At 61.0% G+C, this 57671-nt stretch carries 44 protein-coding genes (2 of these 44 running past the window's edge); 14 read left to right on the forward strand and 30 right to left on the reverse strand.

Annotated elements, in window-relative coordinates; translation table 11 throughout:
• From Q0248_RS04490 to folE, 10 genes are all read left to right on the forward strand, one after another.
• Positions 1–435, forward strand: the end of a protein-coding gene (locus Q0248_RS04490; protein WP_299320188.1) for an NAD(+) synthase. 1509 nt of this gene lie to the left of the window's left edge; only the last 435 of its 1944 coding nucleotides appear in the window; its start codon lies off the left edge, out of view; its stop codon occupies positions 433–435.
• Positions 436–584: 149 nt separating this feature from the next.
• Positions 585–998 carry a copper resistance protein NlpE gene (locus Q0248_RS04495; RefSeq protein WP_299320191.1) on the forward strand — a complete coding sequence of 138 codons (414 nt, stop codon included), beginning with the start codon at positions 585–587 and terminating at the stop codon, positions 996–998.
• A 566-nt stretch (positions 999–1564) separates the two neighbouring features.
• A complete protein-coding gene (gene ricT, locus Q0248_RS04500; RefSeq protein ID WP_299320193.1) occupies positions 1565–2851 on the forward strand; it encodes a regulatory iron-sulfur-containing complex subunit RicT in 1287 nt (428 codons plus the stop codon).
• 20 nt (positions 2852–2871) lie between these two features.
• Complete coding sequence (locus tag Q0248_RS04505; protein WP_299320195.1) at positions 2872–3363, forward strand: hypothetical protein; 492 nt, start codon at positions 2872–2874, stop codon at positions 3361–3363.
• 90 nt (positions 3364–3453) lie between these two features.
• Positions 3454–5919: an endopeptidase La gene (lon, locus tag Q0248_RS04510; protein ID WP_299320196.1), complete on the forward strand. Its 2466-nt coding sequence runs from the start codon at positions 3454–3456 to the stop codon at positions 5917–5919.
• Between the two features lie 10 nt (positions 5920–5929).
• A complete protein-coding gene (locus Q0248_RS04515) occupies positions 5930–6481 on the forward strand; it encodes a DUF1599 domain-containing protein (protein ID WP_299320198.1) in 552 nt (183 codons plus the stop codon).
• Between the two features lie 3 nt (positions 6482–6484).
• Positions 6485–7813 carry a BT_3928 family protein gene (locus tag Q0248_RS04520; RefSeq protein WP_299320201.1) on the forward strand — a complete coding sequence of 443 codons (1329 nt, stop codon included), beginning with the start codon at positions 6485–6487 and terminating at the stop codon, positions 7811–7813.
• Positions 7788–8549: a triose-phosphate isomerase gene (tpiA, locus tag Q0248_RS04525; RefSeq protein ID WP_299320203.1), complete on the forward strand. Its 762-nt coding sequence runs from the start codon at positions 7788–7790 to the stop codon at positions 8547–8549. The genes Q0248_RS04520 and tpiA overlap by 26 nt, the downstream gene beginning before the upstream one ends.
• A gap of 86 nt (positions 8550–8635) precedes the next feature.
• Positions 8636–9163 carry an SPOR domain-containing protein gene (locus tag Q0248_RS04530; RefSeq protein ID WP_299320206.1) on the forward strand — a complete coding sequence of 176 codons (528 nt, stop codon included), beginning with the start codon at positions 8636–8638 and terminating at the stop codon, positions 9161–9163.
• Between the two features lie 13 nt (positions 9164–9176).
• Positions 9177–9749: a GTP cyclohydrolase I FolE gene (gene folE, locus Q0248_RS04535; RefSeq protein WP_299320209.1), complete on the forward strand. Its 573-nt coding sequence runs from the start codon at positions 9177–9179 to the stop codon at positions 9747–9749.
• Between the two features lie 399 nt (positions 9750–10148).
• Here folE and Q0248_RS04540 read toward each other — a convergent pair whose 3' ends face one another.
• From Q0248_RS04540 to greA, 23 genes are all read right to left on the reverse strand, one after another.
• On the reverse strand, positions 10149–11399 hold the full coding sequence (locus Q0248_RS04540; protein ID WP_299320212.1) for an ABC transporter permease: 1251 nt from the start codon (positions 11397–11399) through the stop codon (positions 10149–10151).
• A 3-nt stretch (positions 11400–11402) separates the two neighbouring features.
• A complete protein-coding gene (locus Q0248_RS04545; RefSeq protein WP_299320214.1) occupies positions 11403–12569 on the reverse strand; it encodes an AI-2E family transporter in 1167 nt (388 codons plus the stop codon).
• 14 nt (positions 12570–12583) lie between these two features.
• Complete coding sequence (locus tag Q0248_RS04550; protein ID WP_299320216.1) at positions 12584–14014, reverse strand: arylsulfatase; 1431 nt, start codon at positions 14012–14014, stop codon at positions 12584–12586.
• 16 nt (positions 14015–14030) lie between these two features.
• Positions 14031–16031: a family 20 glycosylhydrolase gene (locus tag Q0248_RS04555; protein ID WP_299320218.1), complete on the reverse strand. Its 2001-nt coding sequence runs from the start codon at positions 16029–16031 to the stop codon at positions 14031–14033.
• Between the two features lie 21 nt (positions 16032–16052).
• The gene (gene rpiB / locus Q0248_RS04560) at positions 16053–16499 is read right to left on the reverse strand and encodes a ribose 5-phosphate isomerase B (RefSeq protein ID WP_299320221.1); all 447 of its coding nucleotides are present in this window, start codon (positions 16497–16499) and stop codon (positions 16053–16055) included.
• A 24-nt stretch (positions 16500–16523) separates the two neighbouring features.
• Entirely contained in the window at positions 16524–18560 is a 2037-nt protein-coding gene (locus tag Q0248_RS04565) for a transketolase (RefSeq protein WP_299320224.1), read from the reverse strand.
• 474 nt (positions 18561–19034) lie between these two features.
• Positions 19035–21035: a TonB-dependent receptor gene (locus tag Q0248_RS04570; protein WP_299320225.1), complete on the reverse strand. Its 2001-nt coding sequence runs from the start codon at positions 21033–21035 to the stop codon at positions 19035–19037.
• 18 nt (positions 21036–21053) lie between these two features.
• The gene (locus Q0248_RS04575; protein WP_299320228.1) at positions 21054–22508 is read right to left on the reverse strand and encodes a sodium:solute symporter; all 1455 of its coding nucleotides are present in this window, start codon (positions 22506–22508) and stop codon (positions 21054–21056) included.
• A 98-nt stretch (positions 22509–22606) separates the two neighbouring features.
• Positions 22607–23434 carry a glutamate racemase gene (murI, locus tag Q0248_RS04580; protein ID WP_299320230.1) on the reverse strand — a complete coding sequence of 276 codons (828 nt, stop codon included), beginning with the start codon at positions 23432–23434 and terminating at the stop codon, positions 22607–22609.
• 3 nt (positions 23435–23437) lie between these two features.
• Positions 23438–24025 carry a chromate transporter gene (locus Q0248_RS04585; protein WP_299320233.1) on the reverse strand — a complete coding sequence of 196 codons (588 nt, stop codon included), beginning with the start codon at positions 24023–24025 and terminating at the stop codon, positions 23438–23440.
• Positions 24026–24029: 4 nt separating this feature from the next.
• A complete protein-coding gene (locus Q0248_RS04590) occupies positions 24030–24578 on the reverse strand; it encodes a chromate transporter (protein WP_299320235.1) in 549 nt (182 codons plus the stop codon).
• 105 nt (positions 24579–24683) lie between these two features.
• The gene (locus Q0248_RS04595; protein WP_299320238.1) at positions 24684–26735 is read right to left on the reverse strand and encodes a M13 family metallopeptidase; all 2052 of its coding nucleotides are present in this window, start codon (positions 26733–26735) and stop codon (positions 24684–24686) included.
• Positions 26736–27095: 360 nt separating this feature from the next.
• Positions 27096–29384: a BamA/TamA family outer membrane protein gene (locus Q0248_RS04600; protein ID WP_299320240.1), complete on the reverse strand. Its 2289-nt coding sequence runs from the start codon at positions 29382–29384 to the stop codon at positions 27096–27098.
• On the reverse strand, positions 29377–30129 hold the full coding sequence (locus Q0248_RS04605) for a shikimate dehydrogenase (RefSeq protein ID WP_299320243.1): 753 nt from the start codon (positions 30127–30129) through the stop codon (positions 29377–29379). Before Q0248_RS04605 ends, Q0248_RS04600 begins: the two co-directional genes overlap by 8 nt.
• 11 nt (positions 30130–30140) lie before the next feature.
• Positions 30141–31358: a precorrin-6y C5,15-methyltransferase (decarboxylating) subunit CbiE gene (gene cbiE / locus Q0248_RS04610; RefSeq protein ID WP_299320246.1), complete on the reverse strand. Its 1218-nt coding sequence runs from the start codon at positions 31356–31358 to the stop codon at positions 30141–30143.
• Between the two features lie 675 nt (positions 31359–32033).
• Positions 32034–33464 carry an MFS transporter gene (locus tag Q0248_RS04615; protein ID WP_299320247.1) on the reverse strand — a complete coding sequence of 477 codons (1431 nt, stop codon included), beginning with the start codon at positions 33462–33464 and terminating at the stop codon, positions 32034–32036.
• Between the two features lie 9 nt (positions 33465–33473).
• A complete protein-coding gene (locus Q0248_RS04620) occupies positions 33474–34784 on the reverse strand; it encodes a folylpolyglutamate synthase/dihydrofolate synthase family protein (RefSeq protein WP_299320249.1) in 1311 nt (436 codons plus the stop codon).
• Positions 34785–34805: 21 nt separating this feature from the next.
• The gene (locus Q0248_RS04625; protein WP_299320250.1) at positions 34806–36089 is read right to left on the reverse strand and encodes an adenylosuccinate synthase; all 1284 of its coding nucleotides are present in this window, start codon (positions 36087–36089) and stop codon (positions 34806–34808) included.
• 531 nt (positions 36090–36620) lie between these two features.
• Positions 36621–36947, reverse strand: a complete 327-nt coding sequence (locus tag Q0248_RS04630) for a MerR family transcriptional regulator (RefSeq protein ID WP_211789316.1) — start codon at positions 36945–36947, stop codon at positions 36621–36623.
• Positions 36948–36974: 27 nt separating this feature from the next.
• On the reverse strand, positions 36975–37967 hold the full coding sequence (locus Q0248_RS04635) for a type I phosphomannose isomerase catalytic subunit (RefSeq protein ID WP_299320254.1): 993 nt from the start codon (positions 37965–37967) through the stop codon (positions 36975–36977).
• A gap of 36 nt (positions 37968–38003) precedes the next feature.
• On the reverse strand, positions 38004–39644 hold the full coding sequence (locus Q0248_RS04640) for an ABC-F family ATP-binding cassette domain-containing protein (RefSeq protein ID WP_299320256.1): 1641 nt from the start codon (positions 39642–39644) through the stop codon (positions 38004–38006).
• A 73-nt stretch (positions 39645–39717) separates the two neighbouring features.
• Positions 39718–40113, reverse strand: a complete 396-nt coding sequence (locus Q0248_RS04645; RefSeq protein WP_299320258.1) for an HIT family protein — start codon at positions 40111–40113, stop codon at positions 39718–39720.
• A gap of 26 nt (positions 40114–40139) precedes the next feature.
• Positions 40140–40610 carry a transcription elongation factor GreA gene (gene greA, locus Q0248_RS04650; protein WP_211789320.1) on the reverse strand — a complete coding sequence of 157 codons (471 nt, stop codon included), beginning with the start codon at positions 40608–40610 and terminating at the stop codon, positions 40140–40142.
• Between the two features lie 631 nt (positions 40611–41241).
• Between greA and Q0248_RS04655 the strand changes: the two genes are divergently transcribed.
• From Q0248_RS04655 to Q0248_RS04670, 4 genes are read left to right on the forward strand one after another with little or no spacing between them, the layout of a single operon-like run.
• Positions 41242–42498 carry an ectonucleotide pyrophosphatase/phosphodiesterase gene (locus tag Q0248_RS04655; protein WP_299320263.1) on the forward strand — a complete coding sequence of 419 codons (1257 nt, stop codon included), beginning with the start codon at positions 41242–41244 and terminating at the stop codon, positions 42496–42498.
• A gap of 7 nt (positions 42499–42505) precedes the next feature.
• Positions 42506–43057, forward strand: a complete 552-nt coding sequence (locus Q0248_RS04660) for a DUF4924 family protein (protein WP_299320265.1) — start codon at positions 42506–42508, stop codon at positions 43055–43057.
• A 35-nt stretch (positions 43058–43092) separates the two neighbouring features.
• The gene (locus Q0248_RS04665) at positions 43093–44688 is read left to right on the forward strand and encodes a peptide chain release factor 3 (RefSeq protein WP_299320267.1); all 1596 of its coding nucleotides are present in this window, start codon (positions 43093–43095) and stop codon (positions 44686–44688) included.
• A 40-nt stretch (positions 44689–44728) separates the two neighbouring features.
• Positions 44729–46147 (forward strand): Gfo/Idh/MocA family oxidoreductase, encoded by a 1419-nt coding sequence (locus Q0248_RS04670; RefSeq protein WP_299320270.1) that lies wholly within the window; start codon positions 44729–44731, stop codon positions 46145–46147.
• A gap of 436 nt (positions 46148–46583) precedes the next feature.
• Here the strand turns inward: Q0248_RS04670 and Q0248_RS04675 are convergent, their stop codons facing one another.
• From Q0248_RS04675 to Q0248_RS04705, 7 genes are all read right to left on the reverse strand, one after another.
• The gene (locus tag Q0248_RS04675; protein ID WP_299320272.1) at positions 46584–48440 is read right to left on the reverse strand and encodes a sulfatase-like hydrolase/transferase; all 1857 of its coding nucleotides are present in this window, start codon (positions 48438–48440) and stop codon (positions 46584–46586) included.
• A gap of 112 nt (positions 48441–48552) precedes the next feature.
• Positions 48553–49575: an FAD:protein FMN transferase gene (locus Q0248_RS04680; protein WP_299320274.1), complete on the reverse strand. Its 1023-nt coding sequence runs from the start codon at positions 49573–49575 to the stop codon at positions 48553–48555.
• A gap of 53 nt (positions 49576–49628) precedes the next feature.
• Complete coding sequence (locus Q0248_RS04685; protein ID WP_299320277.1) at positions 49629–50582, reverse strand: glycosyltransferase family 2 protein; 954 nt, start codon at positions 50580–50582, stop codon at positions 49629–49631.
• Between the two features lie 27 nt (positions 50583–50609).
• The gene (locus Q0248_RS04690; protein ID WP_299320278.1) at positions 50610–51134 is read right to left on the reverse strand and encodes a DUF4199 domain-containing protein; all 525 of its coding nucleotides are present in this window, start codon (positions 51132–51134) and stop codon (positions 50610–50612) included.
• A gap of 490 nt (positions 51135–51624) precedes the next feature.
• The gene (gene priA, locus Q0248_RS04695; RefSeq protein WP_299320280.1) at positions 51625–54135 is read right to left on the reverse strand and encodes a primosomal protein N'; all 2511 of its coding nucleotides are present in this window, start codon (positions 54133–54135) and stop codon (positions 51625–51627) included.
• Between the two features lie 15 nt (positions 54136–54150).
• Positions 54151–56559, reverse strand: a complete 2409-nt coding sequence (locus Q0248_RS04700; RefSeq protein WP_299320283.1) for a BamA/TamA family outer membrane protein — start codon at positions 56557–56559, stop codon at positions 54151–54153.
• A gap of 12 nt (positions 56560–56571) precedes the next feature.
• A protein-coding gene (locus tag Q0248_RS04705) for a translocation/assembly module TamB domain-containing protein (protein ID WP_299320286.1) crosses the window boundary here: on the reverse strand, positions 56572–57671 show its 3' portion. Its footprint extends 3730 nt past the window's final position; 1100 of the gene's 4830 nt are visible here — the last part of the coding sequence; its start codon lies beyond the right edge, outside the window — the gene reads right to left on this strand; it ends in the stop codon at positions 56572–56574.

Here is a 57671-nt window from a genome sequence, read left to right on the forward strand (position 1 = left end):
TATCTGGGGCGCTCGGAGCGCTTCGGCTATGAGCTGCGTGAGGTGCTGCGCTCCATCGTCGAGACGCCCATCTCTCCCGAGCTGAAGCCCGTGGATGCCTCGGGCGCGATCCAGCAGAAGACCGAGGACGTCGTCGGCCCCTACGAGCTGCACGACTTCTTCCTCTATAACTTCCTAGGCTTCGGCTACGAGCCGAGCAAGATCTACTACCTAGCTTGCCTCGCCTTCAAGGATAAGTACGATGAGGAGTCCATCTATCGCTGGCTACGTACCTTCTACTACCGCTTCTTCACGCAGCAGTACAAGCGCACCTGTATGCCCGATGGCCCTAAGGTCAGCCGCGTGAGTCTCTCGCCTCGTGGCGACTGGCGTGTCCCTAGCGATGTAGCCCCTACGGCCTGGCTACGCGAGCTTGATTCGCTGCGCCCCAGCTAATCTTTAGCAGGGCTTGGTGGTATATCCTGTTTTTTTTGTACGTTTGCACCAGCAACGGGCTACAGAGTGGCTGAATCACGAAGGACCCGTATAGGAATTAACTTAAAGGAATTATGAAGAAAGTATTTGTTTCTTTTGCAGTTCTTGCTATGGCCCTCGCATCTTGCGGCCAGAGCAATCAGGAGGCTAACCAGGCAGACAGCCTAGCCCAGGACTCCGTGACGGCTACCGTAGCAGAGGCAGCTCCCCAGGCTGAAGCACACCTCGGTACCTACGTAGGTACGATCCCTGGTGGGGACGGCTCTGTCAAGACCACCATCACGCTCAACGCTGATGGCACCTACAGCTCTCGCGAAGAGTTCTCCAAGGCTGGTCAGGAGCCCATCGAGGAGAACGGCACCTACACGCTGGGTGCTGACGGCCTCGTGACGCTGATCACTCCCTCCTCTGGGAACGAGCGCTACTTCAAGGTAGCAGAGGGTACCCTCACGCTCCTCGATCAGGCTACGAAGCAGGCTCCTACGGGCGAACTCGCTGCTCAGTACATCCTGAAGAAGCAGTAAGAGACGCGCAAAGCCTAAGCTAAGCACACAGGCGACAGCCGTAGGGAACAGAGCTAAGTTCCCTGCGGCTGTCTCGTTTTACTCCGCTACGGCAGTCCCCAGCAAGGTCTATGTGCTTTGCTGGGGACTGCCGTTGTGTTTGTTTGGAGCCCTTCGGCCGAGTTCGTGACCTTGTGGCGGAGGGGACGAGAGGTACCACTCAGGCTGGTGAAGGGTATCAGTCAGAGGGCCGAAGGATATCCCTCAGAGGGCTGACTGATAGCCCTCAACGCCGTGCAGCTTATCTCTCAGCGCTTTGAGATCTAGAGGAGGGTGCCTGCCCCTTGAGTCAGCTCGTTTCTCCCCCTATAAGGCAGGTCGTGGCTATAGCCTCAAATTCCGTATCTTTGTACAATGCCGTATTACTCCCGCATCTTGCTGATGTGGGAGGCTCAGAGGTCGCTAAGTGTGGCACTCTACGGCACCTTCGGTAGGCGAGGGGCGTGTGGGAATAGCTCCCTCAGCGCTTCGCCGAAATATCATATAGGGTTTGCGTGGTGACGCAGACCCCCCAAGCAAGATACACTATGGACTATAAGACCACACGGGCTAACGTCGGCTGCTGTGCTATGACCGCTGGTGGGTGTGAGGGCTGTAGTAAGGCTCAGATGAGCTCTTACGACTGGCTCAGTGACATCCCCGAGGCCTTGCGCAGCTCCGACCTCGTAGAGGTACAATTCAAGAATACCCGCAAGGGCTACTATATAAATAAGGAGCAGCTCGATCTCTCCAAGGGCGACCTCGTCGCCGTCGAGTCCACGACAGGGCACGACATAGGCTATGTGACCCTCCTGGGGAAGATGGCAGAGCTGTCGATGAAGTCGCATCGCTACCGCCCCGATAAGGGGGAGTTCCTCCAGGTCTATCGCCTAGCGCGCCCCAACGATATCGAGCGCTGGGAGGAGGCCAAGCGTAGGGAGGAGCCCACGATGATCCAGTCGCGCCAGATCGCTGCTGGCCTTGGCCTCGACATGAAGATCGGGGACGTCGAGTATCAGGGGGACGGGAATAAGGCTATCTTCTACTACATCGCAGATGGACGTGTAGACTTCCGCCAGCTGATCCGTGTGCTGGCCGATACCTTCCACGTGCGCATCGAGATGAAGCAGATCGGGGCACGCCAGGAGGCTGGCCGCATCGGGGGGATAGGCCCCTGTGGACGTGAGCTCTGCTGTGCGTCCTGGATGTCGGGTTTCTCCTCGGTCAGCACCAATGCCGCACGCGTGCAGGACGTCACGATGAACCCGCAGAAGCTGACCGGTATGTGCGGCAAGATCAAGTGCTGCATGAACTTCGAGGTCAACGCCTACGCCGAGGCGCAGCGCTCCCTCCCTGACAAGGAGATCGTGCTCGAGACTACGGCCGGGAGCTACTACCACTTCAAGACCGACCACTTCCAGCGTCAGATCACCTACAGCACCTCGCGCCATGCACCCGTACACCTAGTGACGATCTCCTCGGAGCGCGCCTTCGAGGTGATTGCCCTCAATAAGGAAGGGCAGCAGCCCGAGAGCTTAGAGGAGCTTGCGCCTAAGGGGCGCAGGGAGCGCAACCATGATATCCTTGCCGACAACAGTCTGACGCGCTTTGACAAGGCAGGCCGCGGTGGACGGGCTGGCGCTCGTCCGCGTCGTCGCGACGCAGCCCCCAGCGGACACCGTCAGGAGCGTCCAGAGCAGGGCGAGCAGCGGACTGATCGTGGCCAGGTACGCCAGTTCCGTAGCCCTCGAGGAGGGCAGCAGGGAAGTCCTTCCTCCAGAGGAGCTGCCGAGCGTCCCGCACGTGAGGGAGCCAAGACAGAGGAGCGTCATTAAACGACCAAGCTCGACACGCGATGCTGCTAGGTACTCGCCTTCGTCCCTTCGTCCTGTCGCTGCTCCTAGGGCTGCTGACCACTGGCTGTAGCCCATTGCCTAAGGAGTACTACAGCTACTATGTGCCCCAGCAAGGCTTGTGGGGGGAGCGAATGTGCATCCTCTATCCGCTGCTGGTCACGCATTCGGAGCGGCAGCATCATGTGGAGCTGCTGCTACGTCTAGATAGCCGTATGAGGCAGTCCGATCATCGCCTGATACTGGAGCTGCAGCGAGGGGGGCGTACGCTCACCAGCGATACACTGCGTCTGAGCGTAGCTGACCCTCGGGGCGAGTGGTCCCAGGCTGGGGTGCATTATCATGAGTATAGGCTCCCTTTGGCACGGGCTTTGCAGATTAGGGCGACAGGGCTCTATCAGCTGCGCCTACGCCACCTAGACGCTCACCCTATAGCGGGTGTCGCTGGGGTCGGGATCTATGTGCAGCCTAGGGTAGAGCCTCGGGCTAACTAATTTGAGTGTAGAGGATTGAGTGCCTCTACAGCTGGCAGAGGACGCTGCGGTATGCCTATCCCATCTCCCTGCTAGCATGGATATGAATGTATGAGTAAGAAGAAAAAGAATACTGACGAAGTGGCAGGCGCTGAAGAGCAGCGCCCCTTCCTCGCGATACCTGTACTGGCTAACTATGAGGAGCAGGAGGGCTTCGCCCCCGAGGCAAGCGAGCTCCTAGAGGAGCTCCCCATCATCGCTCTGCGCAATATGGCGGTCTTCCCAGGCACGCTAGCGCCTATCCTGATCGGGCGCAAGAAGTCTATGCAGGTCATCCGCAAGGCTGAGCGCGAGCAGCTCCTCATCGGGGTGCTGGCACAGCGCGACGCCCTCGTGGAGAACCCCAAGGAGGCTGATCTCTACCCCCTAGGGACGCTCGTCGAGGTGACGCAGATCATAGAGCTCCCCTCGGGAGAGTTCTCTGCTATCCTGCGTGGACGCCAGCGCTTCGTCCTTGACGAACTGAAGACGACGACCCCTTACCTCAAGGGGAGCTATCATACCCTCCCCGATACATCTCAGGAGCTGGAGGTGAGTGAGGACTTCGACGTACTGGTCGGTATGCTCCACGAGCGCCTCATCACGCTGCTGGAGCGCCTTACCCCTGGCGCGCCCAAGGGCTTCATGGATACGATCCGAGGCATACGTAATCGTGCTTACCTCGTGAACCTCGCCTCCTCAGTCGTGGACGTGCCGATCGAGGTGCGTCAGGAGCTGCTCAGTGCCGAGGACCTCGGTGCGCGGGCAATGCTTGTCCTGCCGCTCATCCAGCGTCAGATCAGGGAGGCCGAGCTGCGTGACGAGATTCTCGCCAAGACCAAGCTGGAGATGGATCAGCAGCAGCGTGAGTACTTCCTCCAGCAGCAGATGCGTGCCATCCAGAGCGAGCTCGGACACGAGGATTCTACCGAGGACGAGATCGAGGAGCTACGCGCCAAGGGGAAGAAGAAGAAATGGAGCAAGGCAGTCGCGGAGACCTTCGCCAAGGAGCTACGCAAGGCCAAGCAGCTCAACCCGCAGAGCCCCGACTACTCCGTCCAGATGCAGTACCTGCGCACGATCGTAGATCTGCCCTGGGGCATCTATAGCAAGGATCACTTCGACCTCAAGAAGGCAGCCGAGCTCCTCGACCGCGAGCACTATGGTCTGGAGCGTGTCAAGGAGCGTATCCTGGAGCATCTGGCAGTACTGAAGCTCAAGGGGGATATGAAGTCCCCCATCATCTGCCTCTATGGTCCTCCAGGGGTAGGGAAGACCTCCCTGGGGCGTAGCATCGCCGAGAGCCTCGGGCGTAAGTACGTCCGTATCTCCCTCGGGGGTGTCCATGATGAGGCTGAGATACGAGGCCACCGCCGTACCTACATCGGCGCTATGAGTGGGCGTATCATCCAGAGCCTGCAGAAGGCCGGGACGTCCAATCCCGTCTTCGTCCTCGACGAGATCGACAAGCTCTCCAGCGACTACAAGGGTGATCCCGCATCGGCACTCCTAGAGGTCCTAGATCCGGAGCAGAATACGACCTTCCACGACAACTATCTAGATATAGACTACGACCTCTCGAAGGTGCTCTTCATCGCTACGGCCAACGATGTCTCCAGCATTCCTCAGGCACTCCGTGACCGTATGGAGCTCATCGAGGTCTCGGGCTACATCGCTGAGGAGAAGCTGCAGATCGCTCAGCAGCACCTCCTGCCTCGTGAGGCTAAGTCGCACGGCCTGGCAGAGCGCATCCCACCCTTCAGCCGCGAGGCACTGGAGCTGATCATCGAGGAGTACACCCGCGAGAGTGGGGTACGTGGCCTCACCAAGCGTATCGCCGCCGTGCTGCGCAAGCTCGCCTGGGCGCTAGCCTCAGAGGAGGGCCTACCCGAGGAGGTGACGCCCGAGCTGGTGCGTCAGTACCTTGGCAAGACCGTATATTCGCGCGATAAGTATCAAGGCAATGAGCTCCCAGGCGTGGTCGTTGGCCTTGCTTGGACGAGTGTCGGTGGGGAGATCCTCTTCATCGAGAGCAGTCTACAGGCGGGGCAGAATGGCCGTCTGATACTTACCGGGAGCCTCGGCGATGTGATGAAGGAGTCTGCGACGATCGCCCTCAGCTACGTCCGTGCCCACGCCGAGGAGCTGGGCATAGACCTCGAGCAGCTCAAGGACAAGGAGCTCCACATCCATGTGCCCGAGGGTGCCATCCCTAAGGATGGCCCCAGTGCAGGGATCACGATGGTCACCTCCATCGTCTCGGCACTCACCCGCCGTAAGGTACGCCCACGTCTAGCGATGACGGGCGAGATCACCCTGCGTGGCAAGGTGCTGCCCGTCGGTGGTATCAAGGAGAAGATCCTCGCCGCTAAGCGATCGGGTATTCAGGACATCATCCTCTGCCGCGAGAACGAGCGTGACATCGAGGAGATCAACGAGCGCTACCTAGATGGCCTTAGCTTCCACTACGTGGACGAGATAGGCCAAGTGCTTGACTACGCTCTCCTTGAGGAGCGCGCAGACGAAGTAAATAAGTAACTTTGCAGCGATGAACCCTAGCCAACTAAACACGGAGGAGGCCTGTCGGCAGATCTTGCAGATCTGTCGCAGGCTCTTTGTGCAGAAGCTCCACGACTACGGAGCCTCGTGGCGTATCCTTCGTCCGGAGTCGCTTACGGATCAGATCTACATCAAGGCGGAGCGCATCCGCAGCCTGCAGACTAAGGGCTACGCCCAGGTCAACGAAGGGATAGATGTGGAGCTCGTAGCGATCGTGAACTATGGCCTCATCGGGATGATACAGCTCCAGCTCGGGGCAGTATCCTCCCCCGATATCTCACCTGAGGTAGCCCTGGAGCTCTATGATCGCTTCGCTGAGGATACGCTGCAGCTGATGCTAGCCAAGAACCATGACTATGGCGAGGCCTGGCGTAATATGCGCATCTCCTCCATGGTCGACATGATCCTCTCCAAGGTCTACCGCACTAAGCAGATCGAGGACCTCAAGGGGCAGACACTGGTCTCCGAAGGTATCGATGCCAACTACAAGGATATGGTCAACTACGCGCTCTTCAGCCTCATCAAGCTTGCCGAAGCCTAAGCCGTGATACATCTACGCCATACGATCGCTGAATGTGCCCGCCTCATCGTAGGGTTGACCTTTGTAGCCTCGGGGCTACTGAAGGCAGTGGATCCCGTGGGTACGGCGCTCAAGATCACGGAGTACCTGGCACCCGTCTTTGCCTTCACGGGCCATAGCCATAGTCTTGCGCTGGCGCTATCCTTTGTCCTATGTGCAGGGGAGTTCATCCTCGGCGCCTTCCTCCTGGCTGGCTCCTACCGCCGTGTCTGTGCTCGCTTCGCCTTTGTCTTCATGATCTTGATGACCTTGGTGACGGGCTACATCCTGATTGCAGATCCAGTCAGTGACTGCGGCTGCTTTGGGGACGCGCTGCACTTGACTAACCTTCAGACCTTCCTGAAGAACCTTGTCCTCCTGCCGCTGAGCTACCTCGTCCTACGGGACGCCTCAGCGCTAAGGCACCTCTTCAGCCTTCGGGAGCGCTGGGTACCTACGATCCTTGCACTTGGGGGAATTATCTTCTTCCTTGTCGAGAACTACCGTCACCTGCCGCTCTTCGACTTTAGACCTTATACGGTGGGACTCAAGCTCGATGAGGCCATCATCGCCGAGGAGGAGCAGTTCCAGCGTGCCGCACTGCAGAGCACGAGCTATATCTACGAGAAGGCAGGGGAGCAGCGCAGTTTCTCTCCCGAGGCCTTGCCCGATAGTAGCTGGACCTTCGTCCGGGTGCAGGATAGCCTAGCTCTGAAGGCCTTCAAGCCTAAGTACGACTTTGCTCCCGTCGATAGCCTAGGATATCCCATGGCTGAGGAGCTACTCACTGATCCCGGAGTTACGCTCCTGCTGCTGGCTCCCAGCTGGGATGCGGCGAATCAGAGTGTCATCGACGAGGTGGGCGAGCTCGCCACGCAGGCGGCTAGCCTAGGCTACCGCTTCTACGGCCTCACAGCTTCGGGGGCCGAGGAGATCGCCCGCTGGCGCTACCAAACGGGTGCGACCTACCCGATGCTGCAGATGGACCCTACGCCCATACGCACGATGATACGTGCCTATCCAGGGCTCCTCGTACTGCGCGGTGGTCAGATCATTGACAAGCGAGCTTACTCTGACTTCCCCAAGGTGGAGGAGGTCACCGCCTACCTCAAGGAGCTCGGCGATCCCAAGCACCCGCTCCCCACGCCCAGCTACGTCCGCACCTATCCGCTGCTCCTCTGGGCACTTGTCCTGGTGCTGGCCTTCCTACGCTTCTGGGCCAGGAAGCTCCACCTTACCCTCTACCTCAAGAGACGTATACATTATTCACATATAAAGGAAATAGACAATGAGAAAGAACATCGTCGCCGGTAACTGGAAGATGAACAAGACCCTTCAGGAGGGTACGGCCTTCATCGCTGAGCTCAAGCAGACGCTCGCAGGCAAGAGCCTGGGCTGTGACGTCGTCATCGGCGCTCCCTTCATCCACCTTGCTACCATCGCTGAGCAGGCTAAGGGCAGCGCAATCGGTATCGCTGCTGAGAACTGTGCTGACAAGGCTGAAGGCGCTTATACAGGTGAGGTATCGGCTGCTATGGTAGCCTCGACGGGTGCTCGCTACGTCATCCTCGGCCACTCGGAGCGTCGTGCCTACTACGGTGAGAACGATGCTATCCTGAGCGAGAAGCTTGCGCTCGCGCTGGCCAATGGCCTGACCCCCATCTTCTGCATCGGTGAGGTCAAGGAAGAGCGTGAGGCTGGCAAGCACTTTGAGGTCGTAGCGCAGCAGCTCGAGGGCACGGTCTTCGGGCTTTCTGCTGAGGACTTCTCCAAGGTCGTCCTGGCCTACGAGCCTGTATGGGCCATCGGTACGGGTCTGACTGCAAGCTCGGCTCAGGCACAGGAGGTACATGCCCACGTGCGTCAGCTCATCGCTAGCAAGTACAACGCTCAGATCGCTGAGGACTGCACGATCCTCTACGGCGGTAGCTGCAATGCAAGCAACGCCAAGGAACTCTTCGGCCAGCCCGACATCGACGGCGGTCTGATCGGTGGTGCTTCGCTCTCGGTAGAGAAGTTCCTCCCCATCATCGAGGCCTTCAACAAGTAGGCCTTATCTCCTCGACCACTTCCTCCGCTGACGGCGCCTAGTCTCAGCTGGGGAAGTGGCTTCATTCATTTAGCTGCACGCGATTCATGCTAAGACGATATCGACTGACTCTCGGCCTGCTCCTCTGTGCCCTTGTGTCGGGTAGCCTTGCCGCTCAGACGCTGCCCGAGAAGAGCCGCCCGCGCAATATCTTTGAGGCCCTCGAGGAGCCTTCCTCGGGCGAAGGGCTCATCACCATCATCCAGTCGTCCGAGCTGCGCACACTCGTCGGCTCTGTCGCTGGTGGACGTACTGCGACGCTGGGACGTGATGGCAACTATACCCTACTCATGGGCTATCGCATCCAGGTCTTCAATAGCAACCTACCCAATGCCAAAGCTGAGGCCTATAGCCGTGCGGAGCAGCTGAAGCGCTTAGCCCCCTCGATGAGCAGCTACATCACTTATAAGCCTCCCTTCTGGAAGCTCACGATCGGCAACTTCCTTACCCGAGAGGAGGCCAGCCAGACCCGCACGAGCCTCGTCCGTACCCTGCCTAGCTGGATGCGCGAGTCCTATGTCGTGCGCGATAAGGTGCGTATCCTTAACTATACCGATCCCAATGTCAGCCAGTAAGTATATCCCCACTATGAGCGCTCAGGAGCGTGATGAGGCGCTGCGTCATCACTACACGCAGATCCTCCAGCTGCTGGGCGAAGATCCCGAGCGAGAAGGTCTCGTCAAGACCCCCGAACGGGTGAGCAAGGCGATGCGCTTCCTGACGCAGGGTATGACGCAGTCCCCGGAGGAGATCCTTCGCTCGGCGATGTTCAAGGAGGACTATCGCCAGATGGTCATCGTCAAGGACATTGACTTCTACTCCCTCTGTGAGCACCACATGCTCCCCTTCTTCGGTAAGGTACATATCGGCTATATCCCGAATGGCTACATCACGGGGCTGAGCAAGCTGCCACGTGTCGTGGACGTCTTCGCTCGTCGTCTGCAGGTGCAGGAGCGCCTCACGATGCAGATCAAGGACTGCATCCAGTCGGCACTCAATCCCCTCGGGGTCATCGTCGTCATCGAGGCACAGCACATGTGCATGCAGATGCGTGGGGTAGAGAAGCAGAACTCTTACACCACGACCAGCGACTTTACGGGGGCCTTCCGTGAGGCCAAGACGCGCGAGGAGTTCATGCAGCTCATCACCCACAGCAAGTAGCCTCCTTCGCTTAGCCAAATAATAAAGCGCGAGGTCAGTAGCCACTCAGGCTGCTGACCTCGCGCTTTATTTATGTCTTGCTCTCTCCTTGGGCTTAATGTTTGTCTGATATAGCTTGTCGCCTCATACGAGAGGCTAGTAGGCGACCATAACGATCTGCATCAAGTGGAGCTGCAAAGGAGGGTAGAGCCTGTTCCTTAGCCTACCAAAGACCAACCCACATACAGCTTGCGTGGTCTCGTCGAGACCGTATCAGTAGAGGAGGGGAAGCGATGCCGTAAGGGGACAGCCTAGGTTGAGCTCCGTGAGGGATATCCTTCAGCCTCGTGACTGCTATCCCTGAGCTTCGTGACTGATGTCCCTCAGCGGGCTGACTGATATCCTTCGGGAGGGCTTCTCCTAGTCTATGCGCATGCTCTCGGCGGGACGGATGCGACCTACCAGGCGTGTAGGGATGAGGATCATCGCCAGGATCAGTACGAGCGTGCCAAGGTTGATGCCCAGCCACAACAGTAGGTCTAGCTGTATGGGTACGGCATCGGTGAAGTAGTTGGCTGGGTTGAGCCGGATGATGTGGTAGTGCTGCTGCAGAAGGCAGAGGCTAAGGGCGAGGAGGTTGCCCCAGAAGAGCCCCTTGACGATGATACGCCCCGAGAGAAGCAGAAGGCTGAGGCGCAGCGTGCTGTCCTTGCTACCGAGTGCCTTGAGGATGCCTATCTGGCGGCTCTTGTCAAGTACAAGGATGACGAGCCCCGTGATCATGGAGAAGCCGCCGACGAGTAGCATCAGCGCCAGCAGGGCATAGACATTGGTGTCGAGGACAGCAAGCCAGCTGAAGAGCTCGGGCTGGAGCTCTTGCCCGAGGTTGAGCCCATAGCGCTCGCCACCGATGAGCTCGGGGCGCTGCTCCAGTTCGCGCACGAGACGATCGAGGACTTCGGGAGCTTCGTCTGGCCGCTCTAGCATGATCAGTAGACGGCTATAGCTGTGCTCGTCCCACTTGCGCAGGCGCTGTAGCGTCACCAGGGGGCAGAGGGCGGGGGAGAGCTCTAGCCCCGCCGACTCGTAGATGCCGACGAGCTGGAAGGCCCGCACGCGCATCTTATCCCCCATGAAGTAGATGCGTACCTTGTCGCCTAACTTGTAGCCGAGGCTACTAGCCAGATGGGAGGGGAGGGCGATCTCGGGCTGCTCCGAGCCCTGGAGCTTCGGCAGGCGCCCTTGGCGTAGCTGCTCGTCGAAGTAAGAGCTGTGGAAGCTGCTATCGACCCCATAGAGCGAGATACCGTCGAAGCTCTCCTCGGTCTTGATAAGCCCTGCCTCTTGGATCAAGGGCATGACCGAGCGCACGCCAGGGCTATGGCGCAGGTACTGGAGGAAGGGGTCGGAGATGTAGAGCGGGCTGTTGCTGTCGCGCCAGCTAGCGCCATAGCCCGAGAGACTGATGTGCCCCGTCTGGCTGAAGGCAAAGGAGCGCACCTGGCCACGGAAGCCGAGGATGATGCTCACGGCTAGCAGCATCACCGCCAGCGAGAGGGTGATGCTGAGCGTCGTCAAGCTCAGCGTACGGGCAAATCCCGACTCCCCACCGCGCGAGCTGCGGGCAAGGCCTCGGGCGAGGAAGATGCTGGGATGCTGGAGCAGTCGCATAGCCTAGTCTTCGCTCTTAGCCGGCTTGGGCTGCTTAGCTCGCTTGCTCTTGCGTCCCCGCAGGGCATCCGCCTCAGCGATGTAGGCTTCGTCCTGCAGCACGTAGCGCATATAGAGGTTGTAGCCGAACATCGTCACGGGCAGGGCAATCAGCATGCCGAAGAAGCCGAAGAGCGAGCCCCACACAGTGAGCACAAGCAGGATCAGCGAGGGACGCATGCCCATCGAATGCCCCATGATGCGCGGGACGATGAACATATCCTGTAGGATCTGCACCAGCAGCAGTACGCCGAAGCCCAGCAGCAGGCAGATGAAGGCGTTCTCCCCCGTCTGTGCTGCCATCAGCAGGCAAGTCAGTCCGAGCGGGATGACGCCTAGCGCCTGCATGTAGGGGATAAAGTTGAGAAGCCCGATGAAGATCCCCATCGCTGTGGCCAGCGGGAGCCCAATGATGTTGAAGCCTATGGAGAGCAGTACCCCCACGCTTAGCGCTACGAGCGCCTGGCCGCGGAAGTAGCTATTCATGTAGTAGTCTAGATCCTTGAAGATGCTGTAGGCTGTGGGGCGGATGCTCTGGGGAAAGAGGCTGACGAGCCCACGGGCAAGGCCCTCGAAGTCCAGCAGGATGAAGATGAAGTACATGAGGCCCACCAGGAAGACGAAGCCCCAGGAGAAGACCGAGAGCGTCCCTGAGATGATGCTCCCAGCTTGGTCGATGACGATCTTGGTATTCTCAATGATCTGCTGGAAGGAGACGCCGCGCGAGAGGCGGCCGAAGTTGAAGTTCCCCTCGAAGTAGCGCCGCAGCTCGGGCGGTAGTATCCGCTTGAGGATGTCCTGCCCGCCGTTGTAGGAGGAGATGGAGCTTAGGGTCTTCTCTACCTCCTCGCGCACCGAGGGGACGATATAGATGAGGCCTAGCCAGATCAGTCCGCCCAGCAGCACGAAGGTCAGTAGTACGGCCAGCCCACGATAGCGTAGCCGCAGCCGATACTGGAAGAAGCGCACTATGGGCATCATCAGGTAGGCAAAGATCCCCGCTAGGAGGAAGGGTAGGATGACGCTCCAGATGGCGCTCAGCCCCCAGATGAGTAATACAAGGAGCAGGATGAGGAGGAGCATCCTCACCGTGCGATCGTGTGTGAAGGGTCTTGAGAGGTACTGCTTCATAGGAGTACGGGGAGCTATCTAGGACGAGCCTCGGCGGTGCGCTCGTACTTGAAGGGGAAGGCCGTGGAGGGCGTACGCATGGAGTGCATCTGCTTGTAGAGCCGCTCGACGCGCTCGGGCTGCTCCTGGCTGAGGTCCTTCGTCTCGCTGGGGTCCTCCTTGAGGTTGTAGAGCTCGAGCTTGGGTTGTCCGCCATCGACCTGCAGGGCAACGAGCTTCCACGGGCCTTGACGTAGGGCCATCTTGCCCCCATCCTCGTGGAACTCCCAGTAGAGGGGACGCTCTAGGCTGCGCTTGGTCAAGGGCTGACCCTTGAGGAAGCTAGCGAAGCTCTGGCCGTCACTGCCCTGGGCTGCCCTACGCTGACCGATCAGCTCAGCGAAGGTCGGGAGGAAGTCCCAGAAGGCGAAGGGCGCGTCACTGCGTCGCCCTGCAGCGATCTGCCCCTTCCACGCAATAGCCATGGGGACGCGTATCCCACCCTCGTAGACATCGCGCTTGATACCGCGGAAGATGCCGTTGCTGTCGAAGTACTCAGGGTTGGCACCGCCCTCACGATGGGGCCCGTTGTCACTGGTGAAGATGATGATGGTGTTGTCCTCGATGCCGAGGCGACGGATCAGCGCCGTGACCTCCCCCGTGTATCTGTCTAGGCGCTCTACCATGGCGGCAAAGGAGGCGTGAGCGTTGGGGGAGGACTCGTAGTCCCAGGAGGCGCGCTGCTTATACTCGCGAGGCGTCAGCTTCCCCTCGTAGTACTCGTAGACGGCGTCGTGGGGGAGGTTGAGCTCGGCATGTGGGAGCGTGTAGGTGAGGAGGGCGAAGAAGGGCTTGCCACTGCCTGCCGACTGCTCGATGAAGCGTAGCGCCTCGCGGTGGATGGTGTCTGCTGAGTAGACGCCCTTGCCTCCATCCTTGTTGGCAGCAAAGTCTACGCGCTCCTTGCCACGCCACAGGTGGTCGGGGTAGTAGGAGTGTGCTAGGCGCTGGCAGTTGTAGCCGAAGAACTCGTCGAAGCCTCTATCTGTGGCCTCAGCACCTGATCCGGGATAGCCTAGCCCCCATTTGCCGAAGATCCCCGTGCGGTAGCCCGCACGCTGGAAGAGGCGTCCGAGGGTCATACGATCGGCCATAGGAGCCTGCCCCTCGGGCTGTATCTCGTGGTTGCCGCGCACCTGGGTGTGCCCCGTGTGCATACCTGTCATCAGTGAGGCACGGGAGGGCGCGCTGACCGAGCAGCCAGCATAGAAGTCCGTCATCTGCAGCCCTCGGCGTGCTAGGTCGTCGATATTTGGGGTGCGGACGTGGCGCTGTCCATTGAAGCCCACATCGCCGTAGCCGAGGTCATCGGCGAGGATGAAGACGACATTGGGCAGAGGGCGCTTGATCTGGGCCGTTAGGCTGGTGGCAGAGGCGAGTACGAGGAGGCTTGCTTTGCGTATCATTGAGGTATAGCTTGTGCTAGAAGGCTAGATAGCGGACGGGCGCAGCGCGGCGTCCGTCGGGGGTGAGTAGTGCGGCGGTGAACATCCACTTGACCAGGCGTACCTCGCGGGAGGTGAAGCGGTCGATGGGGAGCTTGATGCAGATCTGCGTCCAGCCCTTGGGGAGCTGTAGGGGGATAAGGGGGCGGGCACTGGCATTCTCGTTCTGCAGGGGCAGCTCTTTGTCCTTCTGCTGGTGCTGGTTGGCCCAGCGAGGGGGGAGGAGCTCACGTCCCCCGACCCAGATGCGGCTGCCCCGCCAGTCCCAGGCGCCCTGAGGCGGTGCTAGATCCTGCTCGGAGCGGCTGTAGTTCTGCGTCTCGAAGAAGAGCCCGACGCGCTGCGCCTGCTCGCTGTAGACCCAGGCAGTGGCGTAGACGGTATGCTGCGGCTGCGGGTTGAGCAGTACTCCGGGGCAGAGGTCGCCCCAGACGTGGCGCAGGTAGATGCCTGAGCCCGCTACTTGCTGGCTGGGGTACTGCTTCCCCTCGTAGCTGTAGCTGGGGAGCTCGGTGGGTGGTGTCGTCCGTCCTAGACCCTCCTCGGGCGGGAAGCGGCGGCCGAGGTCTCCCCCATTGGGGAAGGGAGCGCTCAGCAGCCAGCGTGCCTGCGTCTGCTGGACGTAGGGGAACTCCTCGGGAGGGAAGTGCCCCTTGTAGCGTAGCAGTCGCTGCTCGAACTCGCGGAAGGCTTCGAAGGCGACACTCTTAGGGTCATAGCAAAGGCTATGCCTATCGGTGAAGTAACCCTGCCCCCCGCCGCGCCAAGCACGCTCGGCCAGTGCCAGCATCGCTGGATAGAGGCTATTCTCCTGTATGACCTGCTTCGTGTCCCTCGGTACCCTATCTGTCCAGATGCCTAGGATAGCACCCCAGAGGGTGGAGTCCTCCGTGGGTCTGCCGTAGATCGTGCTGCTGTAGAGCTGAGCGATGTCCGCGAAGTAGTCGAAGTGATTGAGGTAGTGGTAGCGGCTGTCTACCGCTGGAATCCCCTCCTGCGCCTTGCCACGGGAGCTCCATAGCTGGAGCACGTCGACCTCCCCAGGCTTGTAGTGCCAGCCTGGGTTCCACGAGATGGCCTTGCGTCCGAGGCTATGGATGTAGCTCGTCATCTCAGGGCCGAAGTTCGGATCCGTGAACTGCACCTCGTCCGTCCCTATATGGATGTAGGGGACGTCTAGCGCCTTGGTGAGCTCCTTGATGAGCTCCCTGAGCGTCGCCTTACCCTCGGGCGTCTGCATACCGTAGCCGAGCGCACGCTCGAAGGCGGCACTATGCCCAGGCATATCGAGCTCTGGGATCAGCAGCACATGCCGCTGACGGCAGAAGTCGGCAAGCTCCCGTGCCTCGGCGAGCGTGTAGTACTTCCCCGCGTCTCGTGTCATACTGCTCGCGGCATTGAGCTGCGGGAAGCGCTTCGACTCGATGCGCCAGGCTTCGTTCTCCGTCAGGTGCCAGTGGAAGACATTGACCTTGAAGGGCGCTAGTCGTGCCACCAGCTCCTTGAGCTTCGCCAGAGGGATGTAGCTACGCCCCGTGTCCATCATGAAGCCACGCCAGCGGAAGGCAGGCCAGTCCGTGATCTGCCTGCTGCGCCAGCCTCGCCCCTCGCGGAGCTGCACCAGCGTCTGAAGTCCCCGATAGAGGCCTGTGGGCTGCTGAGCCTCCAGCGTGATCGCCTGCTGCGTGATGCGTAGGCGATAGCCTTCCTCATCCCCCTGGGGGAAGTGGAGGCTGCTGTCGAGACGTAGCTCCAGCCGCTGCCTAGCTCGCCGATCTAGGGTAAGCCCGAGCTGCTCGCCAACGAGCGGGGCGAAGCGCCGACTAAGCTCGAGGCTCGCTACCAGCTGCACGGAGCGCGCGACGAAGCGCTCTGACCCGAGGAGGCTGTCCTGCTGCACACTCGGGAGCAGCGTCTGGGCAGAGCTCCCTATAGAGCATAGTCCCGTGGCGAGCAGGGCAAGGAGGCTAGAGCGCATAGACCTAGGGGGGGAGTAGGGCTAGTCCTGAATGGGGATCTTGGCTACACGAGCGGTGTGACGTCCGCCCTCGAAGTCCGTGTCGAGGAAGGCAGAGACCATCGTCTCAGCTGTCTCGAGACTGACGAAGCGGGCGGGGATGGAGAGCACGTTGGCGTCGTTGTGCTGACGTGCGAGCTCGGCGAGCTCCTTGGTCCAGCAGAGGGCAGCGCGCACCCGAGGATACTTATTCATCACCATAGAGATGCCGTTGCCCGATCCGCAGACCGAGATGCCGCGCTCTAGGGCACCCGACTGCAGCGCCTGCCCCATAGGGTGGGCGTAGTCGGGGTAGTCACAGCGATCAGCCGAGGGGCACCCGAAGTCCTCGACCTGAAGACCTCGGGCGACCAGCTGAGCCTTGATATGCTCCTTGACCTCGTAGCCTGCGTGGTCGGAGCAGATACCAATCTTGTTGGAGTAAGGCATAGTAGTGTGTCTGTGCTCGCGAGGCTATCGGCCTAGGAGCTGTTTGACCTGCGTGCAGACGTTCTGGGCGGTGAAGCCGAGCTTCTCGTCCAGTACCTTGTAGGGTGCAGAGAAGCCGAAGGAGTTAAGCCCCCAGATGCTGCCGTTGTCCCCTACGAGTCCGAGGAGGTTGACGGGGAGCCCTGCGGTGAGTCCGAAGCGCTTGATTCCCTGGGGCAGTACCTCGTCCTGATATTCCTTGGGCTGCTGGCGGAAGAGTCCTTCGCTAGGTACGGCCGAGATCTGTAGGCGTATGCCCTCGGCGCGCAGCAGAGGTGCAGCCTCTACGAGTGTGGAGACCTCGCTGCCGTTAGCGATGAGGACGACCTCGGGCTGTGCGTCGGCTAGGACGACATAGCCCCCGCGTGTAGCTGCCTCGGCAGCCTCGCGGCGCGTCTGTCCCTCGGGAGCGGGGAGGTCGTTGATGTTCTGTCGCGAGAGGATCAGCGCTGTAGGCGTATGCGTGTTCTCCATCGCCATGCGCCAGGCTACGGTCGTCTCCTCGACGTCGCAGGGGCGCAGGACGAGGACGCTGTCTCTGCCGCTGTGGTTCTGCAGCTTCTCCATCAGACGGATCTGTGCCTCCTGCTCTACGGGCTCGTGCGTCGGGCCATCCTCGCCGACGCGGAAGGCGTCGTGCGTCCAGATGAACTTGACGGGCAGCTCCATCAGAGCAGCCATACGGACGGCGGGCTTCATGTAGTCCGAGAAGACGAAGAAGGTACCGCAGGCAGGGATGACCCCACCGTGCAGCGCCATACCGATGCAGAGGCAGGCCATCGTTAGTTCAGCCACGCCAGGCTGGAGGAAGGCACCGCCGAAGTCCCCACGGGAGAGAGCACGCGTCTTCTTGAGGAAGCCATCGGTCTTATCAGAATTCGAGAGGTCGGCCGAGGCCACGATCATATTCTCTACCTGCGTGGCCAGGGCGCTGAGTACCGTAGCGGAGGCAGCACGCGTGGCCTGATTGGGCTTCTGCTCTACCTGGCTCCAGTCGATGCTGGGGGCCGCGCCTCCGAACCAGCGCTCTAGCTTGGCCGCACGGTCAGGGTTCTCCACAGCCCAGCGTGCCTCTTCCTCACGGCGTGCAGCTGCTAGCTGACGGAGCTCGGAGAGGCGTGCGTTGTAGAGGGCCTGGACGTCGGGGAAGATGCGGAAGGGATCCTCGGGATCACCCCCCAGATGGCGTACCGTAGCGGCGAAGTCAGCCCCTGCAGCCGAGAGTGGCTGGCCGTGCGTGCTCACCTTGTCCTCGAAGCTCGAGCCGTCGGCAGCTACAGCACCGCGGCCCATGATGGTGCGGCCGATGATGAGTGTAGGCTGCCCGACGGTAGCCTTGGCCTCGGTGAGGGCTGCTCGGATCGCGTCGCTGTCGCAGCCGTCGATAGAGAGGACCTTCCAGCCCCAGGCGCGGTACTTTGCCGCTACATCCTCGCTATCGACTTCGTCTACCTTGGTCGAGAGCTGGATGTTATTGGCATCGTAGTACATGATGAGGTTGTCTAGCCCGAGGTGTCCCGCGACACGTCCAGCGCCCTGCGAGATCTCCTCCTGGATCCCCCCGTCGGAGATGTAGGCATAGATCGTCTGGCTCATGACCCAGCCGAGACGCTCGGCGAGGAACTTGGCTGTGATGGCTGCACCGACAGCGAAGGTATGCCCCTGACCGAGGGGCCCCGAGGTGTTCTCGATGCCGCGCTCTACATCTACCTCAGGATGCCCAGGCGTGGGGCTGCCCCACTGGCGGAGCTGCTTGAGCTCCTCCATATCGAACTTGCCGACCAGTGCCAGCTGTGCGTAGAGCATAGGGGACATGTGTCCGGGGTCGAGGAAGAAGCGGTCACGCCCCGACCAAGTAGGTCTGTCAGGATCGAAGATGAGGAACTCGGAGTAGAGCGTGTTGATGAAGTCTGCTCCACCCATAGCTCCACCAGGGTGACCACTCTTAGCGCGCTCCACCATAGCGGCGGAGAGGATGCGGATGTTGTCCGCTGCCCGCGTCATTAGCTGCTTGTCGTTCATGAGCTGTGTGATTATGATTAAGTTCAGCCTTTTGTATCGTGTCGTCTCTCAGGCAGCTGGGGGCGGATGCTCCTCCAAGGGCTGCCGTTTGACTAGTCCAAAGATACGATAATTCGCCCTATCCCTTGCCTGCCTGCAGTAGCTCTGTGGGGCGGACGCATGCTCCTGCAGGGAGAGGCCTCATGCTCGCTCTGCACGCCCCTCTCTAGGAGTCTGGTCGGGCTGCGCTGACTGATATCCCTCAAGGGGCTGACTGCTATCCCTCAGCACGCTGACTGCTACCCATCGGGAGGCTGACTGATATCCCTAAAAGCGTTGCGGCCTTAGTCGGGGTGCGCCGAGCGGCGAAGTTCGTCGCAGCCGTACTTGCCCCCTCCGCCGTCCTCTATATGCAGGAAGCCTCCTCGATCCCGAGCGTGCGGGATCGAGGAGGCTTGTCCTTAGGAGGCTACTTAGCCGTCTAAGCGAAGTCCGCTAGAGGCTGTAGCTGAGCTGAGCGGCGACCCAGCGCCTTGGCTGCTCGACGCCTGAGAAGTCATTGTACTTCGTCGCCGTGAGGTTGCTTACCTCGAGGCCGAGCTTCACGCGGGAGCTGTAGCGGTAGTCCAGCTTAGCATCCAGCGTCGCATAGGCTTCGCTCTGGGAGACGCGCTTCTGCACGCGCAGCGCCCAGCTGCCCTCTAGGCGGGGGCCGATCTGGTAGCCGAGGCGTGCGGTGAACTTATGCTTGAGGTAGTTGAGGGCGTACATCGAGATGATCTGTCCTGCATCGTGCTCCTGCGTCATGTAGAGGTAGTCGAGCTGCAGGCGGCTACCGAGCCCTAGGAAGGGCAGGTACTCCCCGTAGCGGAGGCTTAGGCCGAGCTCGAGGCCACGGTTTTCGGTCTTCCCTATGTTGCGCGAGACCCACTTGGTGTCGCTAGCTGCGGTCTTCGTCCAGTCCAGTAGGTTGGTGCCGTGGGAGAAGAAGCCCGAGACGTAGCCCTGCAGGAGGCTCGTCGTGTAGCGCGCCGAGAGCTCGACACCCTCAGACTGCTCCTCACGGAGGCCCGTACCTGCCTGCTGTATGGGCGAGGAATACCAGAGGTCGGTGAAGGAGGGGAGGCGCATGCTGCGGCTCCAGCTGGCCGAGAGGCTCAGTGCCCCCGTGGGGCGATAGCTGATGCTCGCCGAGGGTAGCAGGCGCGTCTTGATACCCTCGAGGCTCGTAGCCTGTAGGAGAGCTCCCGCCGAGAGCGTCCACTGCTCGAGGCGCAGGCTGTGCTCTAGGGCAAGGCTGCTATTGGTACGACCATCGTACTTGGTGTAGTGCTCCTCGGCGCGAGCACGTAGGCGGCCTAGGTTGCTGCTGACGATTTCTTCGTGGCGCAGCTCACCTGCGAGCGTTGTCAGCCCCAGGACGCTGCTGTAGTTGAGCGCAAGGCTGGCGCTGTAGTTATTGCTTCGGTGGTAATTGCGGTACTGGGGGGAGCCCTTCGTCAGGTCAAACTGGTCGTAACCCCTGTCCCAGGCGAGCGTGGGGATGATGCGTAGGCGTCCGCTGCCTAGCTCGCCACGTAGGGAGGAGAAGTAGCGACGAGAGTACTCGTACTGCATGGGGTAGCGCACGGAGTAGAAGCTATTGGCACCGAACTGCTTGTCGAGCATCCCTACCTGTAGGGTCATCTTGTCCGCGGGGCTGAGCTGGTACTGGGTCTGCCAGAGGGCGCGGTTGATGAGGTAGTCGGTGTTGTCGATGTAGCCTGCACTGGAGCGGCTGCTGGCGGAGAGGCTATTGATGCTGCGTCCCCACTTGGTCGTACCGCGTGCCTCGACGCCGAAGAGGCGGTGCTGGCCCCCCGAGATCGTAGCGGAGAAGCCGTCGCGCTGGTCGTGTCTTGTGATGATATTGATGGCCCCAGAGAAGGCTCCCGAGCCGTAGATGAGTGCTGCGGGGCCACGTAGCACCTCGATGCGCTCAATGTCGGAGAGGTTCACGGGGAGGTCGAAGCTGAGGTGGCCGGTCTGCGCGCTGGTGAGGTTCACGCCGTTCAGCAGGACGAGGGTCTGGTCCTGATGGCCGCCACGTATGGAGATGTCGGACTGTACGCCATGGGCGCCGCGCTGGGAGACATCGACCCCAGCGACGTAGATGAGGAGATCCTGGATACTGCGCACCGGCGCCGCAGCGATATCCTTAGCTGTGAGGACAGTGACGAGCTTCGTGGCCTCACCGAGGGGTGTAGCGAGCTTGGAGGCGGTGACGGTGACGGCCTCGATCTCGTACTCACGCTCTCTGTCGGGCGAGGTGCGTGGGTCGCGCCCCGAGACATTCTGCGCGCTAGCGGTGCTGCTGTAGGCGCACGCCAGAGCCAGCGAGCAGAGCGTGCCGATGGTGACGACACGGTGCATCGTGTTGAAGGCTCCGTAACCCTTGCGGGTCATCCGTCGGAAGCGGAGCGTGGGAGCCTGCTGCAAATTGCTTTGCTTGGTCATAGGTGAATAATTAGAGGATTATACGTAGACCTTCGCCGCACGAGGCTGACGGAGCAGCCAGAGCCCGACGAAGGTAAAGAGTCCATTGAAGAGGAGGATCTCGTAGCCTACCTTGTAGCCCCACAGCAGTTCGCAGCTATAGGCCAGGGCGTAGCTGACGAAGGGCGAGAGGAGACACACATAGGGAGTGTAGCGATCCCGCACGGCGTAGTGCGTCAAGAGGCCGAAGGCATAGAGCCCCAGCAGCGGCCCGTAGGTGTAGGATACGGCGGTGAAGATGGTCGTCAGTAGCGAGCCCTGCTGTATCCCCCCGATGAAGAGTACCATCAGGGCGAAGGCCACGCACATCGCCAGATGTATCCACCAGCGGCGGCGAGCCGTCTGCGCTTCGTCCTCGAGGTTCATGCCGAGGAAGTCGGTACAGACCGAGGTGGTCAGCGAGGTGAGGGCGGAGTCGGCATTGGAGAAGGACGCCGCCGTGATCCCGAGGGTGAAGCAGATCATCACTCCGCTGCCTAGGTAGCCCGAGGCAAGAAAGGGCAGGATCTCATCACCCCGCTCGGGGAGCGTGATGCCGCGGGCAGAGGCATAGCCCAGGAGGAGGATACCTAGGACGAGGAAGAGGTAGTTCAGCGGGATGAAGCCGAAGCCATAGCTGAGCATATTGCGCTGCGCCTCGGGGAGGCTGCGGCAGCTGAGGTTCTTCTGCATCATGTTCTGATCCAGCCCCGTCATCACCACGACGATGAAGGCCCCACTGATCAGCTGCTTCCATAGATAGAGCGGACTGGCGACATCATCGAGGACGAAGATGCGGCTGTGGGGAGACTGTCGTACGAGCTCCACGATGCCGCCGAGGTCGAGCTGCATCTGCGTCGAGACCTCGTAGATGGTGAAGATGAGGGCTAGGACGAGGCAGATCGTCTGTAGGACATCCGTCCAGATGATGGTGCCCATCCCTCCGCGCTGGGTGTAGAGCCAGATGATCCCGACGACCCCGACGACAGTCAGACTATAGGGCACGCCCATAGGGGCAAAGACCAGAGACTGCAGGATCATCGTGATCAGGTAGAGCTTGGCCGCGGCGCCGAAGAGCTTCGAGATAAGGAAGAAGAGTGCCCCCGTCCTGTAGCTCCAGCGGCCGAAGCGCTGCTCGAGGTAGCTGTAGATGGAGACGAGCCGCAACCTGTAGTACAGCGGGAGCAGTACGTAGCAGACGATGAGGTAGCCGAGGAAGAAGCCGAAGACGAGCTGCATGTAGCTCATGTCCGCACTTCCGACCATCCCCGGGACGGAGACGAAGGTCACGCCCGAGATGGAGTCCCCGAGCATCCCGATGGCGACGACCCACCAGGGGCTGGTGCGCCCCGCGAGGAAGAACTCGGCATTGCTCGAGCGTCTACGCGTGAGCCAGGTAATGAAGAAGAGGAAGAGGAGGTATAGGACGAAGGTCAGGAGGACACCAGAGATCATGATCGTGTGTGGGGTTGCTGCAGAGGCGAGGCACTAGGGCCTGCTGCATCCGACTTATGCTGTGGGCTTACTCTAGGGACTATGGCGTGGAATAGAGACTAAGGGGCGATGCGGACACGCACGGCATCGACCTCGGTGCCAGTGAAGATGCTCGCCAGCTCGGCGAACTTGTCGGAGCACTCCGTCGTGCGGTAGGAGATGCCTCCGCCTTGGCTGAGTCGCTGCTCCATCTCGGGGTGGCGATGTAGGTAGTCCTCCAGTGAGGCGGCTACCAGCTCGCCCTGAGAGATGATCTTGATATGCTCGGGCAGGGCTGCCTCTATCTTGGGACGCAGCAGCGGGTAGTGGGTGCAGGCTAGGATGAGGGTGTCGATATCGGCGTCCCGGGCTAGCAGCTGCTCTAGGTAGTGCCGTACGAAGTAGTCCGCCCCTGGGCTTTGGCTCTCGCCGTACTCCACTAGGGGCACCCACATGGGGCAGGCCTGCCCCGTCACCCGCACGTGGGGGAAGAGCTTGGCGATCTCGTGCTCGTAGGAGTGCGAGGAGATCGTCCCCGGGGTGGCGACGACGCCTACGTGACCTGTCTCGGTGAAGCCCTCGATGGCCTCCACTGTCGGGCGGATGACGCCTAGCACACGGCGGCTAGGGTCTTCGCTGAAGGGGAGGTAGTGCTGCTGGATCGCACGCAGCGCCTTGGCCGAGGCGGTATTACAGGCAAGGATCACCAGTGGGCAGCCCTCAGCGAAGAGGTACTCGACGGCCTGCAGGGTGAAGTCATTGATCACCTCGAAGGAGCGCGTGCCGTAGGGCGCACGTGCGTTGTCCCCGAGGTAGATATAGTCGTACTGGGGGAGCTGCTTGCGGATCGCGGAGAGGATGGTCAGGCCTCCGTAGCCTGAGTCGAAGATGCCAATAGGGGAGCGCATAGCCTAGGCTGGGATGATACTGTAGAAGAGCATGCCGAAGACGCCCGCCAGCCCGAGTATAAGGATGGGGCTGACGCGGAAGCGGTAGACGGCGATGAAGGCAGCGGCGAAGAGGACGAGGCTGAGGCCGAACTGCACGCGCTCCGTCTCTGGGGCGCCGAAGGTCTCGGCATTCATCAGCACCAGCGCTGCCGCTGCTATGAGGCCGACGATGGTCGGGCGTAGGACAGCGAAGATCCCCTTTAGGATGGGGCTATCCTTGTGCCGTACCAAGATGCGACTGACGGCGAGCATAAGGATGAAGGGGAGCCAAAGGATGGAGAGGGTCGTGATCAGAGAACCCAGCATAGCCATCGAGGGCGGGTAGCCCGCGTTGAGCACCGAGGTGTAGCCCACGTAGGTAGCCATGTTGATCCCGAGGGGGCCAGGCGTCATCTGGCTCACGGCGATGATGTCGGTGAACTCTGCCGAGCTCAGCCAGTGATGCTTCGTGACCACCTCGCCCTGAATGAGCGAGAGCATCGCGTAGCCGCCGCCGAAGCCTACGATACCGATTTTGGAGAAGACGAGGAAGAGCTGTAGGAAGATCATAGCACTAGGGGCGACGTGAAGTGAGTAGGCCATAGACCCAGCCGCAAAGCCCCGCCACGAGGATCACGTACACGGGAGAGACCCCGAGCAGATAGATGAGGCCTGCCGCAAGGATAGGGATCCAGAAGGTGTAGCGCGTCAGCTGTGCCGTGCGCGCCATGGAGAAGACGGGAGCCGCGATCATCGCTACGACTACGGGGCGTATGGCTCGGAAGGCGTACTCCACGAGCTGGATATCCTTGTACTCATGGAAGAAGGCCGCCAGTAGCAGGATGATGACGAAGGAGGGGAGTACGTTGGCCCCAGCTGCCAGCAGAGCCATACGTACCCCGCCGAGCTTGTATCCGATGTGCCCAGCCATGTCGACGGCGAAGATGCCCGGGGTGGCCTGGGCTACGGCGAGGATGTCGAGGAACTCCTGCTTGCTGAGCCAGCCTGCCTTATCGACGATCTCACGCTCCATCATCGGGATCATGGCATAGCCGCCGCCGATGGTCGTGACGCCGATCTTGAAGAAGATGCTGAAGAGTTGTCGCTGCTCTTGGCGTGTCATTGGGTAGAGTAGAGGGAGGACTGCTCCTGAGCCTAAAGAAAGGGCGAGCAAGTACCCTGCTGTAGGGCTAGGTACTTGCTCGCTTGCCTTGGGAAGGGGAGTGGACTACCAGACGAGGACGCGCTGGCTGGGTGCCAGGTACATCTTGTCGCTCGGCTTGATCTGGAAGGCCTTGTAGAAGGGGTCGATGTTCTTGAGCGCCTGATTGACACGCAGCAGCCCGAGGCTGTGGGGGTCGATCTTGGTCAAGCGGCGGATCTCAGCCTCGGTGATATTCTGTCCCCAGAGGCGTGCATAGGCGATGTAGAAGCGCTGCTCGGGCGTCAGGCCGTCGATCTTAGGCGTCTTCTGCCCCTGCTGGGCGATCTGCAGCGCCAGGTGGGCGATGGTCAGCCCGCCCTGGTCGGCGATGTTCTCCCCGAGCGTCAGGGCACCATTAGCCTTGAGCCCTGGGGCTACCGTGACGGCGGAGAACTGCTTGGCCAGACGCTCGGTCGTAGCCTCGAACTTTTTACGGTCGGACTCCGTCCACCAGTTGTTCATATTGCCATCCTTGTCGAAGTTGGAGCCCTCGTCGTCGAAGCCGTGCGTCATCTCGTGCCCGATGACGACTCCGATCGCTCCGTAGTTCACCGCGTCGTCGGCCGCCATATTGAAGAAGGGCGGCTGGAGGATCCCTGCGGGGAAGCAGATCTCATTGGTCGTGGGCATGTAGTAGGCATTCACCTCCTGGGGATTCATCAGCCACTTGGCACGGTCTACGGGCTGACCGAGGTCCTTGAGGTTGTCGGCCTGAGCGAAGGCAGAGGCTGCCTCGAGGTTCTCGTAGTAGCTCTTGCTGGCGTCGATATCGAGGCTGCTGAAGTCCTGCCACTTGTCAGGGTAGCCGATCTTAATGACGAAGCTACTGAGCTTCTCCTGAGCCTTCTGCTTGGTCTCGGCACTCATCCAGCTGAGGGCATTGACGCGCTGGGAGAGGGCCTTCTGTAGGTTCTCGACCAGCTGGAGCATGCGCTCCTTGGCCTCGGGGGAGAAGTGACGCTTGACGTACTCCTGCCCCAGGGGCTCACCCAGCACGCTTTGCACGACGCTGAGGCTGCGGCGCCAGCGCGGGTGCATCTCTTTGCGCCCGCTCAGCTGCTTGCCGTAGAAGTCGAACTTAGCCTCGGCGAAGGCATCGCTCAGCGCCTCGGCCGCGCCATTGACGGTATGGGCGAGATAGAAGTCCTTGAGCTCGGCGAGCGAAGCACCAGCATACCACTTGTCGAAGGCCTTGAAGAAGTTGATCTGGGAGAAGTTCGCCGTCTCCAGCTTCAGCCCGCGCTTCTGGAAGTAGCCCAGCCAGTCGAAGCCCTTGTGCTCGGCAGCGAAGTCCGCGATACGTACGATGTTGTAGTTCTTCTGCGAGTCGCGCAGCTCGGTCTGTGCGTAGGCGAACTGTGCCAGCTCGGTCTCTACCTTGAGCGTATTGCGAGCGATGCGCGCGGCATCCGTAGCGCTGTAGCCTGCTAGCTGCAGGACGCGCACGAGGTAGGCCTCGTAGCCCTGGCGCACCTGCTTCATCTCGGCACCCTGCTCGACGTAGTAGTCGCGGGGGCCCAGACCGAGGCTGGGCTGGAAGAGGGCAAAGATGTTCATCGTGCTGTTCTTCTCGTCAGCACCCACCCCCGAGCGGAAGAGGAGTCCCTCGCCGTACTTCTGGTCCTCGGCTGCGATGAGGTCGAGGAGCTCAGCCTTGGACTGGAGGGCCTCGATGCGCGCGAGCTGTCGCTTGATGGGCTGAGCGCCCTGAGCATTGCGCGTGACGCTATCTAGTGCCTGGGTGTAGAGTGTGGCGATGCGGTATTCATTGCTCCCCTTGACCTGCTGGCTATGGGAGAGCTCCTCGACGATCTGACGGATCTGCGCCGTGGAGGAGTCCTGGAGGACGTCGAAGGTGCCGAAGCGGCTGTAGGCAGGCTTCAGGGGATTCTTCTTGATCCAGCCGCCATTGACGTAGTGGTAGAAGTCGGTCTGCGGGCGCACCTTGAGATCCATGTCTGCAAAGTCGATGGCGGGCTTGCCCTTGCCCTTGGGTGCCTGAGCGCTGGCCGTCGTGAGGCCCTGGGCGATGAGTGCCCCGAGGCCTAGGGTGATAATAGTCTTTTTAATCCCCATAGTTGTATCTCTTATCCTTGATGTGTGTGCGTGCGGGCTGGGGGTGCCAGACCCGCATTTGCGTGCGACAAATATACGACTTTCTTCCCTCCCCTAGGGTGAAGCGGCCTGGGCGAAGTGCTAGCTACACGAGGGATATCCGTCACGGAGCCGAGGGCTATCTGTCAGCTATCTGAGGGGTATCGGTGAGCTATGCTGAGGGATATCGGTCAGCGCTGTGAGGGATATCAGTCAGCGACGCTTGGCCTTGGGGGCGCCTCGATACAGCACGAGCCCAGCCGTCGGGGAGGGCTGGGCTCGTGCTATTTAGGACCAAGGTGAAGCGCTGCGGCCTCGTGTATGGGATGGGCCTCGTGTGCCTTAGAAGGGGTAGCCGATGGCGAAGTGGAAGGCCAGGAGCTCCTGCGGGCTCTGATAGCCGATGACCCAGGGGCGGCCATTCTCGACCTGCGGGTCATAGACCTTGAGCCCTGCGTCGAAGCGTAGGACGAAGTAGTTGAAATCCCAGCGCAGCCCCATCCCAGAGGAGAGTGCGATCTCGCGGTAGAAGCGCTTGACGTCAAAGACGCCCTGTGGCTGGTTCTCGTAGTCACGGATGGCCCAGATATTTCCCGCGTCGGCGAAGAAGGCCAGCTGGATGTCCCCGATGGCGCGCATCCGATACTCGGCACTGAGCTCCAGCTTGAGGTCTCCCACCTGGTCGAAGATCGTACGGCTCGCCGAGCGAGGCATGCTCCCTGGGCCGAGGCTGCGGGCACTCCAGCCGCGTATGCTATTGGCCCCCCCGACGAAGTAGCGCAAGTCCACGGGGACGAAGCGGCTATTGCCGTAGGGGATAGCAGCGCCTAGCCCGAGGCGATAGGCGAAGGCATTGCCCTCACCGAGGCGACGCAGGCCGCTGTAGTCGATCTCGGCCTTGACGAACTGCGCGTAGTTCGTGCCAAAGAGCTCGTACTCGCCACTCCCTGCCTTTCCCCGTTTCAGGAGATGGGAGAGCCCGTAGAGGACGTTGCCCGCCGACTGGAGGTAGAGGCGGAGGTTGTGCACCCAGGGGCTGGTATTGAGGCGGTAGTCGTTGAGCGAGTTGTAGCGGAAGAGGTAGGAGGCGCCGAAGACAAACTGGTCACGGTAGTTGAGGATCTGTGTGATCAGCGGTAGGAGCCTACGGAAGTCCTCGTTGATGTAGCCGAAGTGGAGGTAGTCCAGGTCCACCACCTTGAGCTGATGGCGGTAGGCGCTACTGTAGTGGCTGTACCAGCTATAGCCCCAGTCAAAGGAGAGGATGTTGCGGCTGAACTCGGGACGGCTGTGGTGGTCGTAGCTGAGCTGTAGGTCCGTAGTGGAGCGTATCGTCGATGGCCCACTGGTGTGGAGGAAGGGGATGAGGAGCTTGGGGAAGCTCAGCGAGGTCTCCAGCCCGTAGCTGCGGTGGTCGCTAGCCTTGCCGCGGAAGCTCTCGTAGCCGCCGCGTAGCTGCAGGCGCCACTGCTCGCCCCCAGCGAAGAGATTATTGTGCATGAAGGTCAGGGAGGCGCTCGCCCCTAGGCTGCCCGAGGAATTGGTACCGACGATATCGCCGCTGAGGCTCTTGCTGCGCTCGGCCGTGGTCAGGATGTCGGCATTCAGCACGGGCTCCTTAGACAGTGAGTCTGGCTGGTAGCGTATGGAGACGGAGCGTAGGCTCGCCAGGTCGCTGAGGCTGGAGTAGGTGCGTGCCGTACTCTGCTGGGAATAGAGATCCCCTGGGCGTATCCAGATGCGGTGGTCGAGCTCCGAGGGGCGCAGGTAGTGCAGGCGCTCCAGGCGGTAGTCGATGCCATTGTGCGTGGTGTCGCGGTAGAGCGTGCTGTCACTTGGCTCGCTGCGCCCCTGATGCAGCAGGCGCACCCGTCCGATACGGTAGACGGACTGGCTGCTATTGATACGGCTGCGTACCCAGACGTCCTGATGGGCCAGCGTGTCGACGTCGAAGCGAATGCTGTCCCCCGTGAAGGTGTAGTAGCCGCGATTGCGTAGGATGAGGGCGATACGCTCCTGCTCGGCGCGCATGGCCCTGGGCGAGAGCTTCTGCCCAGGACGGAGGAGGCTGCTGTACTGCTCCCCGTAGTAGAGTCGTCGCTGTAGGAGCGTGTCTGTGGGGTGAAGCAGGGGGCGGAGGGTGCTGTCGCTGATTGCCTCTTCGTGATGGCCTATGGTGAAGCGTGGCCCTGGGATGATGTGGTATAGGAGACGCGCCTTGCGCCCCGCGGTATCGACCTGCAGCTGGGTCTCGGCATTGAGGTAGCCGAGGTTGTAGAGCGCGGCGGTGAGGTTCGCCTGACCGAACTCTGCCTCCTGCTCATTGTAGAGTACGGGGGCGCTGCCGATACGGCGTAGCAGGCGGTTGATGAAGCTGTTGCTGCCTGGCTTACTTAGGTTGTAGATGCCCAGCGTCCAGTCGAAGATGCCGAGCAGACGTGCATTGGGCTGCAGCGGGAGGTAGTTCCTCAGCTCGCCCAGCTCCCGCTGCTCGCTCGGGCTCAGCGAGTCCACCTGGATCTTGACACTACGCAGGAGGTACTGCCCGGGCTGTACGTGGCGTGTCGTATTGCAGGCACTCAGCAGGAGGAGTCCCGTGAGACCGTAGAGGAGGTGCCGTCTTCTAGTCATGGCTGGTCCATATATGCCAGGCGGCATCGGCCTGGAGGTGGAGCATCTCGAGCCCGTCCTTGGTCTGGGTACCTCGGGCTGCAGCCAGCTCGAGGAAGCGGGTGGGCGAGGGATTGTAGATGAGGTCGTAGCAGTAGTGTGCGGGTGTCAGCGCCTCGTAGGGTACCTGTAGCGTCTCCCCGAGCTGGAGGCCGACGGGCGTTGTATTGACCCAGAGCGGGTAGCGAGCGGCCAGCTCTGGGCTTAGCTCCTCGTAGCTGAGCTGTCCCGCACGGGGCTGTCGGCTGACGAGGGTTGGGCTGATGCCGCGCTCCGTCAGGGCATGGACTACGGCGCGAGCTGCACCTCCCGTCCCGAGTACCAGGGCTCGATCGAGCTTCACCTCCCCAAGCCAGCCATCGAGGCTAAGACCGAAGCCGAGGTGATCCGTATTGTAGGCCTTGATCTCCAGCGCCTCGTCCGTGCGGCGATGTATGGCGAGGACATTGGCCGAGCCTATAGCCTCGACCTCGGGACTGAGCTGCTGGGCGTAGCGCAGCACCTGCTCCTTGTAGGGTAGCGTGATGTTGAGCCCAACCAGCTCGGGCTGCTCACGCAGCAGTGCCTCGAGCTCCTCGATGCGCTCCAGATGAAAGAGCCTGTAGTCCGCAGCTATCCCTTCGCGCTCGAAGCGCTCGCGGAAGTACGCAGGGGAGAAGCTGTGGGAGAGCTTGCGTCCTATGAGCCCGTATAGCTTAGCCTTCATCGCCTCGCTGCTTAGCCTCGGCCTGGCTTGGCCTGGAGTATGGTGATGGGGTTGTGCTGGTCTACCGCCAGCAGCGTCTCGTAGCTGATGTGCCAGCCTACGGAGGCTACCGAAGCGCGGAAGTTGTCTAGCGTCTCAGTGGAGACGGAGTTGAATACCAGCACGCCGCGCTCGCCCATCAGCGTGGTCAGGCGCTCGACGAACTCCTGCAGGTGTCCGCCATGACCGCCGATGAAGGCAGCCTCGGGGCGCGGTAGCTGCTCCAGATCCTGCTGCAGGAAGTCGCCGATGAGGTAGTCGATCCCAGGGGCGTGGAAGCGGTGGCTATTGGTCTGCATCAGTTCGTCTCCCTCGGGGCGTATCTCGAAGGACTGTATCTGCAGGTGCGGATAGCGGAGCTTCGCCTCGATAGAGACACTCCCCGTACAGAAGCCCACATCCCAGAGGCAGCGGCGCTGCTCTAGCTCGAGGAGGCTGAGGCTCACTAGGCGGATGGGCATCTTGGTGATCATGTTCACTCGGCCATTGAGGGGGAAGAAGTCGAGCTCCTTGAGGCCAAGCGGGGCGGCGTACTGCGTGGGGGCCTTATACTCGAGGATGAGGCAATTGGGGTGGGCAAAGTCGCGCCCAGGTACCTCCTCTAGGGGGAGGCTGTAGGTCTCCTGTCGCTCGCCCCCGAGCAGCACCCCGATGTGCATCGTGTAGCCCTCGTAGCCGTAGTCGAGCATGCGCTGGGCGATGACGCTCGGCGTATGCTTCTTGTCGGTCAGTACCCCGACCTTAGCCCTGCGCTCGATGAGGGCACGGTCGAACTCGTGCCAAGGGCGTCCCGTCAGCGAGACGACATACATATCGTGGTAGGGCAGGCGCAGCGCATGCGCCAGCATCTGCAGCGAGCTGAAGCTGGGTACGGTGCGCTCGACACGCCCAGGGAACTCGCGCATCAGTGTCGTGGTGAAGCCGAAGAAGAGCGGGTCGCCTGAGGCGAAGACCACGACGGGCGCATCGTGCTGGCGGTATTGAGCGTAGACGTCCTCCAGCGGTACGGTGATGTCGATCCAGAGGGCATCCTCGGGGAGTAAGGCCGCGACGAGCTCGCGGTGACGGCGTCCCCCTGAGAAGATGCGGTGCTGGGCGATGAGGGCCTGAAGGTCTGGGCTGAACTGGGGGGCCTCCTCGTCGTTCATGCCGAGGACGATGAAGGAGAGCCCGCTATCGTGATGCTTCATTGAGCTAGGATATTTGTGGTGATGGTTCTGGATGTAACATCCGCTTGCGCTGCAAAAATACCGCTAATTCTGCGCTTCGCCACATGGACGCTCCGTCAAGCGGCCTCATAAGGCGCTCGGGCGCTCTTTGGCCTCTGCCGAAGTCCAAAGGGGGATGAAGCTCCCTCGGTGTAATCCGTGCGAGCTGTCGCAGGGGCTCGCCTGTCCCTCGTTCACCTCCGAGGGCTACTTGCCTTACTCCTTAGCTTAGCTCCTATAGGCTGGGGTTAGCCCGCTCCCTTATCCTGCGATGCAGCATAGCTATGGGGGAGGGCTCGTGAGGGATATCAGTCAGTCCGCTGAGGAACGTCCGTCACACCTCTGATGGATACCCGTCAGGAGGCTGAGGGCTATCCCTCACGGAGCTGGGATGAGGCTGTCGCCGCGCTGTCGCTTGGCCTCCCTTGGCTCGGCCTAGGCTGGAGGTGAAGTGTAGGCTACGTCTTGGCTGTGCCTTCGCTTTGTCGGGCAGGAGCTTAGAGCGATCTCCCCGCTTTGCTTAAACGCAGCTCTCCTTCCCCAGGATATAGGGCCTTTTAGTCTTTAGCCTAGGAGCTGAAAAAGACGAAGCCCCGAGCGCAGGACTGCACTCGGGGCTTCGTAATGTGGGCTTGCTAAGGAGCGAGCGAGGTGAGCTTACTTGGACTCGGTCACGTTGGGCAGCTCGAGACCGTAGCCCTTCTTGCTGTCGACAGCCTTGAGGAAGGCGCTGAGGACGAAGGCAACGACGCCGAAGCTAGCGAAGATGAGCATCGCCAGCGTGTAGTCCTTAGGCTGGCCCGCAGGGATATCCTTGTTCACGCTGTCCAGTACGCCGCCGATGACCACAGGCACGGACATCAGACCGACGTTCTGTATCCAGAAGATAGCGGAGTACGCAGAGCCTAGTACCTTGCTGTCGATGAGCTTGGGGACGCTGGGCCAGAGGGTGGCTGGAACCAACGAGAAGGAGATCCCGAGCAGGACGATTGCAAGGAAGGCCACCGTAGAGCTACTGCTGCTACCGACCTCGAAGGGGTAGATGGCGAAGATGAGGTGACAGGCGACCATGAGCACGGAGCCTGCGATGAGCATCGTCGCGCCCTTACCCTTGCGGTCGAGGAAGAAGCCGAGGAAGGGCGTGATGATCATAGCCCCAATAGGGAAGTAGCTAAAGAGGTTGGCTGCCTCCTCGAGTGAGAGCCCTACCTTGGCATTGAGCATCTCGGTGGCGAACTTCTGGAAGGGGAAGATCGCCGAGTAGTAGAGGACGCAGAGCAGAGCTACCACCCAGAAGATCCCCTTACCGAAGACCAGCTTGAGGTCGCTGAACTTGAAGGGCTCTTCCTCTTCGCTCTCCTCACCGTCGAGCTCCTTATCCAGCGCCTTGTCCATGAAGCCGTAGACGATGTACAGCAGCAGACCGATGCAGAGCAGCGCTGCGCAGAAGATGACGGGAGCCTGCACGCTGCCCCATTCGGCCGCGATCTTGGGCGAGAGACGGAAGATGGAGAAGACGCCGAAGCGTGCCACGGCCATCTCGATACCCATAGCTAGCGCCATTTCCTTACCCTTGAACCACTTGACGATGGCGCGGGACACAGTGACGCCCGCCATCTCGGTGCCGCAGCCGAAGAGCATGAAGCCGAGGCTCGCACAGAGGGCTGTGGGGGGGAGATTCCAGCCTGCTAGATCCTTGAGAAAGCCTGAGAAGCTATTCATCGCCTCATAGCCGAGGCCTCCGTTCTTGAAGGTCGCGCTGAGGGCATAGACCTTGAGGAGTGCGCCGATGACCATCAGCGAGCCCGAGAGCAGCGCCGTGAAGCGCACGCCCATGCGGTCGAGGATGATCCCTGCGAGGATGAGGAAGCCAACGAAGACATTGAGGAAGAACTCGCTCCCCCCATAGAGGCCGAAAACCGTAGAGTCCCACCCGAGCTCCGTCTCCACCATTGTCTTGACGGGCGAGAGCACGTCGACGAACATATAGGCGAAGAACATCGTGAGCGAGAGGATCACTAGCGCTCCCCAGCGTGCCGCTGGCTTGTCACGCAGCAGCACCTTGGCCGGTGATTGTACTTGTTCCATAGTGAGTAGTTATTTAGTGTTGTGATAGATGCTGATGAGGTCCGCCACGAGGAAGTTGCTCCCCCCGACGAAGATGAGCTCACCCGCTGCTGCTGACGCCTTCGCAGCCTCTAGCGCAGCGCTGATATCAGGGTAGGCCTCGCCTCGGAGGCCGTAGTCCGCAGCGAGCCCCTGCAGCTCTCTAGCTGGCAGCGCCCGTGCGACACGTGCGGCCGTGAAGTAATAACGAGCCTCGGGCGGCAATAGTGCGAGGACGTGGCGGACGTCCTTGTCGCTCACCATGCCGAAAATGATGTGCAGCGGACAGCCTAGAGAGCGTAGCTGCTCGACCACGTAGCGGATGCCGTCCTCATTATGCCCCGTGTCGCAGATGACCCAAGGGGAGCAGCTTAGCGTCTCCCAGCGGCCGCGCAGTCCCGTGAGGGCGCAGACTTCGGCAAGACCTTTGCTGACGGCTTCGTCAGAGAGCTCCAGACCTAGGCGGCGCAGCTCCTCGACGGCAGTGAGGATGGTCGGGAGGTTGTAGCGCTGCGCTGCGCCACCGAGCTCGAAGTATACGGCGCGCTCCGTTTCTCTTTGCCCCTGAGGACGGAGATAGAGGGTCTGCCCTATGGCCTCGGGCTGGGAGCGGACAAAGCGGAATTCTGTGGCAGCGAGCCGTAGTGGGGCTGCTTCCTCCTCTGCACGCCTTCGGAAGGTCTCCAGCACCTCGGGCTCCTCAGCGCGCCCGATGATGACGGGCGTCTGGGGCTTGATGATGCCCGCCTTCTCATGGGCGATCTTCGCCAGCGTGTCCCCTAGGTACTGAGTGTGGTCGAGGCTAATGCCCGTGATGATCGAGAGGATAGGGGAGATGATGTTGGTACTATCCAGTCGGCCGCCCATCCCTACCTCGATGATGGCGTAGTCTACCTGCTGGTCGCGGAAGTAGCAGAAGGCCATGAGCGTCGTGAGCTCGAAGAAGGAGGGCCGTAGCTCCGTGATCTGCGCTCGGGCGCCCTCGGTGAAGCGCACGACGTAGTCCTGGTCAATAGGCTGGCCATTGACGCGTATGCGCTCGCTGAAGTCTAGGAGGTGAGGCGAGGTGAAGAGGCCTACACGGTAGCCCGCAGACTGTAGGATCGCCGCGAGACTATGGGAGGTAGAGCCCTTGCCATTGGTACCAGCTACGTGGATGGAGGGGAAGGCGCGGTGAGGGTGCCCGTAGTGTGCATCCAGCTCGCGCGTCGTATCCAGCCCAGGCTTATAAGCGCTAGCCCCCACCTCTTGGAAGGCAGGGGTAGCGGCATATAGATATTGGAGTGCTTCGGTATAGGTCATGTAGCAGCAGACTCCCCTCTGCTAGGGAAGTAGCTCGGGATGTAGCGCGATGGTCTGCGCTCGGTCAGGGCCGACAGATACTACGGCGATGGGCACCCCGATCTGCTCCTCGATGAAGGCGATGTAGTCCCGCAGCTCCTGGGGGAAGTCCTCGTAGCGCGTCAGCTGCGTGGTGTCGCACTTCCAGCCCTTGAGTTCGGTGTAGTGCGGCTTGACCTCGTCGCTGAGCTCGTAGGGGAAGCTGCGCGTCAGCTCGCCCTTGATCTCGTAGTCGGTACAGACGCGGATCGTGTCAAAGCTATCCAGCACGTCGCTCTTCATCATGATGAGGCGCGTGGCGCCATTGAGCATCACCGTGTAGCGCAGAGCTACCAGGTCGAGCCAGCCGCAGCGACGGCGGCGCCCCGTGACAGAGCCGAACTCATGCCCCAGCGAGCAGAGGCGCTCGCCCGTCTCATCAAAGAGCTCGGTGGGGAAGGGCCCCGAACCGACTCGGGTGCAATAGGCCTTGAAGATGCCGTAGACCTCACCGATATGCCGTGGTGCTACGCCTAGGCCGGTGCAGCAGCCTGCGCTGATGGTGCTGCTCGAGGTGACGAAGGGATAGGAGCCGAAGTCGATGTCCAGCAGTGAGCCCTGGGCTCCCTCCGCTAGGACGCTCTGCCCGCGGTGTAGCGACTCGTTGACGAAGTGCTCGCTGTCTACGAAGGTGAACTCCTGTAGGTAGCGTATGCCCTCCATCCACTGCTGCTCCAGCTCCTCAAGCCCCTCTACGGGGTAGTTCCAGGCACGCAGTAGCGCCAGGTGTCGCTCCTTGGCTGCCTGATAGCGCTCCTCCAGCTGGTGCTCGATGTCGCCTACACGCAGTCCCGTGCGCCCGATCTTGTCCGTATAGGTGGGACCGATGCCCTTGCCTGTGGTGCCGATCTTGGCCGAACCCTTGAGTGCCTCCTGCGCTGCGTCGATGTAGCGGTGCGTGGGGAGGATCAGATGGGCCTTGCGCGAGATAAGGAGACGCTTGCGGAGGTCGTGCCCGCTACGCGAGAGCGCACGAGCCTCCTCGGCGAAGAGGATGGGGTCGAGTACTACACCATTGCCTATGACATTGAGCTTGTCCCCCTGGAAGATCCCCGAGGGGATGGAGCGCAGGATGTACTTCTTGCCCTCGAACTCTAGGGTGTGCCCTGCGTTGGGCCCACCCTGGAAGCGAGCTATGAGGTCATAGGAGGGGGTCAGGACATCGACGATCTTGCCTTTGCCTTCGTCGCCCCATTGCAGTCCGAGCAGGACATCAACTTTCTTCATTATAGTATCGAGTGTGTATCTGTGATTCGTTCGCTTACGGTGAGTCAGTTCGCCTAGCATTGGTGCACCAGCCCAATGAGTGGTGCTACAAATATAGTCATATTTGCTAGGCTATATCCATCCTTTCGCTCGCTTGCTTAGGGTAGCGGTGTTAGAATGCCTCCAGCGTGCCCCTTGCCTTGGGCTAAGAGCGAAGGGACAGCCAAGTCCTAGTGTAGCGCGGCTATGCGGAGGGAGCTTCTGAGGGATATCAGTCAGCTCCTTGAGGGACGTCAGTCACGAGCCTGATGGGTGTCAGTGAGGAGGCTGAGGGATATCCCTCGCGGAGCTGGGGGGTAAGGCGCCGGCCTCGTCCTCGCTCCCTATGCCCCTTGCTAGAAGGTCTCGGGCAAGTCTCTGGTCGCTGACCCTTGGCTTGCTACCCGCCCCAAGATAGGGACGGTGCTACCTGCCCTCGAGCTGGCTCCAAGGTATCTGTGGGGCTTGCGCAGGAGCCCCACGAATCCTTAATGCGAATAGTGCGTCCGCTCGCTAGGACTCTAGCTGTGCCCTGAGCTCAAGTAGACGCTCACGGATCTGGCGTAGCCGTGTGAGCGTATCGAGCTGCGTATCCAGACGCTTCTTGGTACGCTTCAGTTCGTCCTGCGCACCCTCGATGGTGAACTTACGTACGCGCAGTAGATACTGCACGGTACGTATGTTCTCTATATCCTGCTGGGTATAGCGCCTGGCTCCCTTGTCGCAGTGCGCGGGGGCGAGGTGCGGGAACTCCGACTCCCAGTGGCGCAGGGTAGAGACCTGCTCCCCGAGGAGATGGGCGACCTCCTTGATGCGGTAGTAGAGCTTGGAGCCAGCCATAGGGGAAGTCTGACTACAGTAGGGAGACTACAGCTCGGGGATGTAGGTCTCGAGCAGCTTGCAGCTGGGGCTGGGCAGGAGCGTCAGTTCGCTATTCTCAGCAGGGACCAGCGCACTCTGTCCCTGATGGAGCTTGACCTCGTAGCCTGCGGCGTCACGCAGCGTCAGTGCACCCTCCATACAAATGTAGATGACGAAGCTATCCAGGGCGCTCCAGTCGCGGTGGAGTGGAGCGTCGAGGTCGAGGAGCTTGGTCTCGAAGTAAGGACAGGAGACGAGGTCGACGGGCTGATCCTTGGCGGGCGTATAGGCCGTGCGGTAGTCGTCCTGTAGCTGGTAGTCGATGGCATCCTTGGCGAGCTCGGTGTGCAGCTCACGCTTGTTGCCCGCTGCGTCGGTGCGATCGTAGTCGTAGATGCGGTAGGTGATGTTGGAGGTCTGCTGGATCTCGGCGATGAAGCAGCCTGCACCGATGGCGTGGACGCGCCCTGCGGGGAGGAAGAAGACGTCGCCAGGCTTGACCTCGTACTCGGCTAGAGCCTCTACGATCGTACCCTCGGCGATGCGCTTCACGTAGTCCTCGGGTGAGGACTGGACGGCGAAGCCGCTGTAGAGCTTAGCTCCCTCAGCGGCGGAGATGACGTACCACATCTCCGTCTTGCCGAAGGAGTTGTGGCGCTTCATGCCCAGTGCGTCATCGGGGTGCACCTGTATGGAGAGGTAGTCACGTGCGTCGATGAACTTGATGAGCAGTGGGAAGCGGTCACCGAAGCGCGCCTTCACGCGTGCCCCGACGAGGCGGTCGCCATAGGTGCGGAGCAGCTCGTCGAGGTTCTGCCCCTTGAGGGCGCCCTCGGCTACGATGCTGTAGTTGTCATCGACGTGAGAGATCTCCCAGCTCTCGCCCACCTTCTTGTCATCGGGCTCGAGTCCCTTGAAGGGGCGGATGTCTTGGCCTCCCCAGATGACTTCCTTGAGTAGGGGGGCGAAGGTCAGAGGGTATAGTGTCTGCTGTGCCATAGGTCTATAAGTGTTGCTATCAGTAAGTGTTCGTGATTATCCTTGGGTACGCTCCAGCTCGCGGAGGTTCTCCATCTTCTTTCGTTGCATGAATTCGTAGATCCCCTCGAGGTGCTCTGTGACCTTGCCGCCGCCGAACTCGTAGACCTTGCTGACGAGCCCGTCGAGGAAGTCACGGTCGTGCGAGACGAGGATGAGCGTCCCGTCGTAGGCTAGGAGGGCTTGCTTGAGGACCTCCTTAGTCTTCATGTCGAGGTGGTTAGTGGGCTCGTCGAGGATGAGGAGATTGTAGGGCTCGAGGAGCAGCTTGAGTAGCGCCAGACGTGTGCGCTCTCCGCCAGAGAGTACCTTGACCTTCTTGGCCGAGGCCTCTCCACCGAACATGAAGGCCCCCAGTAGGTCCTTGATCTTGGTGCGTATCTCCCCCTCAGCGATGTCGTCTATCGTCTGGAAGACGGTGCGTGTCTCGTCCTCTATGGCCGCTTGGTTCTGGGCGAAGTAACCGATCGAGACGTTATGCCCGAGCGTCAGGGTACCCTCGTGCTCGAGCTCCTTCATGATACAGCGTACCAGCGTACTCTTCCCCTCGCCGTTCTTCCCGACGAAGGCGATCTTGTCTCCACGCTCGATCATCAGGTCGACCCCAGAGAAGATGCGCTTGTCCTCGAAGGCCTTGCCGACGCCCTCCATTTGTACGGGGTAGGTGCCCGAGCGAGGGGCTGGTGGGAAGCGGAGACGGATGGCGGAGCTGTCTATCTCATCGACCTCGACGAGCTCTAGCTTCTCTAGCATGCGCACACGGCTCTGCACCTGGTTGGTCTTGGAGTAGGTGCCCTTGAAGCGCTCGATGAAGTCCTGGGTCTCTGCGATGAACTTCTGCTGCTCCTCATAGGCCTTCTGCTGCTGCTCGCGGCGCTCAGCGCGTAGGCGCTGGTACTCGCTGTAGTTGACCTTGTAGTCATAGATGCGCCCCATGGTGATCTCTAGGGTGCGCGCCGTGATGTGGTCTACGAAGGCGCGGTCGTGGCTGATCACGACGACGGTCTGCCCCGTCTCGATGAGGAAGTCCTCCAGCCACTGGATGGACTCGATGTCTAGGTGGTTGGTCGGCTCGTCCAGGAGGAGGACGTCGGGCTTCTGCAGCAGGAGCTTCGCCAGCTCAATACGCATACGCCAGCCGCCACTGAACTCTGAGGTCTGTCGGTCGAAGTCGCTACGCTTGAAGCCCAAGCCCAGTAGCGTCAGCTCTACGGCCTTGTCGTAGTTGATCTCCTCGATGGCATAGTACTTCTCCCCGAGGGTAGAGACCTCCTCGATGATAGCCATATACTCGGGTCTGTCGTAGTCGGTACGTGTCGTCAGCTGCTCGTTGAGCTCCTCCATGCGTGCCGCCATAGCGTGTATATGGCTGAAGGCCTGCTCTGTCTCCTCGAAGACGGTGCGCCCATCCTCCGTCAGTAGGTGCTGGGGCAGATAGGCTACCTTGACCCCCGAGGGTACGTTGACCTTCCCTCGGGTAGCCTCGCGGGTGCCGCTGAGGATCTTCAGTAGCGTGGACTTCCCCGCGCCGTTCTTACCCATCAGGGCTATACGGTCCTTGGGGTTGATGACGAAAGAGATGTTGGAGAATAGGGGAGCGCCACCGATCTCAACGGTGAGCCCATCGACAGATATCATATAGAATATATGGGTAGTAAAGGTCTGCGGGGATCGTGCCGCAGGGCGGGGTGAGGCGGCCTCGAGGGGATAGCTAGACTAGCGCCGCTGCACGCAGGCGGGCGGCCATGTCGGCGAGCTCATCCTGGCTCGGCTGTAGCTTCTTCTTGAGGTCGATGTCCCCCTCGGTGTTAATGGGGACCAGGTGGATGTGGGCATGATTGACCTCTAGGCCAAGGACGAGGACAGCCACCTTGCGGCACTGGGTCACGGCCTTGATCTGGGCTGCGACCTGCTTGGCGAAGATCATCATACGCCCGAGGAGCTCGTCCTCGAGGTCGAAGAGGTAGTCCTCCTCTAGGCGAGGGATGACGAGCGTATGCCCCATCTTCAGGGGGGCGATGTCGAGGAAGGCATAGAACTCCTCGCTCTCAGCGACGCGATGCGAGGGGATCTCCCCCTCTATAATGCGGGTGAATAGGCTAGGCATAGTGTGTACGGTCTGTGTGGAGGGTACTAGAAGCTGATCTCGAGGATCTCGAGAGAGAGCAGTCCGCCAGGGGTCTGTACCTCGACGACATCCCCGACCTTGCGTCCCATGAGGCCCTTGGCAATGGGGGTATTGACGGAGATCTTCTTCTCCTTGAGGTTGGCCTCAGAGTCCGAGACGAGTGTGTAGACGAGCTCTGCCTTGGTCTTGGTGTTGCGGATGCGCACCTTGTTGAGGATCTGCACGGCCTCGGTGCCGAGGCGTGATTCGTCGATGATGCGGGTGTTGGCTAGCGTGGCCTTGAGCTGTGAGATCTTGGCCTCGAGGAGCCCTTGGGCTTCCTTGGCCGCGTCGTACTCGGCGTTCTCAGAGAGGTCGCCCTTATCTCGGGCCTCTGCGATCTGGCGGGAGATCTCGGGGCGCTGGATGGTCTCCAGCTCGTTGATCTCGGCGACGAGCTTGTCATAGCCCGCCTTGGTCATATAGTTGTATGCCATAGAAGGGAGGGAGTTCCTATCGACTCCGTTCGTTGTGATTACTCGGGATGATTACAATAGCGAACCCTACTCCAGCCAGTTAGCCGTCGTAGGGTTCATAAACAAAGGTACGACAATTATCCGAATAGCTCTTGGCAGGGCGTACGCTTTGTCTTGAGCCCGCATTCGTCCCTCTAGAGACAGCATCGCTACAAGCAGAGCTGGATGGCTTGTCTCTTCCGCTTTGGGCTGAGCTGCGTAGCTCCGAGCATAGCCTCGCCCATGCCCTCCCAGCGGAGTGCCTCGGGAGGTGGAGTAGGGCGGCAGCTCAGTCCTAGCTCGGTGAGGGATACCCCTGAGCCTCGCTGACCGATATCCCTGAGCTGCGTGACTGACGTCCCTCAGTCGCCTCACTGATATCCTTCGGGAGGCCTCCCCCTTAGCTCGCAGCATCGCTGCGTCTTGTCCCCCCCCTGTGCTGTCTATATAATGTAGAGGAGGAGCCAAGGGAATCATCAGGCCTCAGCGCTGAGCTCGTACCGCTCGGACTGGCATAGGCGCGGCTTTTTTGCTACCTTTGCTCCTGCAAATAGAGCGAGATCAGGATGATCCGCTACGGACTTGGGAGACTAAGTCCTACACTTATCTAAGAATGAGAAGGATTAACTCACTGCTCCTTCCGCTCCTGATGGGGGCGGGACTGCTTAGCCTTGGGCTGGGCAGCTGTGGCGTATCTAAGCAACACACTCCGGCTGGGCTAGCAGAGGCTAGCGACCGCTACGTCGTCGTACTCTCACTTGATGGCTTCCGTGCCGACTATCAGGGGCGGGCACATACACCGAACCTTGATCGTATGGATGCCGAAGGGCTGTCGGGTCGCTTCCGTCCGTCCTATCCTACCCTTACCTTCCCCAATCACTATGCGATGGCCACGGGGCTGTACCCGAATAACCATGGGCTCGTGGGCAATGAGTTCTGGGACGAGCGTGGTGCGCACTATAAGCTGGGGGATCGCGCCGCTGTCGCCGACCCAGCCTTCTACAAGGGCGAGCCTCTGTGGAATGTAGTCCGTCGCCACGGGATGAAGTCCGCGAGCTTCTACTGGGTCGGGAGTGAGACCACCGTCGGCGGGCATCAGCCCGATCGCTGGAAGAAGTTCGACGACAAGGTACCCTATACCGACCGCGCTGACTCGGTGCTGGCTTGGCTCCAGCTCCCCGAGGCGGAGCGCCCCCGTCTCCTGATGTGGTACATCGAGGAGCCCGACCATACGGGACATCACGAGAGTCCCGAGTCGCCGAAGACGCTACGCATGGTAGAGAAGATGGACTCCGTCGTCGGCTACTTCCGTCAGCGCCTAGCCCAGCTACCGCTCGCACACAAGGTGGACTTCATCCTCGTGTCGGATCACGGGATGGCGAGCTTCGACAAGAGCAAGGCGGTGAACCTGGCGGACTACCTCCCCTTGGATAGCTTCGAGCACGTCGCCACGGGTCCCTTCACCCACCTCTATCCGAAGAAGGGCTACACCGAGACGGCCTACCGCATCCTCAAGCGTGTGCCTCATGTAGAGGTCTATCGCAAGGGGGAGCTGCCTCAGAGCCTACACTTCGGCTCCAGCCCTCGTATCGGGGAGCTGGTCGTCAAGGCCGATCTCGGGACGCAGATCTACTTCAGTCCTCGGGGTATCCCTGCCCAGAGCTTAGCGGCAGGGCATGGCTTCGACAACAAGCACGAGGAGATGCTGGCGGTCTTCAAGGCCGTTGGGCCAGACTTCGAGGCGGGGCGTCGTATCGCTCAGCCTATCCCCAACATCACGCTCTATCCATTGGTCTGCCGTCTCCTCGGGATCACTCCGGGGAAGCACGACGCTGATCCGAAGCTCGCCGAGCGCCTCATCAAGAAGTAAGACTACCATGTACGTAGCCCAGGCCAAGCGCAAGGAGAACATCGTCGAATACCTGCTCTACATGTGGCAGGTGGAGGACCTCATCCGTGCTGCAGGTGTAGACATGGAGGGCGTGGAGCGGCTCATCTTGCCCCGCTATGGCGAGCGCAGTGAAGCTGAGCGCCGTGAGCTCTACCGCTGGTACTCCGAGCTGGTGGACATGATGCGCGCCGAGGGCAAGCAGCAAAGTGGCCACCTGGACGTCCATCGCATCGTGCTGCTGCAGCTGGAGGAGCTCCATCGCCGTCTGCTGGCCAATAGTGAGGACTACGTCTACTCGGGGATGCACCTGCAGATCCTCCCTGCCCTCATCCAGCTACGCGCCAAGGGTGCCAAGGAGGAGAGCGAGCTGGAGACGGCGCTCAGTGCCGTCTATGGCTACCTTACCCTGACGCTCAAGGGGCAGGAGATCTCCGAGGAGACACGGCAGTCGATGAAGCAGATCAGCTCCTTCCTCGCCCTGCTGGCCCACCGCTACCAGATGGAGCAGACGGGCAGTGATCTAGAGCCTCAGGCCTAGTCTTGCCCCCACTCAGAATAGACACAAGAATCGTAATGAACGAGTATAAGGACGAAATAGACCAGCGGCGAACCTTCGCCATCATCAGCCACCCGGACGCCGGGAAGACGACCCTAACCGAGAAGCTCCTGCTCTTCGGGGGGGCTATCCACGTAGCAGGAGCCGTCAAGAGCAACAAGATCAAGAAGACGGCCACCAGTGACTGGATGGAGATCGAGAAGCAGCGTGGGATCTCTGTGGCGACGTCCGTCATGGGCTTCGAGTACGCGGGGCATAAGATCAATATCCTCGACACCCCAGGGCACCAGGACTTTGCTGAGGATACCTTCCGTACGCTCACAGCCGTAGACAGCGTCATCATCGTCATAGATGGAGCCAAGGGGGTAGAGGCACAGACCCGTCGCCTGATGGAGGTCTGCCGTATGCGCAAGACGCCCGTCATGGTCTTCATCAACAAGATGGACCGCGAGTGTCAGGACCCCTTCGACCTCCTGGACGAGATCGAGCAGGAGCTGCAGATACGCGTCCGTCCCCTCTCCTGGCCCATAGATATGGGGCAGCGCTTCCGTGGGGTCTACAATATCTACCAGCAGGGGCTGAACCTCTTCACGCCCGACAAGCAGCGCATCACCGAGAGCGTCTCCATCGCGGATATCCATTCTCCTGAGCTGGAGCAGCACATCACGGCAGAGCAGGCCGAGCGTCTGCGCGCCGACCTGGAGCTAGTGGATGGCGTGTACCCAGAGTTCGATCGGACGGAGTACCTAGCGGGCGATCTCGCTCCTGTCTTCTTCGGCTCGGCGCTGAATAACTTTGGAGTGCAGGAGCTGTTGGACTGCTTCGTCGAGATCGCCCCCTCGCCGCGCCCCGTCCGTGCCGAGGAGCGCGAGGTGTCCCCTTACGAGCCTGCCTTCACCGGCTTCGTCTTCAAGATCCACGCCAACATGGATCCCAATCACCGCAGCTGTATCGCCTTCGTCAAGATCTGCTCGGGGCGCTTCGAGCGCAACGCTAGCTACAAGCACGTGCGCCTAGGCAAGCAGTTTAAGTTCAGTAGTCCCACAGCCTTCATGGCCCAGCGCAAGGAGACGGTAGAGGAGGCCTATGCGGGTGATATCATCGGCCTGCCTGATACGGGCAACTTCCGTATCGGCGACACGCTCACTGCAGGCGAGGAGCTGCACTTCCGCGGCCTGCCCAGCTTCTCCCCCGAGCTCTTCAAGTACATCGAGAACCAGGATCCGATGAAGACCAAGCAGCTCGCCAAGGGCATCGACCAGCTGATGGGAGAGGGTGTCGCACAGCTCTTCACCAATCAGTTCAACGGGCGCAAGATCATCGGCACCGTAGGGCAGCTGCAGTTCGAGGTCATCCAGTACCGCCTATTGCACGAGTATGGGGCTGCCTGTCGCTGGGAGCCCGTCAATCTCTACAAGGCCTGCTGGATCGAGTCCGACGACCCTGCCGAGCTCGAGAACTTCAAGCGCCGTAAGGCCCAGTACATGGCTAAGGACCTCGCTGGCCGTGACGTCTATCTGGCCGACTCGGGCTATGTGCTGACGATGGCCCAGCAGGACTTCCCCAAGATCCGCTTCCACTTCACCTCGGAGTTCGGAGGTGCTGACGTTTAATACCCACCCAACACGTAATATTCACTAACACCCTTCTCTCATGAAGACAAGAAAGTTGCTCTCCGTCGTGGCGCTTGCGGCGACGGTGGCGCTCACGGTCTGCGCCTGCGGAACCGTGAAGCTGAAGAAAAACACCAAGACACACATCATCGAGACGGTCGTGCCTAAGCGTCCCGCTGGGCAGAAGGACGTCCTGGGGCTGCGCCTTGCCCCCATGCCCGTGGTGCGTGTAGGCTTCATCGGCCTCGGGATGCGCGGTCCCGGCGCTGTCGAGCGCTTCACACACCTTGATGGCGTCCAGATCAAGGCCCTCTGCGACCTCCATCCCGAGCGCGTGGCCAAGAGCCAGAAGTACCTCGAGAAGGCAGGCCTGCCTGCAGCCACCGAGTACAGTGGTAGCGAGGATGCCTGGAAGAAGCTCTGTGACCGCGATGATATCGACCTCGTCTATATCGCCACTGGGTGGCAGCACCACGCAGAGATGATGATCTACGCCATGAACAAGGGCAAGCACGTCGCCTGTGAGGTGCCCGCCGTCATGACCCTCAAGGAGGCTTGGGACGTCGTCAACACAGCCGAGCGCACCCAGCGTCACTGCATGATGCTGGAGAACTGTGTCTACGACTTCTTCGAGCTCACGACGCTCAACATGGCTCAGCATGGCCTCTTCGGCGAAGTGCTGAGCGCTAAGGGCGGCTATGTTCACAACCTCGAGCCCTTCTGGAAGTACTACGATGCCAACTGGCGTCTGGAGGCCAACATCGGCTTCCGTGGCGACATCTACGCTACGCATGGCCTTGGCCCCGCCTGCTGGGTGCTCAACATCCACCGCGGCGACCGCATGGACTACCTCATCAGCATGGACGTCCCCGCTACGACCCTTCCCCGCTTCATGCGTGAAGAGATGAAGATCGAGAACCCCCAGGTCAAGAACGGCGAGATGACGCAGACGCTCATCAAGACTGTCAAGGGCAAGACCATCTATCTCGAGCACAACGTCACCTCCTACCAGCCCTACAACCGCTACTACCAGGTTATCGGCTCGGACGGCTTCGCTAACAAGTACCCCAAGCAGGGCTATTGCCTCCGTCCTACCGAGGAGTCTAAGTCTGCCGTCCCCAACCACGAGGACCTCAAGAGCCACGACTACGTCAGCGATGCTACGCGTGATGCGCTGATGAAGAAGTACCAGCACCCCATCCACGCTGAGATCGCTGAGAAGGCGAAGAAGGTCGGTGGTCACGGTGGTATGGACTTCATCATGGACTATCGCCTCATCTATTGCCTGCACCATGGCCTACCCCTCGATATGGACGTCTATGACCTAGCCGAATGGTCTTCTATCGGTGAGCTCACGGAAATCTCGCTGAATCACCACTCCGCTCCCGTAGCAGTGCCTGACTTCACGCGCGGTGCGTGGAATCGCCTCAAGGGTCTCCAGCTGTACTACGCTAAGTAAGGCTTAGCAAGGAGCGGACAGCCGCTTGCTGTCCCTCAAAGGACTAGGCCCCGCGAGCTCGAGTAGCTCGCGGGGCCTAGTCTTTTGCTTTTAGGTAGGTGGGGGCTAAGCGCTCCAGTAGCACCCGCGTAGGACAAGCCGCGTAGGGATCAAGCGCTGGGTATCGTGTCTTGCTTTTCCATCCTAAGGCTAGCCCTACAGGAAAGACTGCAAGGCCTTGTCCAAAGCCGCCCCGTAGTAGGAGGAGGGGTGGAGCAAGCCAACAGTCTTCACTTAGCTCTCTGAGGGATATCTCTCAGCCCTCTGACTGATATCCCTCAGGACTCCCTTCCCCTAGCTCATAGTACGCTGGGAGGCCTTTCTCCCTTCGATCTGAGACAAGGTGGGGGAGGAGTGAGACTATGGTCTTTTGGCCGCGGAGGAGTGGGCGAGAGGCCTACTGACGGAAGAAGCTATTGAGGCGCTGCACGGCCTCGTTGAAGCGTCGACTGTCGATCTTGTAGTCTAGGATGGGCTTCATCTTAGGGTCGTAGACCTCTAGAGCGCCCTCGGCGGTCTTCTCGAGGATGGTGTCTCCCTCGATGATGAAGGCGTAGTTGAGGTTACTGCCGACGATGTGCCAAGTGCGTGGCGTGGGGTCGCTGAGTAGGCGTCCCATGCTGTAGTCGCTTGGGTCGTTCTTCACGCCCAGCCAGTCGTGCATCAGGGTCGCCACGAGGTCGTAGTGCGTGGTGCGGTAGTCGATGTGCCCCGGCGCCTGCCCAGGGAAATGGCAGATGAAGGGTACGCCGAGCTGCGGGTCAGCGAAGTTGCTGTTGTGTCCCCAGTAGTTGCGGCCGCTCTCGTTGAACTCCTGCCCGTGGTCTCCCGTGAGGATGACGATAGTATTCTCCAGCGCGCCCGAGCTCTGGAGCGAGCCGAAGATGCGCCCGAGCAGCAGGTCATCCTGGTAGCAGGTGTTGCGGTAGAGGTTCCACATCGGCGTGGGATCGCTGTCCTTGCTGAGGCGGGTGTAGTCGGCGAATTCCCAGGCGGGAGAGAAGCGCTGGTTGAGCTCCTTGGGCAGCTCGAAGCTGTGAGGCAGGTCGAAGAAGAGGAAGGAGAAGAGCGGGCGCCCCGAGGCCTGGCGCTGGGGGAGCTCGGAGAGGTAATCCTCGGTGAGGCGTCTATCACGCTCGAGCGAGCTGGCGCCGGGGGTGGAGGTACGCAGCCCAGGGATCTGCTTGAAGAGGACGCTGGCGAAGTTGGGGTTCTCCAGTGTCGCGCTGGGATAGGCACGCATATCGTACCCGAGCTCGCTGAGCCGGCTGATGAGTAGCGGCTGTACGTGCGAGGCCTCGAACTCCTCCCAGTAGTAGCAGCTGAGGCCGAAGAAGAGCCCATAGACTCCGCTACGGGTGCCATTGCTGGCACTCTTGTGATCGGTGTACCACTGGCTACGCTGAGCAAAGGCGTAGGTCGCGGGCATGGTCTCGGGGGTGAGCGCACGCTTATTCCACGAGTCGAGGAGGATGATGAGGATGTTGGGCAGCTGCTTGGGCTGCTCCTTCACTAGCGGACGGCGAGGATAGTTCACCAGCCCAGAGCCACCGCGCTGGAGCGCCTCTAGGTCACTGGGCGAGTGGAAGCCTAGGCGCAGCATCAGACTGTAGGAGGTCGTGGGGAAGTAGTAGGGGAGGAGCTTGGCGCTGCGTACGATGGAGGGGCGCGAGACGAAGGCGCCGTAGATGTGCATCAGATGGGCCAGCAGCGTCGCACCCAGGATCAGTCCTAGCCCCCAGCCCCAATAGGCACGCCCATGACGGCGCCACAGCCAGCTCGCCAGGAGATAGATGCCGAGGCTCAGTAGGCCTATCCCGAGGAGTAGCATCCCCTCGCGCAGGTAGAGCGCGGTATCGAAGTTGAAGACCTCACCCGCTCCTGGGCCGAAGACCATATTGAGGATGAAGCCATTGATGTGGAAGCGGTAGATCGCGTAGACCTGAGCATCGAGCTGGCAGAGGATACTCATCAGGCCCGTGAGCAGCGTCTGTACCCAGAGCGCATAGCGGCCTGGCCGTAGGGCGATGAGGAGGCTCGCGATGAGGTAGGCAGGGAGCATCAGACAGCCCGCATGGGAGAGGCAGGAGGCTAGATAGAAGGTGTAGCCGAGCGCATCCATCAGCTCCATCGTCGTGCTGCCTAGGAGCTGGAGGAGGAACTGCAGGGCTAGGAGCAGCGTCCCGCCTAGGTAGAGGAGGAAGCCCTGCTGGAGGAGGCCGCGTCTCTGAGTCGTGGGGCTCATGCGTATCATTCGTCTATTGGCTGGGTGATAGGATAGCACGCGGGGCGGCAGGCTGATATCCAGTTGCCGCCCCGCGCTGCTGTGCTAGGAGTGGGGAGCAGCCTGTGACGGCTGCTGTACATTACTTGATGACGAGCTGCTCGAAGCCTGGGCTCATCACCGTATGGTAGCCTCCCTCGGGGTTGCCGAGGATGAGCATATACTCCACACCAGGGAAGTGGCGGATGAGTGCAGGCACCTCGCTGGCCTGACGCGTCATACAGGCGGTGGCCAGACCATCGGCGAGCATGCAGCTCGGGGCGATGATCGTCGCGCTCAGCACGTCGGTCTGCATGGGGTAGCCACTCTTGGGGTCGATGGTGTGGGCGTACTTCTTCCCCTTGATGATCTTGTAGTTGCGGTAGTTACCCGAGGTCGCCAGACCTCCTGCATCCTGGGGAAGACGGATGCGTAGCTCGTAGTCATTGACGCTCCCTGAGGGGTCGTCTATGGGCTTATCGATACCGATGACCCAGCGTTCGCCCTGGGGGTTCTTCCCCTGGAAGGCGATCTCTCCGCCCAGCTCGACGAGGTAGTTGCTGGCTCCTCGCTCCTTGAGGAGGCGCCCCACAAGGTCGGCGCAGTAGCCCTTGGAGATGGAGGAGAAGTCGATCTTCATACGTGGATCAGCCTTCAGCATCTGTGCTCCATTGAGCTGCACCTTTTGGTAGCCGACCAGCTGACGTACGCTGTCGACGATGTGCGAGGTGATGCTGTCGCCCTTCTTCTCGAAGCCGAAGCCCCAGAGATTGATCAGCGGCGCGCAGGTCACATCATAGCTGCCCTCCGTGTGACGCGAGATCTCGACCGACTGTAGGAAGACTTCGCGGAGCATCGAGTCCGTCTCGGAGGATTCGTTGCGATTGATCGCAGCGATGAGACTGGTGGAGTCGAAGGGGTTCAGCGAGTGGCTGAAGGAGTGAAAGGTCGAGTCGATCGCCTTGCTGTAGTCCGTGCCTAGATCGTACTGGATGGAGAAGTAGGTGTGGAAGACTTCGCCTGTGAGCTTCGTGTACTGACTGCGCTTGGTGCTGCCCGAGCAGGCGCTGAGTAGCGCCAAGAGCCCGAGCCCATAGATACTGATACTACGACGTAGCTGATTCATGACGATATGGTCTATGATGTGAGGTATAGGGATGTCAGCTGCTGTGGGAGGGGCTAGAGCTCCTCCTCGATCTTATAGTCGTTGCGGTCCTGAGACTGGCGGGCGAGCAGCTCAGCGATGAAGCCCGCTAGGAAGAGCTGCGTCCCGATGATCATTGCGGTAAGGGCGATGAAGAAGTAGGGACGGCTCGTGACGAGCGGCGCAGGGGTATTCGTCCAGATGTGGAAGAGCTTGCTCCCCAGTACTACCAAGAGGGCGATGAAGCCAATGACGAACATCAGGCTTCCCCCGAGGCCGAAGAAGTGCATCGGCTTACGGCCGAAGGTGGAGGTAAACCAAAGGGTGATGAGGTCGAGGTAGCCGTTGACGAAGCGGCTGAGCCCGAACTTGCTCTCGCCATACTTACGTGCCTGGTGCTGGACGACCTTCTCGCCGATGCGGGAGAAGCCCGCTACCTTCGCCATGTAGGGGATGTAGCGGTGCATGTCGTTGTAGATCTCGATGCTCTTGACCACCTCAGCGCGATAGGCCTTGAGCCCGCAGTTGAAGTCGTGTAGGTTATGTATGCCCGAGAGATGACGGGCCGTAGCGTTGAAGAGCTTGGAGGGGAGATTCTTGCTCAGCACGGGGTCGTAGCGCTTCTGCTTCCAGCCGCTCACGAGGTCGTAGCCCTCCTCGCGTATCATACGATAGAGCTCGGGGAGCTCGTCAGGGCTGTCCTGCAGGTCGGCATCCATGGTGATGACGACATCGCCCTTGGTGCGCTCGAAGCCGCACTGCAGCCCAGGGGACTTCCCATAGTTGCGGCGGAACTTGATGCCACGCACGGCAGGGTTAGCCGCCTGCAGCTGCTTGATCACCTCCCAGGAGGAGTCCGTGCTGCCGTCATTGACGAAGATGATCTCGTAGCTGTAGCCGTGTGCCTCCATGACCCGGCGTATCCAGGCCTCGAGCTCGGGGAGTGATTCGGCTTCGTTGTATAGAGGGATGACGATGGATATATCCATAGTGGTATGCTGGTGGAGATAAGGGCGCTATTGGTAGAAGGGGCGCTGTCGTAGGGCAAGCCCTACAAGGGCTCCCCATACGAGGCCCAGGAAGAGGGTGAAGCAGTAGTCTACCCAGAGCCACTGCCATAGCGGAGTCGCCTCGAGGCTAGCCAGCGACTCCTGTAGCTGCTGCCCTAGCGCCTGAGGCTGATTGCTCAGCATCTCGTGGAGCTGATCGAGGATCTCGGGGATGAAGTAGCGGAAGTAGAAGTACTGCGGGATCAAGGCGAGGATCCCCCCGAAGACGTGCTGGCGCAGGGTATAGCTCAGCCCCTGGAGCCAGCTGAAGCCCGTGCTGGGCGTGGCTACCTGATCGCGGTAAGCCTTGGTGAGGCGATAGGCGGTATAGGGTATGAGGATGAGCCCAGCAAAGTAGATGAGGCTGAAGAAGGGGTAGCCGAGGCCTAGGATGCGGGCAAGGTAGGTCAAGCAGAGGACGCTGCCGAGCTTGAGCCCGTCGCGGGCAATAGAGGCTGTGGGCTTGAGTTTATCTTGTTCTTGGGTGCTCATGTGGTGCGCTTTATTCGCCACAAAGGTAGTACATATCGCTCTATCCCTCAAGCGTCACCGCTCGCTAGGCGTGGCTGAGGCCTCTGCCCTGTCACCCCGTTAGGGGCAGCCCCGCCGAGCACTTGTCGCGAGGCTAAGGGGCCGCGCGAGGCCTTAGCCCCCCCTGCCGCCCCTCGTGAGGGATACCCCTCAGCCTCCTGATGGCTATCCCTCACACACGTCACGGACGTCCCTCAGTGCGCTGACTGATATCCCTCAGCGCGCTGCTCCTTGTGCCTGAGGAGTATGGGGAGCTTAGTGGGTACTTCGCTGGAAGTAAGCTGAGGGGAAGGGACAAGGGGGAGCGGGATGCCTCCACTTGGGCAGGGAAGTGCGCTTCCCTAAGGGAGGAAGTGCGTGCTCCCCGTGTTGCCCCGTTCGGAAGGGGTATAGCTCGTCCTCCTGCGCCAAGGCGCTGGATGAGGTCTAGGGGCAGATGTAGCGGGAGGAACTAGAGGGGGTCCACGTCATAGGTGATCTGTACGCGGCGGCTTTCTGGGTAGCTGCTGTAGAGATGAGCGCGGGCGGTGGTGAAGGCGACACGCTCCTCACTATAGCTGCAGCCGAAGGGACGGCGTACGGTGATCTGACGCTGGTAGAAGCCCTCGACGCGTCCGACGGAGGGGACGAGGGCTTCACTGACTTCGCCCTGAGGTAGGAGGGCTCTGAGCGACTGGTGTAGGATGAGCCCGACCCGCGCCAAGAGCTCAGCATCCCGTGCCCGTAGCTGGACGTAGGTGATACGCCAGAAGGGCGGGTAGTGGAGCTCCTGTCGCTCGACGAGTGTCTTGCGGATGAAGCGCTCATAGTCGTCGCTACGCAGCTCCGAGAGGAAGGGGCTATCGGGGGAGGAAGTCTGTAGGAGGAAGTCCGTGGGCTCGGTGTGGGCACCCTGCGCCGTGCGCAGGCGTAGCTGGTAGAGCAGCTGGAAGGCGCGCTCCTCAGAGCGGAAGTCGGGGTAGCCTAGGATGGCATCGAGCTGGATGACGGCCACGAGCCCGAGGTCGCGCCACACGTCCTGCCCCTTGATGAGCTGCGTACCGATGAGGATGTCTACATCGCCCCGCTCCAGCTGCTGCTGTATCTCCAGCTGGCGGCGACGCGAGGAGAGGGTATCGCTATCTATACGCAGGATCTGGCGCTCGGGGAAGAGCCGCTGCAGCTCCTCCTCCACGCGCTCGATGCCGTAGCCTACCTGGCGCAGGGCGGGGCGTGTCTCCCCGCGTCTGGTCGTGATGCTGTCGGTGCCACAGCTGGGGCAGCACTCGGGTAGCGCCTCGCTATGGCCGCAGTAGTGGCAGAGTAGGGCGTGGCGCGCTCGGTGGTAGGTGAGGCTGACGTCACAGTTGGGGCAGAGGATGCGTGAGCCACAGCTGTCGCAGAGGATGTAGGGGGCGTAGCCTCGTCTATTCTGTACCAGCAGCACAGGGCGTCCAAGGCCGAGCTGCCGCTGGATCTCAGCGTAGAGCGGCGGCGAGATCATCGAGCCATAGGGCATATCATGGCTCCGCCTGAGGCCCGACAGATCGATGACCCCGAGCTGGGGTAGGGGGGCAAGGGTAGCCTCGGGCTCGGGGCGCAGCAGCTGATACTTACCGCGGAGGGCGTGGAAGAGGACTTCGGCCGAAGGGGTCTCCGAGGTCAGCAGCACCTTAGCTCCGAGCTCGTGGGCGCGCCATAGCGCCACATCTCGAGCGTGGTAGCGGGGGGCTGTGAGCTGCTGCTTGTAGAGGTATTCGTGCTCCTCGTCGACGATGATGAGCCCGAGGCGGGGCAGGGGGAGGAAGATCGCGCTACGTGTGCCGAGGACGACGGTGGGCTCCTCTAGAGAGGCCAGGCGCTGGTAGGTCTCCACGCGCAGTGCCTCGGAGAGGAGGCTATGGTAGGGGTAGTAGGCGTCGGGGAGGAGGCGCTCCAGGCGCTGCTGTAGCCCGAAGTGCGCCCCTATGGAGCCTGCGGCCGCACTTAGGATGAGCACCTGCTGCCCTGCCGCTAGGGCCTGCTGTGCCTGGGCGACGATGAAGTCCTCTGTCCCCTGGCGGCTATTCCCCCAGTAGAGCGTCACCGGGGTTGTGAGGGGAGGGACATTAGTCGCCGTCATGGGGGCTTCGTCCTCGGCGTGCAGCTGCTGCCTGAGGCGACTTTTCGGGAGCTCGAGGAGCTCAAGGATTCCCTTATCGACAAGCGCCTTGAGGGGTGCATTGCCCTGGGGGAGGTGCTCTAGGAGCAGCGCTCGGTGTAGGGGCTCCTCTAGGGACGAGCCTGCCTGCTGGTGCAGCTCGAGGAAGCGCTCCAGCAGCTGAGCTTGGCGTGGGGCACGCCGTAGTGCGTCATAGGCCTCGGCGAGTAGCCCTTCGTCCTGACGGTAGGGCTCGGCGAGGCGGAGGTAGCGCTCTAGTCTCGGCTTATACTTCGTCTGCAGCTGTTCCTCCGTGGTGAGGGCTCCGAGGCTCAGCAGGTGGAGTATAGGCTGCGTCAGCCTACGCCCGAGCTGGAGCTCCAGCTGCTGTATGGAGAGGGGACGTGCGGCAGCAGACAGCAGGTCGAGGAGGCGACACTCGAGCTCGCTGAGGGCTGTCTCCGCTGTGAAGTCCTCATTGAGGAGGAGCATCGTCTTACTCTCGGGCAGGAGCGCCGAGGGCAGGGCTACACGCAGGACGGAGCCCAGGGGGCAGCAGTAGTAGTAGCTCATCCATTGCCACTGCCGTAGCTGATCGGCAGGCACCAGCGGCTCAGCGTCAAGGACCTGCTCGATGGGGCGGAGCCTCTGCCCCCCAGCCTCCTCCTCGGCCAAAGGCTGTAGGCGAAGGATGACGGCCGTGTAGTAACGCTTGGTACCGAAGGGGACGACGACACGACAGCCAGGGGCGAGCTGCGGATAGCGCGCCAGCAGTTCGTCGGAGACAAGGTAGCTGTAGCTACCCTCTACGGCTAGGGGGATGATGAGCTCTGCCTGATACATCGTGCGGCTGGGGGCTTAGAAGGGATAGCCGATGGCTAGGTGGTAGCCGATGGCGTCCTTGAAGCGCGGGATATTGTACCAGCCCCTGCGCTCGGTAGCATAGGGTAGATGCAGCCCTATGCCGACGTCGAAGCGCACGACGAGGAAGGATAGATCGTAGCGCAGCCCTGCCCCCGTACCCACGGCGATCTGATCCAGCAGGCGGGGCAGCGAACCCGCCTCGGAGAGCGCAGCCCCAGGGCGCGAGGCGTCGGGGCGTAGGAGCCATACGTTGCCCGCGTCGAGGAAGACCGCGGCGTGGCAGTCGCCGAAGAGACGGCCGCGGTACTCGAGGTTCGCCTCGAACTTGAACTCCCCGACGCGATCCATGAAGGAGTAGGCATTCTCATCCTCCGTGCGGAAGCGCCCTGGGCCGATGCTGCGCACGGTGAAGGCACGTATGCTGTTGGCCCCTCCGACGTAGAACTGCTCGATGTAGGGTGCCGTCGTCGCATTGCCATAGGCATAGAGCGCGCCCGTAGCTAGACGTGTGGCGATCGTCTGATTGCGATCGATACGCCAGGAGTAGCGCATATCCAGCGCTGCCTTGACGAACTGAGCGAAGGGCACACCGAAAAGCTTCTTCGTCTCGCCGTAAGGGCGGCCAGAGAGGCTCTCTAGGGCATTGACGACGTTTCCTGCCTCGCTGACCTCGCCGAAGAGCTGCAGGAAGTGCGGGCTCTGCTCGGGCTGATGCGTGTAGGTGAAGTAGTAGGCGAGCTTGGGGATGAACTGATTGCGCAGCGAGAGGCCGAGGGCGGGATTCTCCTCGAGGAGCTTGTCGAAGCGTGCCGTCGTATGTGACAGCTGGGTATAGCTTAGGCTCAGGGGAACCAGCCTATGGCTCCAGCGCTCCGAGGGCTGGAAGCTGTACTCCATCGATAGGGAGAGCGAGCGCAGCGTATAGTAGCGGGCATGGTTGATGGCCTGCGCCCCGAGCTTGAAGCTCGTGCTGGTGGGGTACTTGTAGTAGCTGTCCAGCATGCTGGGGAAGAGAATCGTCGGGAAGACGAGGCTAAGGTCGCCGCCGAGCTGATAGCTATTGATGGAGACGGAGCTCCCGTCGGATGGGCTACGTCCCGTCTGCCACTCATAGGAGCCGTAGAGGTTCGCCGAGAGGCGTTCCCCGCCACCGAAGAGGTTGTTGCGATCGAGTGAGAGGGATACCCCAGGGCCCATATAGTTGTTGGACTTCTTCATCATCGCCGCCCCGATATAGGCGGACCAGGGGCGGCTGGGGCGTAGGAGGACCATGAGATCAAGGTCGCCTATACTATCCATCACCGAGGGGAAGCTACGGCGTAGGCTGTCGCTCGCAGTGCTATCGGCACTAGCATTACCCTTCGTCTCCTCCCGCTTGGAGAAGTAGAACTCAACCGAGGAGAAGGCCCCGAGGTTATTGAGCGCCGCTAGGGTGCTCGCCTCCTCGCTGCTTTTATAGATCGCCTGGGGCGTCATGCGGATACGAGAGGCAAGCATCCGAGGACGTACGAGGGGCTTGTCCGTGTAGTAGAACTTCAGCCCTGGCCCTAGGTCTACGCTATCGGTAGCAAGTGAGCCGAGACGCTCATTGTCATCGGGCAGTAGGCGTAGCTGGATATCTCCGACGCGCCACTGCCTTAGGGCTTCGGAGGGCGTATCAGGGGCTAGGCGCGTGCGCAGAGCTACGTGCCCGGGCTTCTGTAAGGTGTCCGCCTCGTAGGTGATGTAGTCGCTCTTGAGGTAGTAGTAGCCGTGCTCTCGGAGGAAGGCCGTCGCGATGTCTCGGTCGGCCTGTAGGGCCTGCATGGAGAAGGGACCCCCGCGGTGTAGATAGCTCAGGCGTTCGTGGCGGAAGAAGCGGTCCTTACGGATAGGCACAGGGGGGAAGTAGCTGACGCTATCCAGTAGGTAGAGCGCCCCAGGGGTGATCTCATAGCTCACCTTGGCCTGTAGGGAGTCGCTCGGCATGGGGTGAATGGAGGCACGTACCTGAGCCGATAGGTAGCCGCGGTCGCGTAGGGCCTGCTGGGCGACCTTGGCGCGTAGCGCAGGGCTGACATCGCGCATCCATACGGGGCGGGAGGTCAGGCGGCGCAGTCCCTTGGTGAGCCAGGTGGGATGCGACGAGAGGCTCATATAAAGGTAGGGGCTCACCAGCGGGAAGGGGAAGCGCAGGGAGTTACTCCCCAGGATGGCTCCATTGGGAGCGTAGCTTAGCTTGGCCTCCGCCTCCGCCAGCGCATCCCCGAGGTAACCCCCTTTGGCTTTGCCGACGACATCAATGGACTTGACGCCGATGTAGAGCTGGTCATCGGGCCCCTGATAGCGGTGCAGAGAGCAGCTAGCGAGTGTGGTCAGTGTGAGGGCTCCGAGCAGGAGGTAGGGTGTCCGTATAGGCTGCATGGTGGGCTGAGCTTAGTGGGTGGAGGAGCTATGCGCCCCTTGGGTGCGACGTATGAGGGGGACGCTATCGTGGCGCAGCGTGTCGGCACTCGTCTGAGAGCGGGTGCTGGACGGGGTGCTATCATAGACGCCTGGCGTGAAGAAGAGCGGCTGAGCCTTCTGCTGTCCCGCCTTGGTCTTGGCCTTCGGGCGGAAGAGATCCCAGAGGCTGTAGAGCTTGCGACGGAGTACATAGCCCACCCCAGTCTCGGAGTACTCGCCCTCGAGGATGTTATCCGTGACGCGCTTGTGGTAGAGGCTGAAGTACTGCTCCCCAGTCTTGTCCAGCTGGTACTGGAGGGAGACGTTGTCGAGGAAGTTCTGCCCCTGGCTCGAGGAGTTAGCCCCGCTCTGCACCTTGCCCCCCACGACGATGCGTATACGGTCGTTGTAGAAGCGGCGGCTAAAGCTATAGGTATAGTCCGTGCGCGCTGCCTCGCCGCTCGAGCCATCGTAGCGGTCTACCCCGAGACTGAGGTCAGTGCCCTGGAGGAGCTTGCCCGCGGTCTTATTGATCTGCGACTGCAGGAGGGAGGTGAGGGCGTTGTTTAGGTCGAGGTTCCCTGTGCCGCTGCCACTACCGAGGTACACGCCCGTGGCCATCAGGGCGATGGCCTGCTTGCCTTGCTCCTCGGTCGTCATCGTTGCGAGGCTGTTCTGCATGCTGAGGTTGTCGGGGGCACTTAGGCCGAAGCTCAGGTTCATACGGTTGACGTAGTCGCTGACCTTGATGCTGACGTTGAAGGTCACGCGCTGGGCGCTGCTCCCCGACTCGTTGACGGTCGCCTTGACGCTTTGGGTCGCGGAGAAGTTAAGGTAGGGGTTGGATACAGGTCCGTTCCAGGAGAGCGTGCTTGTGGGGTCGATGGAGAACTTCTTGTTCCCCACCACGGGTAGGGTATAGCTCAGGTCACCGCCTCCGCTCATCTCATAGCGTCCCCTGAGGCTCATCTGCCCGAAGGGAGGGTAGGTGAAGTGGAGCGTCCCGCCACCCTGAGCGTGGGCGTAGTCCTGACCGTCGGCCGTGAGGTCAGCGCCTACACGCACTGAGGGATCGATATGGATGGAGAGGT

The sequence above is a fragment of the uncultured Porphyromonas sp. genome (assembly GCF_938046015.1).
In the GTDB taxonomy this organism is placed as follows: domain Bacteria; phylum Bacteroidota; class Bacteroidia; order Bacteroidales; family Porphyromonadaceae; genus Porphyromonas.

Coding starts and splice junctions, on each gene's coding strand:
- Q0248_RS04625 (WP_299320250.1), bottom strand. CDS start 36,089: ATGAAGAAAGTTGATGTCCTGCTCGGACTGCAATGGGGCGACGAAGGC.
- Q0248_RS04565 (WP_299320224.1), bottom strand. CDS start 18,560: ATGAACGACAAGCAGCTAATGACGCGGGCAGCGGACAACATCCGCATC.
- Q0248_RS04670 (WP_299320270.1), top strand. CDS start 44,729: ATGAAGACAAGAAAGTTGCTCTCCGTCGTGGCGCTTGCGGCGACGGTG.
- Q0248_RS04680 (WP_299320274.1), bottom strand. CDS start 49,575: ATGAATCAGCTACGTCGTAGTATCAGTATCTATGGGCTCGGGCTCTTG.
- Q0248_RS04555 (WP_299320218.1), bottom strand. CDS start 16,031: ATGCGCTCTAGCCTCCTTGCCCTGCTCGCCACGGGACTATGCTCTATA.
- Q0248_RS04505 (WP_299320195.1), top strand. CDS start 2,872: ATGCTGCTAGGTACTCGCCTTCGTCCCTTCGTCCTGTCGCTGCTCCTA.
- Q0248_RS04615 (WP_299320247.1), bottom strand. CDS start 33,464: ATGGAACAAGTACAATCACCGGCCAAGGTGCTGCTGCGTGACAAGCCA.
- Q0248_RS04595 (WP_299320238.1), bottom strand. CDS start 26,735: ATGGGGATTAAAAAGACTATTATCACCCTAGGCCTCGGGGCACTCATC.
- Q0248_RS04685 (WP_299320277.1), bottom strand. CDS start 50,582: ATGGATATATCCATCGTCATCCCTCTATACAACGAAGCCGAATCACTC.
- Q0248_RS04550 (WP_299320216.1), bottom strand. CDS start 14,014: ATGATACGCAAAGCAAGCCTCCTCGTACTCGCCTCTGCCACCAGCCTA.
- priA (WP_299320280.1), bottom strand. CDS start 54,135: ATGTATCAGGCAGAGCTCATCATCCCCCTAGCCGTAGAGGGTAGCTAC.
- Q0248_RS04600 (WP_299320240.1), bottom strand. CDS start 29,384: ATGACTAGAAGACGGCACCTCCTCTACGGTCTCACGGGACTCCTCCTG.
- rpiB (WP_299320221.1), bottom strand. CDS start 16,499: ATGCCTTACTCCAACAAGATTGGTATCTGCTCCGACCACGCAGGCTAC.
- Q0248_RS04545 (WP_299320214.1), bottom strand. CDS start 12,569: ATGAAGCAGTACCTCTCAAGACCCTTCACACACGATCGCACGGTGAGG.
- murI (WP_299320230.1), bottom strand. CDS start 23,434: ATGCGCTCCCCTATTGGCATCTTCGACTCAGGCTACGGAGGCCTGACC.
- Q0248_RS04530 (WP_299320206.1), top strand. CDS start 8,636: ATGCTAAGACGATATCGACTGACTCTCGGCCTGCTCCTCTGTGCCCTT.
- Q0248_RS04605 (WP_299320243.1), bottom strand. CDS start 30,129: ATGAAGGCTAAGCTATACGGGCTCATAGGACGCAAGCTCTCCCACAGC.
- Q0248_RS04675 (WP_299320272.1), bottom strand. CDS start 48,440: ATGATACGCATGAGCCCCACGACTCAGAGACGCGGCCTCCTCCAGCAG.
- folE (WP_299320209.1), top strand. CDS start 9,177: ATGAGCGCTCAGGAGCGTGATGAGGCGCTGCGTCATCACTACACGCAG.
- cbiE (WP_299320246.1), bottom strand. CDS start 31,358: ATGAAGCATCACGATAGCGGGCTCTCCTTCATCGTCCTCGGCATGAAC.
- ricT (WP_299320193.1), top strand. CDS start 1,565: ATGGACTATAAGACCACACGGGCTAACGTCGGCTGCTGTGCTATGACC.
- Q0248_RS04700 (WP_299320283.1), bottom strand. CDS start 56,559: ATGCAGCCTATACGGACACCCTACCTCCTGCTCGGAGCCCTCACACTG.
- Q0248_RS04515 (WP_299320198.1), top strand. CDS start 5,930: ATGAACCCTAGCCAACTAAACACGGAGGAGGCCTGTCGGCAGATCTTG.
- Q0248_RS04585 (WP_299320233.1), bottom strand. CDS start 24,025: ATGATCTTCCTACAGCTCTTCCTCGTCTTCTCCAAAATCGGTATCGTA.
- Q0248_RS04645 (WP_299320258.1), bottom strand. CDS start 40,113: ATGCCTAGCCTATTCACCCGCATTATAGAGGGGGAGATCCCCTCGCAT.
- Q0248_RS04575 (WP_299320228.1), bottom strand. CDS start 22,508: ATGATCTCTGGTGTCCTCCTGACCTTCGTCCTATACCTCCTCTTCCTC.
- Q0248_RS04665 (WP_299320267.1), top strand. CDS start 43,093: ATGAACGAGTATAAGGACGAAATAGACCAGCGGCGAACCTTCGCCATC.
- Q0248_RS04660 (WP_299320265.1), top strand. CDS start 42,506: ATGTACGTAGCCCAGGCCAAGCGCAAGGAGAACATCGTCGAATACCTG.
- Q0248_RS04590 (WP_299320235.1), bottom strand. CDS start 24,578: ATGACACGCCAAGAGCAGCGACAACTCTTCAGCATCTTCTTCAAGATC.
- Q0248_RS04635 (WP_299320254.1), bottom strand. CDS start 37,967: ATGGCACAGCAGACACTATACCCTCTGACCTTCGCCCCCCTACTCAAG.
- Q0248_RS04690 (WP_299320278.1), bottom strand. CDS start 51,134: ATGAGCACCCAAGAACAAGATAAACTCAAGCCCACAGCCTCTATTGCC.
- Q0248_RS04655 (WP_299320263.1), top strand. CDS start 41,242: ATGAGAAGGATTAACTCACTGCTCCTTCCGCTCCTGATGGGGGCGGGA.
- greA (WP_211789320.1), bottom strand. CDS start 40,610: ATGGCATACAACTATATGACCAAGGCGGGCTATGACAAGCTCGTCGCC.
- Q0248_RS04495 (WP_299320191.1), top strand. CDS start 585: ATGGCCCTCGCATCTTGCGGCCAGAGCAATCAGGAGGCTAACCAGGCA.
- Q0248_RS04570 (WP_299320225.1), bottom strand. CDS start 21,035: ATGACCAAGCAAAGCAATTTGCAGCAGGCTCCCACGCTCCGCTTCCGA.
- tpiA (WP_299320203.1), top strand. CDS start 7,788: ATGAGAAAGAACATCGTCGCCGGTAACTGGAAGATGAACAAGACCCTT.
- Q0248_RS04630 (WP_211789316.1), bottom strand. CDS start 36,947: ATGGCTGGCTCCAAGCTCTACTACCGCATCAAGGAGGTCGCCCATCTC.
- lon (WP_299320196.1), top strand. CDS start 3,454: ATGAGTAAGAAGAAAAAGAATACTGACGAAGTGGCAGGCGCTGAAGAG.
- Q0248_RS04640 (WP_299320256.1), bottom strand. CDS start 39,644: ATGATATCTGTCGATGGGCTCACCGTTGAGATCGGTGGCGCTCCCCTA.
- Q0248_RS04620 (WP_299320249.1), bottom strand. CDS start 34,784: ATGACCTATACCGAAGCACTCCAATATCTATATGCCGCTACCCCTGCC.
- Q0248_RS04540 (WP_299320212.1), bottom strand. CDS start 11,399: ATGCGACTGCTCCAGCATCCCAGCATCTTCCTCGCCCGAGGCCTTGCC.